Here is a 48850-nt window from a genome sequence, read left to right as displayed (position 1 = left end):
GTTTCCCGGAGTTATCCCAGTCTTACAGGCAGGTTGCCCACGTGTTACTCACCCGTCCGCCGCTAATCTTTGGGAGCAAGCTCCCTCAGATTCGCTCGACTTGCATGTATTAGGCACGCCGCCAGCGTTCGTCCTGAGCCAGGATCAAACTCTCCAATAAAGAGTATGAGTTAAGCTCATAATAAAAACGTTGGCTCATATTTCCCTAATTCATATTTCCCTAATTAATAGAAGAAACATGAAAATTTATTGTTTGTTGACGCTTGTTTGTTTAGTTTTCAAAGAACAATTACTTTAGCGTCGCTCAGAAGCGACATTTATTAATATATCATGTTCAACTCATTAAATCAAGTATAATATTATTTTAATATAATTGATTAAATAAGTGGCTGCCGTTTTCAACAGCGGATATTTAATATACATCACAATAATCGACTCGTCAATACTTTATTAGAAAAGTATTATTAAAGAGTTAACAATTGTTGCTGTCTGAAGCAGCTAAATAAGAATACCACCATTCCCCATAACAAACAATAGAAATTTTTTACATACAGAGTTAATCAAGTATAAAGATTCTTTGGGACAATGAGCCTGTCCCTCCGTCCCACTTGCTAGATTTATAGGCTCACGGTAGAATTAATTCTTGTGAAAATCATAGTGTGTCTTTCATATATATAGTAAGTCTTTTAGGAGGTTTAACATGAACGTTATTGAAGTTCAGAATTTGCGCAAAGAGTTTAAGTCGTACTCTAGTCGTTCAGGCCTAAGCGGGGCTTTTCGTGATTTGTTTACGAGAAATTATAAAGTGTTGCCGGCGGTTGATGATATTTCCTTAACCATTAAACAAGGAGAAATGGTTGGCTATATTGGCGAAAATGGTGCAGGGAAGTCAACAACGATTAAAATGCTAACAGGCATTCTTACGCCAACATCCGGTTCGATTGTTGTGAATGGAATGAATCCTCATAAACAACGAGAGGAGTTTGTGCGTACGATTGGCGTCGTATTCGGTCAGCGCTCACAATTATGGTGGGACATCGCTGTACAAGAGTCTTTCCGATTATTAAAAAAGGTTTACCGCGTTTCAGATAAAGACTATAACCAGCATATGGGTCATGTGATTGAAACATTGGAAATTGGTCCTTTATTGGATAAGCCTGTTCGGAAACTATCCCTTGGACAACGGATGCGGTGTGAATTGGCTGCTGCTTTGATCCACAATCCTCCTCTACTTTTTTTAGACGAGCCAACGATTGGATTGGACGTACTAGTAAAGTTAAAGATTCGGAAGTTTTTAAAGGAAATTAATGAGCAATATAAAACAACTATTCTCTTAACGACACATGATTTAACCGATATTGAGGCGCTCTGTGAACGAGTAGTTCTATTAGATGAAGGAAAAATCATCTATGACGGCAAGCTGAATGAGCTTCAAGGCCATGCTGTTGAAGGCAAACAAGTGGAATTTGAATTTTTAGCAGAAGTCCAAAGAAACCAGCTTCCTTACTTAGCAAATGTTCAATGGGAGCAAAAAGATGCGACCACATGGCTTGCTTATGTAAATGGCGACGAACGCCTTGTCTCTCAATTAATTAGCGATGTTGTAAAAAAGAACCCGATAAAAAATGTCCGCATCAATGAAGTATCAACCGAAGAGATTGTTCGTAAAATTTACGAAGAAGGTTTGGCCCTCGCATGAGTATGTATCTTGAAATGATTCGGGTTCGGTTTTTAATGATGCTCGCTTATCGGACCAATTATTATAGTGGGATTTTAATCTACAGCATCAATATTGGTGCCTACTATTTTTTATGGTCAGCGATTTATGGAGAGAACTCTGAGATTCAAGGTCTGTCCGTCCTACAAATGACCACCTATGTGGCGGTAGCATGGATGGCAAGAGCGTTTTATTTTAACAATATTGACCGCGAAATTGCAGCTGAAATCAAGGACGGAAAAGTCGCCATCGAAATGATTCGCCCTTATAACTATTTAGGAATGAAAACGATGCAGGCGCTTGGAGAAGGACTTTTCCGCTTACTCTTTTTCTCTGTCCCAGGGATGATTATTGTTGCCTTAATGTTTCCGATTAGCTTTTCGGCTAGTTTCATGACGTGGCTGTTTTTCCTGGTGTCGTTGGTATTTAGTTTTATCGTGAATACACAAATCAATTTACTTACTGGAATTATGTCTTTCTTCTTATTTAATAACACTGGGTTAATTCGCGCAAAACGGGTTGTCATCGATTTATTTTCCGGACTTTTGCTCCCAATCTCATTTTTCCCAATATGGGCGCAATCGGTCATGTCGTATTTACCGTTTCAAGCCATCAGTTATATTCCTAGCATGATTTTTACTGAAGGCTTTGTTGGGCAGGAGATTTATCATGCCGTACTGTTACAGGCAGCATGGGCATTCATCTTATTGATTCCAATTCAGCTGTTATGGTCTCTAGCAAAAAAACAATTAATTGTCCAAGGAGGCTAAACGAGTGTTTTACGTTTCGATGTTTTTTCAATACGCCTCTCAATATTTAAAAACAAGATTGACGTATCGCGTGGATACCGTCGTTGAAATTTTTTCTGATATATTGTCACAAGCTGTGAACTTGATTTTCATTTTAGTGGTTTTTGGTCACACATCATTATTGAGTGGGTGGAACCGCGAAGAGATTATTTTCATTTATGGATTCTTCCTTGTTCCCTATGCGCTATTTTCGGCATTTTTCAACATCTGGGATTTTAATGAACGTTATATTGTCAAAGGGGAAATGGACCGTGTTCTAACTCGACCTGTTCATAGTCTTTTCCAAATTATTATGGAACGAATGGAGTTGGAGTCGTTATTCGGGGTTATTACCGGGTTAGCGATTATGGGCTATGCTGGGACAGAACTAGGACTAACCTACGCATGGTACGATCTATTGGTCTTTCTTTTGATGATTTTTGGCGGGATGTTTATTTATGCTGGAATTTTTATTAGCATTGCCACCATCGGATTTTGGTCTGACAGTCGTACCGATATTATGCCGATGATGTATAATATCGGGAACTACGGCCGCTATCCGATAAATATTTATCATAAAGTCATTCGTTTTGTGTTAACGTGGATCTTGCCGTTTGCCTTTGTTGGCGTCTACCCAGCTGCTTACTTTTTAAATAGAGAAGAATGGTACGGGTATGCCTTTCTAACACCTGTTATGGGCATCCTTTTCTTCAGTATTTCCGTTTTTCTTTGGAATACGGGAGTAAAGAAATACCGCGGGGCTGGGAACTAAGATTAATACGACCATCCTAGTTTACACATACGAAAGCCCCGTAGATAGTCGCTTTTTCTCCTACGGGGCTTTCGTTTTATAAAAATTCTCTACGACCTAGACTCCTTTATGTAGCACAAGATGTAACTTTACGCTTGGGAAGTAATAGGATGTTTCACGTACGACGGGAATTGACTACTCCCATTTGTTTTTACAAATAACACTTCGTCTCCTTTAAACATATCCTTTTGAATCTGAATTCCCTCATAACCAGGAGTAAAGTGAAAAACTATTTTGTTAGAATCTTTGTTTGTGATCTTCGAAAGAATATCCTGTATGTTCACTTCTTTTTTACTCACTATATCAAAAATGTCTACTTGATTGCCTTCCTGCTCGAAAATAACGATCGCATCTTCCTTTTCTAAGTAGTAAAGATGTTCCCCAAAAACATTGATACAATGATACATGAATAGTCCTTGAGTATTCTGAGTCCCAAATACGTTCGAAACGGCTATTCTTTCGGAAGCGAATTGGTAGATAAAATTTAGGTCATCAATCTTGGTGGTATCTAGTTTTGTAATCCCTGTAGTATCTAATGGTCTAGAACGGTAGTTCATTGAAAACTGGTATTCATCAACAGATTTAAAACCGAACTTAGGGTAGAAATCCAACACCGTTTTATTCGCAAATAAATACATAAAATCATACTTCTGAGCGTACTCTTCTAAAACTAGGTTCATCAAAGAAGCTGAAAGCCCTAGATTTCTATAATCAGGGTGTGTCATCACTGTTCCAATTTGGATCGCTCTTTTTATCTTTCCGTCTATAACAAAATCCAATAGATTCACAGAGACATTGGCAATCACCTTATCCTCTACCACATAAGAAAAAGGAATATACCGGTTATTCCAATATCCTTTTTGATACCAATCTTCGAATTGAATACCAAAAACCAAAGTAGCAAGTTCATTAAAGCTTTTCCTTAACGTTTCATTCTTTTTGTAATCCTTATAAAAAATAAATTCTGCCATTGTTTAACCCTCTTTAGCTTCCAACGTTACCTCTATTTTACTATACTATCTATCTTTAAAACGATTTTTTTAGTAAGCAAATGCAATAAAAACATGGTTCAACTGATCATATTTATCAGCTTAAACGATCGAATAGAAGATGAAATGCAAAAAAAAGAGACCAATACCTCTATGGTCCATTAAAAATTCTTCTGTTCATATCTCACAGTAGACTTTGTTTATAAGCGTTGAAAATCATCTTTAACTGTTAACCAAGTCGTGACTTCACTAATAGACTTTCTATTTCCAGAAGGCATTTCTTTTTTTGGATAGCCAAAATAAAGAAATCCAAGTACTTCGCCTTTATCTGTTAATCCAAACAGTTTTTTCATTAAAGGATCATAGGTCGGTTTGCCCGTTCGCCAAAATCCTCCCAATCCTAACGCATGCGCGGCAAGCAACATGTTTTGAATGGCTGCATATACCGCTCCATACTCTTCTTGAATAATCACTTTTTCAGATTGTACATTGGGCTCCACAGCTACAGTTATAATGACTGGGGCCCGAAAAGGCTTTTCAAGAATTTTCTCCCGCTTTTTTATGTTAGCCTCACTATTGGGATCATCCATCGTTTTTTCAGCAATTTTGACCAGCACTTCTCCCAACGCCATTCTGCTGTTCCCTTCTAAAACAAAAAACTTCCACGGCTCAGTTCTAAAATGACTAGGAGCCCATGTGCCTGCCTCTAAGATTTCTTCAATCAGTTCTTTCGGAACAGTCTCATTCCGAACTAGCCCATTACTTCTTCTTGTTTTTATTGCTTCAAACACATCCATCCACAATCCCTCCAAACACTATTACATATATTTTATGAGTATCCACCCTTATTTAAATGAACTATATTCTATGAAACGTTCTTCTAAAATATGAGTGATAAACAAAGGAGGACTGCTAACGCAGTCCCCCTAATCAATTTATATATTTATACGAACTGCTATGATTCGTTTCCAGTTTTCCTTATGAGTAAACAGCTAACTCCGTTTCAATTTGTTTTCTAATCTTTTCAAGACACTCCTCTGTCGTCTTAGCAAAAACCCGTTTTCCGTTCACCATTGCATACGGACTCTTCGCACACATTCCACAAAAGGATAAGCAGCTGTTTTCGATCACCGCTACTTCAGGATACTCCGCTTCCAGAATCGATTCTAAATCGATTTGGGTAATCAAGCTACCATCGCATATCTCAACCACTATAATCCCCATTTTTCTTGTCCTTTCTATTACTCAGTTTCACCAAAAGTTTTTCATTATAGTAAAAGCATTAAATAGCTTTGCATTTTATTCTACAACTCTCATTTTTATACTTTATAGTATAAAAACAGATGAACCCATTACACCATAGCCTGCTCACAAAATCAAATTTTTTGTTTTCCATTAAAGATATCCAGCGAGCTTTAACGTCTACTTACCAACCATTTGATCTATCGACTTTTCTTGCTAGATTACACTCTTATGCGGTCCCCCCTATGGTGAATATCAGGTTTAAAAATCAATATTATGTAGCGGATCATTTTAATTCCTAATTCATCCACTTATAAAACGGGACCTCAATCCCGACGAGATAGTGAATGAGTCCAAACAAAAATCCCGAATCCAATCGGATTCAGGATTTTTCATCTTCTAATCATGATCTTAGAACCAAGAAGCTCCAATGATGATGAGTAGAATGAATAGTACGACAATTAGCGCAAAGCCTCCACCATATCCGTATCCGCCGCCGTAGCCACATCCACCATATCCATATCCAAACATACCTATCGCCTCCTATTAAGATAAAGTTATTCCTCATTAAAAATTAGTAGCCAAGGTAAGAAGCTCCTACAATAATAAGGAGGATGAACAATACTACAATCAAGGCAAAGCCTCCTCCTGCGTATCCACCACTCATGAACAACACCTCCTTATTCATTTGTTATTACTATATGTGGGTTTGTTTATTTCGAAATGGCAAATGCCCATTTTCTAGGAAAAATGGGCTCATGCAGAAAGCCATCTGGGGGACAGCTTTGTATGAAAGGAGGGTCCTTCATGTAAAAAAAAAAGGAACAGTTATTGAATCTTATGAAAGCGTCAGAGCGAATGTTTAGGCGGTTGGCCAGCTAGTAGGGTTTTTTACTGATTTGACGCATAAAAGCATGTTAGAGCGTTTCCGTTTCCAATCTAAAACCTTCAAGAACAACATCTTCCTCCACTTCAAGCAAGAGGCAGCGTTTTCCTTGAAAGTTAATGTATTTTAAGTTTCTTAATTCTTTTGGATTAATGGTGACATCCGCTATTTTTGTGCTGATTTTGATTTTCTTTGGTACTAAGCTACTGGCCTTGAATTCATGTGTTTCGTCCGCAATGATTTCTTTTAAAGCATGTTCTACTTTCGCACTGTCCACATTTTCAACTCCACTTACATCAAGAATTCGCTCAATGTCGCGATAGTCTAATTTCGGAGCTTCACTTTCTTCACTTTCTTCATTTTCCAGTACGATTTTATCAATTTCTTCATAAACATTGGAGATGGTTCGAGAGTCTACTTCGTCACCAATGACATTTCTTAAGACCAATTCAAAAATGTCTTTATCTTCCTCAGCCGTAATGACTTCTTCACAGTTAAGAACTTGTTCAATAAATTGTTCATTTGGTTGATTATTTTTTCCTGCGCAATAAAGGATATGGTTTACATCTGCCGCATTATCATTAAAAGCTGGGAACAAAAAACCTGACATCGGTGCAGCTAAATTAATGATAGGATCAAACACATTGTTCGGTTTGAATGCTTTCTCGATATAATCAAATAGCAAGGCCTTTTTGGGTTGATCGGTTTTATTTAAGCTACAGAGGATAAATTCGTTTGAGTAAACCTCATCATCCCCACCTGCTTCTGATTCTAAGTCACGCTTCTTCGTATGCTTCCGATATTCTCCACGAATGAACGTTACCACTGTATCAAACTCATAGACAGAATGCGCAAACATTTTCGCCACAATATCGAGCATGTACTCCTTCCAGTCTTCTGTGGTATCGGAATGCAAACCCTCATAAAGGATGGTTTGGGTACTGTCTTCCACATCCCGGATAAATTTGAGCTCAAATAATTTTGAGTCAAGATTTCCAGTCAAAACCTTTTTAAAGTTGGCTAAAAACAATTCCTGTGCTTCTTGGTCTAGCAGTTGAAAAGGTTGACTCATGTGATGATAAATCTCACCTGTTTCTTTTTGAACATACACATTAAAGATCTCACGGATATTCATCTTTGGATTGTTTAATTTAAATTCCTTACGGATATTACCAATGTCGTTCTTATTCATTTGGTTTAAGCTCCCATTCCTGATTATACGGTTCAAAACTACCTGATAAGAGACTCCCCTCTTATCCTCAATTTTTCAATAAACAATGAATCCACCAACTCGTTAACTATATCAAACTAATTTTCAAAAATTCAAGCTATAATATTCACGAAGCCAACAAAAAGAAGACTTCAAAAAGGAAGTCTTCTTTTACCTATACACATGATTAATGTACACGTATTTTTTCATCAATATCTTCATCAAAGTGTACTCTTGTATGCTTAGATTCAATCCGTTCAAATTCTTCTAATTCTTCACTTATCCTCTCTCCGAACCACCAGTTTTTGAATTCAAGAAACAACTCTGTAAGCATCTTGATTCCCCCATTTATTGGTTAGTGGATAACTTATAATCTTATTATACTGGTGAAAGAGCGTAGGTGGAAGCGCTTACAAAATAGGCGGAATAGCAAAATTAGCTTGAAAAGTAAGAATTTTCCCGTTTAATATACACACTAATTTTCTTTATTTTTACAACTTTCTGTATTTTAAAGGAAAGCCTTTCCATTATCTCGAATAAGAATAAATAGCCTCTTTGTACTAGGCTGAAAGATTGAAATTTAGAGAGGAGAATGAGAATGTCTAATCTAATTGTTGAAAGTACTTATGGAAAACTACGTGGAGAACAGCTTAATGGGGTTTGCACGTGGAAAGGAATTCCTTTTGCGAAACCTCCAGTAGGACCTCTTCGTTTTCGTGCTCCTGAGTTACCTGATTCCTGGGATGGGATTCGTGATGCTACCTCTTTTTCACCTGTTGCCCAACAAACTCAAAGAGAAATCATGGAGTTTTTCGGAAACGACGTCTCAAATGTAAGTGAGGATTGTCTTTATTTAAATGTATGGTCACCAGCAGCTGACGATAAAAAGCGACCAGTCATGGTTTGGATTCACGGCGGAGCATTTCTAACTGGATCTGGTTCTAGCCACTGGTATGATGGTGCCTCCTTTTCTGAGCAAGGGGATGTCGTTGTTGTAACGATCAATTACCGACTTGGCGTATTTGGATTTCTTCACCTTGGAGAAATTGCTGGAGAGGATTATGCAACTTCAGGAAATTGCGGCATTCTCGATCAGGTAGCTGCTTTACAATGGGTACAAGAAAATATCTCAAAATTTGGTGGTGACCCGAACAACGTAACGATATTTGGCGAATCAGCTGGAGCGATGAGCATTGGGGTATTGCTTGGATTCCCATCGGCAGAAGGTCTATACCAAAAAGCGATTCTTCAAAGTGGTGCGGCAGCCAACGCACACCCTGTTGAAACTGCTACAAAAGTGGCAGGTCATGTTTTAGCAGCATTACAAATAGATGCAGCCAATATTTCCAAATTAGAGGAAATACCACCGGAAAAACTTCTCCAAGCTGCTGATCTGCTTCCTTCAATGAGCCTTGGCCCAGTGGTGGATGGCGTTAGTCTTCCGAAACCTCCTGAACAAGCAATTGCAGAGGGGTCTGCAAAGGATGTGACGGTACTTATCGGGACAAACAAAGATGAATTCAATATCTTTACAGCTTTTGATCCAGAGTGGAAGAACACCAATGGCGATGAGGAAAACGTTAAAGCTTTATTCGAGAAAACATTTGGGCCACTCTTGCCTGTGATTTCAGCACATTTCGCTGGAGGCGAACCTCTCTCCCAGGAACTTTTCAACAAGCTTGTAACGATTACTGTATTCAGTCACCCTGCACAAAAGCTAGCAGAGCTGCAAACAAACCATGGTGCTCCTGTTTGGATGTACCGATTTGATTGGGAAACACCTGTCTTTAATGGGGCCCTTAAAGCGACGCACGCTTTAGAGATTCCATTTGTATGGAACACACTTGAAACTGAAGGGACAGAAAACTTTACTGGCACTTCACCTGAGCGACAAATTGTTGCGGATCAAATGCATCAAGCTTGGATTAACTTTGCGCGAAATGGGAATCCAAATACAGATGAACTTCCAGAGTGGCCATCTTATGACACCAATCAACGCTCAACCATGATTTTCAATGTAGAAAGTAAGGTTGTAAATGATCCGAACAAAGAAGATCGTGTGAAATGGGAGCAAATCAGCATGGTAATGAAGTCCTAAATGATCTCTCCCACTTTTCAAAAAGGAGAGTAGTCAATAGACAGCATACTCGCTAACGATAGCAACACCACTTTATAGTTGCAATGAACTAAAACAAGCACATGTGTCTATCTCTACATGTGCTTGTTTTAGATGGTGATCGTCTATGATTTCTGATGAATCGTTAAGAAATCGTGATCTGTTCAGTTGTCATCTTAGCTAAACGCTTAATAACATCCCCACGACTAATGATGCCCACTACACGACCTGCTCCATTTACCACAGGAAGCTTTTTAAATCGATGCTTTGATAGCAAACTTAAAGCGCATTCTAACGTATCATCAGGTGATAATGTTTTAAGATGCTTCTTTACCATAATTTCGCTAATTTGTGTATTCATTCTTTGTTTAATCACCTTCTCGATTGGTTCTATGTCTCCGATGTATGCCATGCTATAAGTAAAATAGAACTTCTCTTGTAAGGAAAGAAAGCGTACAATATCTCCATCGGTCACAATGCCTACTAAATTTCCCATTTTATCAACGACTGGTACTCCGCCAATTTCATTTTTTTCAAAAATACCTAATACCTCTTTCACACTTGTAGAAGGTGTAACAGTATATACATCGTAAATCATGAAATCGCGCACCTGCATATTGAGCCCCCCTCATTTATTCGACAATCTAGTGGTTTCTATGACACCTAATTGTAGATTATTGGTTGACGTAATTCGGTTTGACACCGCTTTCAAAAACAGCCAATAAAAAGGATCCGTTCTCCCTTAGCTTTCTATGATAAGAGTGATACTCTTATTTTAAATCTCCTTTACACAAGATTACAATCCTATACATTTTACACATGGCTCTTTTCTCAAATTCGACTGTAGGATTATAGCAATCATTTTTACAAAACAGCTTTTACTATTTATGGACGTTGGAAAAACGCTAGTTTCGTAAAGTTATTGTTTTTGTAACATATGATAAAGGAACCTCAAATGCGCGAAATTTTTTCATAACAACCTTTTTCATAAACGAACAATTGTGTTTATCCGTTCCTGCTCTTCAGCCTTATCCAAGTATTCAAAAAATCCAATTGAATTTCCTCAAGGGTCTGTGAAAGTTCCCCATTTAAACTATCTGCTGTGGTTTTTCACAGGCATAATGTCATTTGCTAACCTACCGTTGAATAAAAAAAGTACTAATGGTCCGTTCCAAATACGGCCATTAGTACTTTCCATTAGTCAATATAGTTGTCTACAAAATCCCATACTGTATTCCAATACGTAACAGGGTCTACTTTTTCAGCATCCCCATGTCCAGCTCCAGGAATAATAAGTTTCTCTTTCTCAACAGGTGCTGCGTCATACACTTCATCTAGCATTTCAAATGGAACAAAGGTGTCACTGTCACCATGAATGAACAAAGTCGGAGTTTCGCTTTTGGCCACCTGGTCAACTGCGCTTGCTTCATACAAGTCATATCCGGCGCGGATATTCGTTAACGTATTGGCAGCATTGATGACTGGAAATTCAGGTAATCCGAAGAGATCATCTAATTGATAGACAAATACATCGCTGACTGAAGCATACCCACAATCTTCTACAATCACTTTTACGTTATCAGGTAAGTCTTCTTCTCCAGACGTCATCATGACCGTCGCCCCGCCCATGGAAATTCCAAACAAAGCAATTTCTGCTTCTGGGTCTGTCTTTAGGATTTCATCAATCCACAAAAGCATATCTTTGCGATCATCCCAGCCCATCCCAATATAATCCCCTTCACTCTCACCATGACCACGAAGGTCTGGTGCCAGGACATGATAGCCTTTTTCGTGAAAGTTTCGGATGTATCTTGTCATATGGGCCGCCTGACTTGTATAACCATGAACGACAATCGCCCATTTATGTTCAGAAGGATCCTGATCATAATAGTAAGCATTCAATTTAAGTTGATGCTTATCCTTTGATACAACATTTAGTTGCGATGGTTCGTGCTCTTTTTTAAAAGCCTCATCTGCTAGCTCTGCTTCCTCAGCAACCGCAGCAGAAACAGCCTCACTTTCTTCTAAATGGGGGTTTCCTTCTAAAAATTCTTTCTCGCGGTCTGCATTTAAAGCATAGTTATAAAAATAGTTTCCGACTAGCATATACGCAACCGCGAGGAGGACCACAACGGACCCGAGTATTATTCCTGTTTTTTTCATATTCTCTCTCCTGTTGTTTGAATCTAGCTTTCCCTAATCTATCAAACACCTAATCTCTGTTAAAATAGTACATGACAATTGAACTAGGTGCAAATAAATAATCCTAGATTGACTCTCGCTCCCCATATGATCCATCATAACGAGTTACAATTATCAGCACTTTCCTTTTATAAAGATAATCATGATTTTGTGCTGCTCTTAAATTCCTTTACCAGTTCTCTAACACCCTTATAAAGAATTGAAGCATCGATGCCCCCCAAAAGGAATTTAAAGCCCATTTCTAGGTGTTGTTCCATTCCTCCTGACCAGCTCATGATCCCCGGAATCACATAATGCCTTTGACAAGCCTCAACCACCTTCAAGCATTGCTTGTGAACTTCAGGATGTGTTAACTGTCCAGAAAGGCCCATCGATGTGCTTAAATCAAGTGGCCCTACAAAAGCAATATCGATTCCTGGAACAGAAAGGATTTCTTCAATATTATCAACTGCCTGTTTATGTTCAATCTGAACAATGACTAGGACCTCATCATTCGCATGTTTAAAGTAGTTTTCGTACTCGTCCGCCCCAGCGCCAAACAAAATGGCTCGTCCCGCACCCATGCCCCGGACACCCATTGGAGGATATTTACACAACTTTACAGCTGCTTCTGCTTCTTCTTTTGTATTCACCATTGGAATCATAATCCCAGCAGCACCAGTATCTAAGCCTCGTTTAATAAGCGACGGCTCGTTCCCAGCAACTCTAAGGAAGGGCACAGTTGAGGTTCCCCTAATGATAGAAACCATTCGTCCCGCTGTTTCAAGATCCATTGATCCATGTTCCCCATCAATCATGATGCAATCGGCACCAGCATGTGCGATTATTTCGGCTGTATCAAGACCATTCGTCATAATAAAAGTTCCAAAAACATTTTCATTCTTCGCTAATTTTTTCTTTATTGTGTTCTCCATAACTTCTAATCTCCTTAAATGAACATGATATTATTTGGAATTCCCATAGTTTCCTTGAATTTTGAGGGTATTCTATGTAGAAAAGAACATGGTGGGAGTATCTTCTATTATAAAACGATAACACTGTCGAAATTTGTTAGAAAATGGATTTTTTAAAAAAGACGAGCTAGATTAATGCATAGTCTATCGTATGAACATGTCTGTTGCTTTCCGCGGTGTGCCGGAGAGCCTCTTCAAGGCTGAAATTGAATTTAATTCTAAGTTTTAGTACCAAATGCATTCTTCAATCTAATTGATAAAAATATTGATTTTATCCTTATTCTTGATAAGGAAGAGTTGAGCAAGCATTGCAGACTCTATGCTATCCCCCTTTAAGGGGCTGAGGAATATTAGTAGACAAGCACTCTTTACTGTTGACTGTCAAAAAAAGTTTGCCACACACCTCGCGAGGTTAGAAAAAATTCTTGTAGTTCATTAGGTCGATTCGCACCCTGGTGATTGGAGCGGAGGGCACTCGACTCCTGCGGGATGAAGAGGTCACTGGAGACCCCACAGGCGCATAAAGCGCCGAGGAGGCTCCAGGAGCTCCCCGCGGAAAGCGAGTGCCAGGAGCGGAAATCAACAGGCCACTTACCTGTATTATCAATTAATAATGAATCCTTACTATCAAAAAAAATTGCCGAGAAAGACACCTTTTCTCGACAATCTGTCATCTAAGCCAGCTAGGTTTGTTTATTTCATAATAATCTAGCATTATTCAGAAACACATGTATGTTTTATTTTCTCAAAGCACTAAATTTTTCTCACAGCAAATTAGAATGGCCGCCTCATTGATTCAGAAGATAATCAAAAGCTTCTAAGGTTGTACTATAACTAATACGAATTCTTTCTAATTCATATGGAGACGAATCTGCTGTTGCAATTCCTGCATTCGTTGTTACGGCATAGTCAAAGTAGCTCTTTGTTTCCTCTACGACCTGTTCATTGTAGTGTCCTGAGGGGTAGGCAAGCGCTGTTACCCTCTTACCCGTTAGCTTTTCTAATCTTTCCTTATTCCCACCCAATTCTGATTGAAAGTCAGTAATCGTTGTTAAAGATGGATGGTGTTCGGTGTGTGCTTGAAACGAGATGATCCCAGAGTCACTCATTTCCCTTATTTCTTCTGTTGATAGACCAGTCTTTTTATCGATTTTATTCCCAATCATAAAGATTGTTGCTTTTGCTTGGTATGAGGCATCATTTAACTTATTTAAAATGTAATACGCATTCAGATTGTTTTTATAGCCGTCATCTAGAGTTATTAACACTGGTTTTTCAATTTCATCAATCTCTTTAATCTCATCAAAGGTAATGGGAGTGAATCCTTCTGTTTTCAAATATTGCATTTGAATTTCAAAGTTTTCTGGGGTGACATAAAGCTCTTGAGACCCGTTCCCTTGGTACTCATCAATAGCATGGTACATGAGAATCGGGAGACGATATTCTCCGGTTCCCTTTGTTGAAGGAGTTATGGTTATGTTTGACAATTGTGATGGTGTTGCTCCACTTAAGGCTTGTCCTGGCTCTGATAAGTACGACGAATCAACGTACCCTGTATAGGTCTGGTAGTTCACTTTGTACCAAGATCCAGCTTCTGAGAGAACGGTAACTTCTTCTCCTTTTGGAATCGTAAACAAAAGAGGTTCTTGAGAAGAGGGTCCTTCTCTCAAATTGAGGTTTTCATCCGTTTGAAATGTTTTGGATACGTGTCCTACGCGTTCATCTTGATTATTACTAGAAGTGAAACTTTCTTCCGTCGAAAGCTTCTCCTCCTTAGGTACTTTTGACACTTGTTTCGCTTCTGGATCATCCTCGGTATCTAACGCCCTCGCCTCGTTGGATGAGCATCCCGCAGTAAATATAATCAGTATGAATAAAAATGAAATCATCCAATTTCTTTTGCTCAATTCTTTATGCACTTCCTTAGAAATTTAAGACTTGAAGATGCTACTAAACTATACTTCTTATCTGATAGTTTCATAGATTTTTTTGCCCCTACTCGTCCCATTGATAAATCATACAACATTCGCTAAAATCTTTAAATAACTTTCGACACGAACCGAAAATGAACAAGCGAAAATTGGGATATCCTATAGATGGGAGGGCATACATATGATTTTTTATCATGGTACTATTCGTAAATTTAATCATTTTCATAAAGATTATCTCGCTCAACCTCTACATAAAGACGACATTAATACCATTGGATTTTGGTTCACTTCTGACATCCAATCAGCAAAGCCTTACGCCGTCGGCATTGAGACCGTGATTGAAAAATCACAAACTGAGTATTGGGAAGATGGCGAGCCTAAAATGGTGCAAATTGACAAGCCTGTTACTGGATATGTTTATAAAGTCTTTATTGACGAACCGACTCTGAAGAAATATGAAGCATATATGGGGCAGAACTCCTATGAGTTATTTTTGGAAGACCGGGATGTGTTTTGTGATTACTTAGGATCACAGAAAAGGAAGCGAACTTGGAGAGATAAGGCAATATTGTTGAATAAGGACGAAGCGAATTATAAATTCCGCCAGCACCTACTTAATCAAGGTTACGATGGTTTGGTGATACAAAACCGAGAGCAACATCCTAATGGTTCTGACTTATATTGTATTTTTTCTGGCGATTCCCTCCAGATAGCGGATGTATGGTCGCTTGATGAATTAGATTACCAAAGCTAGTGCAGAATGACTCGCTTTAAGTGTTTTGAGGGATTTTGTGTGAACGATGTGTTTCGAAATATCCACCTTTATAAACATGAAAAAAGGGAAGATTGTTCAAGTTTTTGAACTCCCTCCCCTTTAATACCGCCTGTTATTCAAACTCTTCGGTAGTCGTTTCCTGTTGTGTGGAACTCTCACTTTCTGCCGTTGATTCCGTAGTAATCTCGGTTTCAATGCTCACTTCATCCACGTTTTCCAACACCCGCTTTGCCATTAATTTGTATCCGGTAGTATTGGGGTGAAAATAATCATCGGCTAATAGCTCAATGGTGCGCTGACTAAACAAGTCTGCAACCGGAATATAATTGACATTCTCATATTCCTCAGTAACTAACCTACCTGCTTCATTCCACCTATTCATAATTAAAGCCAATTCCTCTATATCCTCAAAATAGAGTTCAAAAGGATTATAAAATCCAATTAAATAAATTTGTGTGTCTGGATTTATTTCATTAATTTTATCAAAGATGGCTTTTAACCGCTCTATATAATCGAGTCTTTCCTCTTCGAAAAGCTCTAACTTTAGATTGGTAAAATTACTTTTGACCACCTTCATAATATCATTCGCACCAATCGTAATGAACACAAGGTCGGCCTTGCTGATGGAAGCAACTATCTCTTCTTTCTCCAGCCGTTTTAGTAATTGGTCCGTTCGGTTACCTTTCTTACCATAGTTTTCTATTTTTATATTTAAGTTGTTGTCTTCAAATGTATTGTTTAAGATGCCAACATAGCCGCCACTCTCTGTTTCATCTCCTACACCTTGGGTAAGCGAATCACCAATTGCAACAATCTTCAAATCTTTTTTGAAAAGATTGATTGTGCCCTCCACGGCTTCTCTTATCTTTTCTTTGATTTCTTCTGTTATCGTTCGTTTACTGTTTTCATCAGAAGATTTTAGTTTACCTTCCTCTCCACTTGTAGAATCATCTGACATCAGCCTTTGTTCTTCCTTTTGATTCAAGCTAGGAGCATTTTCGATGTGCTGTAACCACACCGAGTCATAAGTTTCAACACTTACTTGCTCAGTTTGAGTCGAATGAAAAAATAGATATACAAAAAGGCCCAGTAATAGCAGACTAGCTATGATTATTATTTTTTTCTGTCTACGCATGTTGAAAAAACACCTACCAGTATTGAAAAATCAGCATTCTATTCACCTATTAGTCTACCTAAAGCACCTCGAAGTTGAATAGTCTATCTATTTTAGCATGGATGACAGCCTACCGTAAGCCATCAAAATATAGAAAGTCAAACTAACAACTTTTCCACCTTTACATGATTAATACCCTGATATATACAATTTATGCCAAAATATTTCCGTAAGTTACAAGCCTACGAATCTTAATTGATTAAAAAACCTTATTGCATAAATTCGGTTCCTTCTTTAGGAAACAAATTAACTCAAGAAAAAAAACACTAAGCAGAAAGCCGCTTTGTGGCTGTCGTTTCAATGGAAATAAATTATTTTAAGTCCCACTCTTCTTTCCAATAACTATCAGGAGATTGAAGCATACCGAGTCCTAACTGAATGGCTACAAGGATTAGGATACAGGAAGGGACGAGAAAGATGACGCTGCGCCATAAAATCTCCGTTGTCCTGCTTTTCATTGATGTTTTTTCGACCTCTTTCACCCATGTTTTCCATGTTTGGATATATTTCCATAAGAGAACAAGAGCGATTGTGAGTGGTATAAGCATAAGGAGAAGGTTGTCGAGATAACGGATAAACAGTACAATATTAGGATTCCAGCCTAGTTTTTCAAACATTTTGTATCCGTTCCCGAGAACCGCTATATAGGCAATTGCTAGTATAAAAAAAAGGAAAGGGAAAATCCTCCAACATAACCCTCCAAATATTTCCTTCCTAGATCGATTTTTATTTTTCTTTCCGTTTGTTATTTTTTTCCCCATTTTATTTCCTCTCTACAGCCATTATTTATTTCATTATTACGAAAACAATCTTTTATTCATGACCATTATATTATAAATTAGATATTACTAGACTTACATGAAGGATTTTATCTTGTACAGGACAGGAGGGACTTTATGACAAAGAAGTTGGTCATGGACCATCTACACCGCTCGGTTGAATACTCCTATCCACCTAAACGAATTGTTTCATTAGCTCCTGGCGTCACCGATACGCTTTATTCGTTGGGGTTGGAAATGGAAATGGTGGGTAGGACACGATATTGCATCCATCCTAAAAACAAGGTGGACCTAGCAATGATTGTTGGTGGAACGAAAGACATCCACCTTGATAAAATTAGAGCGTTGAAACCAGATTTAATTTTCGCTGAGAAAGAGGAAAACACGAAGGAGATTGTTGAACTTCTTGAAAAAGAGTTTCCAGTCTTTGTCGCGGAAGTTGACTCTGTTCAAACTGCTTTCAAAATGATTAAGGACTTAGGTGAGGTAACCAATCGGAAACTTGAAGCTAACCATTTGCTTCGCACGATTCAATTAGGATTCAAAGGCCTCCCAAGTTTTCAAGAAAAAAGAGTGGCTTATGTCATATGGAGGAAACCTTATATGGTTGCAGGAAACAATACCTATATCAGTTCTCTGTTAACCCTATTAGGCTTTGAAAATGCGTTTAGCATGTATGAAGGAAGATACCCTATTGTCACGGAGGAAGATTTTCAACATGCGAAACTGGATTATCTATTTTTAGCAACCGAGCCTTTTCCTTTTAAAGAAAAGCACATAACCGAAATGTCTGCGTTTTTGCCAGAAGTGAAAACAGTTATCCTTGACGGGGAGATGTTTTGGTATGGACCGAGAATGATAGAAGCCGCGACCTATTTTAATAAAATTTTTGAATGATGTATCATACCAATGAATGCCACTGAACATAAAAAAGCAAACTCGACTACCTCTAAGCTGAGTTTGCTTTTGATATACTTTTAGTTTCTCGGATCAACATAATCAGGATAATCGGAAATAATTGCATCGACTCCCATTTCAAACAGGAAGTCTGCTGCTTCTTGACTGCGGACGGTCCATGATCCGATTTGCATCCCATTTGCATGAACTTGATTTACCAATTCCTTCGTTACAATCCCATAGCTAGGATTAAACCAATCTGCATACGTTGAAAACTCTTGTAAAGCTTCCGGTGTTGTATGCGCAGTGTTAGAAGTTAATACACCAATTGGAACAGTCGGAAGCAACTTATTCATTTTTTTCATGGATTCAAAATTAAACGATTGAATAATAATTTTTTCATTTTTTGGTTTATCAAGATTCCGCTTTTTTATTGACTCTGCCACTTGTTCTTCCACCCCAGGGTAAAGCTCTGGGGCTTTTAACTCAATTAAAATTCCCACCTTCCCACGGTAACGATCCAAAATCTCTTCAAATGTAGGGATTAGCTCGCCTGTAAATTCCTTCCCTTTCCAACTCCCGGCATCAAGATTTCTCAACTGTTCAAACGTTAAATCTCCTACTTTTCCTGTTCCATCTGTTGTGCGATTGACCGTTGTATCATGAATTACTACTAACTCCCCATCTTTGCTCCGTTGCACATCGATTTCAATGTAGTCTGCTTTCATCTGTACAGCTAGGTCAAAAGCGGCAATTGTATTTTCTGGGGCATACGCGGTTGCCCCACGATGGGCAACATTATCCACCTGTTTTCTTTCCCCCACCGTTGGTTCTTGCGCAAACGCTCCATTGAACGGACTAAATAACAAAGAAAACACTACCCCTGTTCCTAATAATAATTTTTTGTTCATTTCTACCATCTCCTATCAGAATATGTATTCAAACTCTATTCTAGTAAAGAGATGTTGAATGGGAATGTAGCTAGTTTTATAGCTTCGTAAAGATTGTGTGAACAAAATTCCCCCTTTGTTCTTACGAAACTTTACAATTAAAGCGGAAAATCAATTAATCAGGTACACTCTCCTACTCCTTTTTTGCTATAAATCGCTTTTAACTGATGCTATGGATAGCAAAAAAGAAAAGGACGATGCCAAAGCAAAAGTCCTTTTCCTCGGGGCAAGGCGTGCATCCTTACACTTGTACTAGATTTCTTTTGACGTTAGTGGGAGAAATAATTTAACACCTCTTCGATTAAACGGCAGGAACTTCATATCTGCAATTAGATGGCTTGCATATGCTGCAACGGCCACCTTGTACACACCTTCTATCCCAATCGATTGCTCAAATAAATGAGCAATGACCCCAAACAGGATCAATCCTAAAAGGGAATGAGTATAACTTCGATGTGGAACAAACGATGCAATCATGATAAAAACGCCTAATAAAAGAAGCCAAGGTTCTTGCAATGAGATTCCACCAATCAGAACGCCAACTCCTGTAACGGTCAGCATCCGCCTTTGGGTAATCTTAGTTGAAATAAACAAAATCGCGATTCCGACTGCTATCCCTACCCATTTTTCTTTTCCTGAACCTTCTATGTAACTATAAATCATCATCAGGAAGCCAATTAATTGAGCAATATATTGAATCATTTTATGAGAGAAAGTAATTCGATTGGTTAGCTTCCCATCAATATCAATATCTGGCATTAACCCTGACACTGCTCCTACTCCTACGAATAATAATGTTGTGGTCGGATCGGTTTGATAGCTATTCGCCGCAACAAAACCAACTCCTGCTCCAATCAACATATGCGCTGTTCCATTCATGTTCGTCAACCCCTACCCATAAACTTTCGACTACTTCAGAAACTTATTCTATAATACTTTTTGTGATAATGAAATAGTTTCTAAGAATGTTTGTTCTGTTTTTCTTGTAAAACAAGTCAGAGGAGCGCCAAAAACAGAACAAAAAAAAAACCAGCAATAGCTGGCATTTGTTTAACTATTCATTTCTGTGTGGAACATGTAGACACTCATCAAATCGTACTAGCCACTGTCTTTGGTAGACTATCTTCGAGAATATGTTGATGTTGAAAAACAACTATAGAATCACAATTGGCGTATAACCTATCTCCTTTATAAAAGGGACCAATCCTTCGATATTCATCAGCGCTCAGTTCTGCTTCAATTAAGGTATCATTGTCGAGTCGTTTTATCTCAATACGCACAGACGCCCCAACACTATGCACATGAAACACCTCAACTGGAAGACTATTATCCGAAGCGATTGTACTTAAATGAACTTCGTGCGGTCTTAAATACCCCACATAGTTGTCGGAAAGATGGCACCCATCCTTAACAGTACCCAATGCTTCGCCCCTGAATTCATTCACCCTTCCTAAAAAGCTATAAACAAAAGCGTTTTTAGGACGATCATACACCTGTTGTGGGGTACCAATTTGTTCAACCTTTCCTTGATTCATCACCACAATGGTATCCGCCATTTCTAGTGCTTCTTCTTGATCATGCGTAACAAAGATTGTGGTAATATTCATTTTTTGATGAAGTTCCCTTAACCAGATCCTGAGCTCCTGCCTTACTTTTGCATCTAATGCACCAAATGGTTCATCCAGTAATAGCACTTCCGGATCTACTGCAAGGGCTCTTGCTAAGGCAATTCTTTGCCGTTGTCCTCCGGATAGCTGGGAAGGGTACCGATTGGCGACTTCTTTAAGTTGTACAAGCTCTAAAAGTTCATAGACCTTTTTCTTTATTTCTTGTTTAGAAGGCCTAAATTTGCGGGGGCGGACTTTTAGCCCGAAGGCAATATTTTCAAAAATCGTCATATGTTTAAACAAGGCGTAATGCTGAAAAACAAAGCCAACTTTTCGTTCTTTTACATTTTTATTTGTATAATCCAAGTCATTAAACAAAATCTGACCAGAATTCGGAAGCTCCAATCCTGCTATCAATCGTAAAAGCGTGGTCTTTCCAGAACCCGATGGTCCTAACAAGGCAACGAAATCCCCTGTAGGAATAGTAAGATTGATCTGATCCACAGCTTGAAACGAATGAAATTTTTTTGACACACCGTTTATCGAAATCCCCATTATTTCAACCTCCTTGATTGTTCCAATTTCCTCTTGGTTCACCTAAGCTACTCAGATCTCAATTTCTCCGACCGCCATTCCACAAAACTTTTAATAACCAGGGTTACAAGCGCAAGCAATGCCAGCAACGACGCAACTGCAAAAGCGGCGGTGAAATTGTATTCGTTGTACAAAATTTCAACATGTAGCGGAAGGGTATTCGTTAACCCTCTGATGTGACCGGAAACGACCGAAACCGCTCCAAATTCCCCCATTGCTCGGGCGTTACAAAGGATCATTCCATATAATAAGCCCCATTTGATATTGGGAAGTGTCACCCGGAAAAACATTTGCCAACCATTTGCTCCTAACGTTAATGCTGCCTCTTCTTCATCTGTGCCTTGCTCCTGCATGATTGGAATTAACTCGCGGACAACAAATGGAAAGGTAATAAACACCGTCGCTAAAACAATTCCCGGAATACCAAAAATCACTTTTATATTATTCGCTTCTAAAAAGGGGCCCAATAAACCTTGGGATCCAAATAAAAGCACAAACACAAGACCAGCAATCACCGGTGAAACCGCAAATGGAATATCAATTAACGTAATTAAAATGTTTTTCCCTTTAAACTCAAATTTTGCAATCGCCCATGCGGCAAGAACACCAAACACCGTATTCAAAGGGACTGCTATTGCAGCTGTTATCAACGTTAACTTAATCGCGGAGAGTGCATCTGGTTCTGTAAGGGCAAGAAGGTACAGTTCGAATCCCTTACTAGTGGCTTCAGAAAAGACAACAATTAAAGGCAGAAAAATAAACAATCCTAAAAAGGTTAGTGCGACTCCAATTAACATCCATTTTCTTAAAAGGTGAGAACGTCTTCCCTCTCTACTTTTTTCATTACGTTCTTCATATTTTTTTGCTGACATACTAATCAAACTCCCTTAACGGCTCGATGTTTCTTTGCTTGTTTCCATTGCCAAAAATTAATGAGGAATAATAGAAGAAAGGAGATGAGCAGCATGACGGTTGCAATGGCCGCCGCTCCAGCATAATCGAATTGCTCTAATTTTGTAATAATGAGCAAGGGGACGATTTCCGTTTTCATCGGCATATTTCCTGAGATAAAAACTACAGACCCATACTCTCCAAGTGCTCGGGCAAACGCCAGGGCAAAACCCGTTAATAACGCAGGGGTAATCGCTGGGAGGATAATTTTCATAAAGATTTGAAAAGAATTCGCACCTAAAGTGGATGCCGCTTCTTCATATTGGGCATCAAAATCCTGTAAGACCGGCTGCACAGATCGAACCACAAATGGCAGTCCAATAAAAATTAGCGCAATGGTGATTCCCAGCTGAGAAAATGCAATTTTTATTCCTAGTGGTTCAAAAAATTGTCCAATCCACCCATTTGGGGCATAAATCGCTGTTAGCGCAATCCCTGCTACAGCAGTTGGCAGTGCAAACGGGAGGTCAACAAGCGCGTCAACTACGCGCTTGCCCCAAAAATGATACCTCACCAGCACCCAAGCAATCAGTGTTCCAAAAACGGTATTTACCAAGGCAGCAATCAAGGACGATGAAAATGTCACTTTAAATGAAGCTATAACCCTTTCATCACTCACAGTTTGCCAAAAGTCTGACAGACTAAGCGTTGATGCTTTTAAAAAAAGAACGGAGATGGGAATTAAAACAATCAAGCTTAGATAAACCATTGTGAATCCCATCGAAATGCCAAAGCCTGGCAAAAGGTGGCGTTTAGATGTGTTCCGCATGCTATGTCTTCCTTCCTTATGGTTTATAAATTTGGTCAAAGACTCCCCCGTCATCAAAATGAGTCTTTTGAGCCTCTTTCCAGCCACCAAATTGGTCATCAATACTCATTAATTCGATGCTTGGAAATTGATCGGCATATTTTTCTGCTACTTTTTGTGACCGTGGTCTGTAATAATTTTTCGCTGCGATTTCCTGCCCTTCATCTGTATATAAATAGTCTAAATACGCCTTTGCCACTTCAGAGGTACCACGCTTATCCGTTACTTTATCGACAACCGTAACCGGAGGCTCTGCCAGAATACTAATCGATGGCACAACGATTTCAAATTTGTCTTTGCCAAGCTCATTGATCGCTAAGAACGCTTCGTTTTCCCAAGCAATCAAGACATCTCCAATTCCTCTTTCTACAAAGGTTGTCGTAGACCCACGTGCTCCGGAATCAAGAACCGGGACATTTTTAAACAGCTTCGTAACAAATTCCTGCGCTTTTTGTTCATCTCCGTTATTTTGTTTTAACGCATAGCCCCAAGCAGCAAGATAATTCCATCTTGCTCCCCCAGAGGTTTTTGGGTTTGGTGTGATGACCTCAACTCCTGAATTAACCAAGTCATCCCAGTCTTTAATTTCTTTTGGATTCCCTTTCCTAACGAGAAAGACAATCGTTGAAGTATACGGCGAACTATTGTCTTCTAGTTCCTGTTGCCAATTCTCGGACAGTTTTCCCGCTTGGGCAATCGCATCAATATCATAAGCTAGCGCTAATGTGACGACATCGGCTTCGAGTCCATCAATAACGGAGCGTGATTGTTTTCCTGAACCACCATGTGACTGCTTAATATTCACTTTCTGTCCTGTTTTTTCTTCCCAGTCTGCTGCGAATCTTTTGTTAAACTCTTCATATAACTCCCTTGTCGGGTCATACGAAACATTCAATAACTCAATCTCTTTGGTCTTGTTCGCTTTTTCATTTTGCTTGGCCGTTTCGCTAGAGCAGCCCACTACTCCGAATAAAAAGATCATTACCAATAAACTTATCCATCCCTTTTTCATCTTGCTCTCTCCCTTTGTTCTCATTTTTCTGGGCTTTTTACCAAAATAAAAAGCCCCTATAGCAAAATCCTGTACATGAACTGTACATTTTACTAAAGGAGCCTTCGGCGGTCCGATCGGCCAATATTCATCTTTTAATACCTTCGCTTCAATTGCTGCGTTTTTGTCTGTGATTGTAACGGCAAACGGTGTTTTTCCAATTTATCGATTTGGGTGATTTGTGAATCATGGACGGTAATCTGCACCGTTCCAAATTCTAAACTCTCTAGTAAGCTTTTAATCTTTTCCAATATTTGTTGATCAATACGACCTTTTAATGACATCTAACTCATCTCCTTTTATAAATGGTAGTCGATTCTCAAGTAAATCTTCAAGTGTCGTACGCTCGAGTACAAAGGCAATCGTATCTCTGACCAAAGACCAAAGAGGTTTTAACTGACACCCCTCCTCCAAAGGACATGGTTCATATTTTGTAATTGAAGCACAAGCCATTGGGGATAAAGGTCCTTCTAAGTCGCGAATCACTTCCCCGATGTTGACTTCATCTGTTGCCTTTTCAAGAAAATACCCTCCTTTAACTCCCCTTTTGCTAGAAACATAGCCTAGTTTTTTTAATTGAAGCAGTATCTGTTCCAAATAATGGACCGTTACTAGCGTCTTGTCGGAAATTTCTTGGATTGATAGCACATTCCCATGATGTTGCCCTAATACTAGCAAAGCTCGCAGTGCATATTCCCCTTTACTGGATACCTTCATATTATCCCTACTTTCAATTGTTGAGTATTTCAGTCAACATTCGCCGATACCACTAAACCTAGGTTTAATTAACCCTATATAGGTCATCCCCCACTTTTTTTGTTTTATCCTATGTAGTTGGATAAAAAAGGGTACATTCATAACACAAAAAAGCAATTATCTGTATTTTTCAGATAATTGCCCTTCAGTTTGTCTGATCAGGACTATATTCAGTTTAAAACCAACTAATCACATAGGAATTATTAAATTTATTATAATCCACTTTCAAACAGTCTGCAATATATTGTTTTAAATATTTTGATATTAGATTTATATTTTTTTCGCGTATTTAAAACATAGAAAAAAAGCCAGTAACCACATTATTATTTAATTGTGGTTACTGACATTTCTTTAGAGAGCCCCTTTGATTTGTCGATAATAATAAAAGCGAACAATAAAATAATAGAAAATTTGAATCACAAAAAATACACTAAGAACGATGACCGATTCTTTAACTAGATTGTATTCAAACATATGGGATAAAGCCGTTAAGGCTACCGCACCATGAATCAGTGCCACAAGAATTGGCGCAAAGAAAAGAATCGCGGTTTGTCGGCTTAATACCTTTTTCATTTCGTTTTCGCTTAGTCCCATTTTGCTAATCGATTTAAACTTTTGTTTATCCTCTTCTACATCCATGTACAAACGAAAATAGAGGAAGCTTCCAGCCGAAACGAAAAACACAATGCCTATGAATAGTCCGACAAATAGGATTGGGGCATACATTTGGTTCGTTTCGTACAATCGATAGTCAACAGAAGTAAATTCATGCCTTGGCAGCTCCTTGCTTAACTTTTCTCCAGCGGCAAACACATTCTGTTCACCACTTGTGGCTTGCCATGCATAATAACTTGTTTCATCTACAGGAGCAGGCAATTGTTGATAATCCTTATCTGAAACCAGGTAATAAGAAGCCGTAGCCGGTAGTGCACGTGAATAGATGACTTCATCCTTTTTTGGTACCAACGTTTTTCCTGAATTCAGTTGAATAGAATCTTTCAATAACTCTTCGGTTTGATTAAAGGGAACGCCGTCAAATTCAACGACCACCGTTTTCCCTTCTGGAATGCTTACCCCTTCTTCACCTATTAAAGCTGCAAAACGGTTGAAATCTGATTCTTTGGCAATAACAACCCAAGCGCCTTCAATTTCATAATAATTGAACATCATTTGCTCTTGATTAGCTTTAATGTTTTCTTCCTTTAATACCTCATTGATTAATGCCACATCTTGTTCTTCATTGTCGTAGGCATAATAAGTAAATGAATTCGGATTGGTAATTTTCGTACCAGCAGTCAGATACGTTTGGAATCCGTATAGCGTCCCTATCGCACTAAATGCCACAGTTGACACCATCGCCACTAAGAAGAACGTTCGAGCATTGTCTTTCATCCGAAACGATAAATCCGAGAACAAGATCATATTCGTTTTAAACCAGAAAACATTCTCATTATTCTTCAACTTCCGAATCACATAAACGCTTAATTGTGTAAATAGCAAATAGGTCCCAATGCTAACAACAATAATAACCGGCAGCATAACAGCTAAAACTTCCATGCCCTTTGCCATTAATGCCACCACATACCCAGCCACAAGCAAGACCACTGCTATAAGAGTTAAAAATAGATTCGCCTTTGGTTCCCCTTTGGATTTCTTATTTCCTTTTATTAGCTCAATTAGCTTTTTGCTTCGTAACACATACGAAACAAATAACGAAATAAAGAAAAATAGAATCATAAAAGAAACAAACGTTAACAAAATCGCTAGGATTGGAAAATAGAAGTTAAGCTCACCACTAAGAACGAGCACATTTTCGGCAAGCATTAAGATTCCCTTCGCGAACACCAAGCCAATCCCAATTCCAAAGATAGTTGCAAAAAATCCTATCACCATGTTTTCAAGAAACACCATCGTCCGAATTTGTTTCATCGACATCCCTTGAATCATCAATAACCCAAATTCCTTTTTCCGTGACTGTAAAAAGGAACTCATCGAATAGAGAACAAAGAAAAAAGAAAACACATAAATAATCCCTGCCGATATATACATCCCTTGGGCAACGCTCATATTCATTTCATCCCCACTCAAGGCTGGGTGAAATGCAAAAATACTAAAAGCAAAAAAGACCATCACCGTAAACATACTACTTAGAAAGTAGGCGGCATACAACCTTTTATTGCGCGTAACATTATTAAACGCGAATTGGCGAAAGGTCATGTGCATCCCCTCCCATTAGCGATAATGTATCAATGATTTTCTGAAAAAACGCCTGGCGATTATCGCCTCGATGAATCTCGGAATATAGCTTCCCATCGCGAATGAACACAACCCGATTACAGTAACTAGCCGCTTGCGCATCATGTGTGACTAACATCATCGTTGTCTTCTCAGTTTTGTTGATATTTTCCAACATAGTCATCACATCTTTTGAAGCCTTAGAATCTAGGTTCCCCGTAGGTTCATCTGCTAAAAGCAGCGTAGGTTGATGGATCATCGCTCTTGCGACTGCCGCACGTTGCGCTTGCCCGCCCGATATTTCATACGTACGTTTGTTCATAATCTCTTTAATTCCGATTTTTTCAGCAATACTATGTGCTTTTTCTTTCATGTCCTTCACTTTTGCTCCGTCAAGGGTAAGTGGCAGAACCATATTCTCTTCAACTGTTAGTGTGTGTAGTAAGTTGAATTCTTGGAATACAAATCCTAATTCCCGGCGGCGGAACTTTGCTAAGTCATCTTTTTTCAATTTATGAGGGTTCTGGCCATTAATTAATACTTCCCCAGTGGTTGGTTCATCAATGGTGGCAATTAAGTTCAACAACGTAGTCTTTCCACTTCCAGATGGTCCCATAATTCCGACAAATTCGCCTGTTTCAATCTTTAAATCGATATCTGTTAAAGCCCGATAGGCCATTTTGCCTTCGTAGATTTTACTCACTTGTTTCACATTCAGCATCACAAGATCTCCCTTCATTCGTAAACATCTGATTTGGATCTGTGATTAGTATACTTCTAGTCATAAAAGGTAAACTATCGATTCAGCTTTCACTTTCCTTACACTGTTGTAAGGTTTTGGGCTTCTGAGAAAATAATTCGAAACACAGACCCTTTTCCAACCTGAGATTCTAGTTCAATACGGTGCCCTAGACGATCCCCAACCTCTTTGGTTAAATAAAGGCCCATTCCAGTCGACTCCCTGAAAGCTCGTCCATTTTCTCCTGTAAAAAAAGCATCAAAAATTCGCCTTTGATCGCTTAATGGGATTCCGACACCAAAGTCTTTTACCTCTAGGATTGCTTCCCCCGATTTTTCATAAATCGCAATATAGATTTGACTACTTTTCCCTGCAGAATATTTCACAGCGTTGTGGATCAGTTGAGAAAGCATGAAAAACAGCCATTTTTCATCCGTTTCGACTGTGATATCTTCTCTTTCTATTTTTAGCTTCGGATACACTTGATTACGTATGTAAAATCGCTTATTTTCTTTATTCACTTCATGAACGATATTCGAAAGCAACACAGGTTTAAACTGAAAGTCCTTTTCAATCGACCTCAGACGCGCCATATAAAGAATTGTATTTAACCCCGTTTTCATTCGCTCTGTCTCTTCCCGAATATTAGATGAATCGGGCTCGTCCAAGGTTTGAGCAGTGAGTTCAATGACGGACAGCGGTGTTTTCATTTGATGCACCCATTGATCCATAAACTTTAAATGCTCTCCCTGTTGATGCTCTAAATTTTTCAACTGATTTTGGTAAAATTTATATTGTTCTTTGAGTAACTGGTCAAGGGCTTCTGACACAGGAGCTTGATCTGTTTGTTGAAAAGAATCATCTAATGATGCGAGCGGGGTACTAAGCCTCTGATAAAACTTCCGATGACGATAATAATGATAAAACAGATAGCAACTTAAAAAGAAAAAGCCTAAAAAGGCCGTATAAAGTGTAATTTTCATGTTTGGATATCCGTCCAACCATAGGATGAGCAGCATCGTGACCCATTGTACTGTCTGAACCCCTATTAACAGAGCATGTTCTTTTAAAAAAAGCTTCATTCCTCTCCCACCTTTTTCCACGACACATGTAGGCGATACCCAACGCCTCTAACGGTTTCAACGGCATCTTTAATATCGAGTTCTTGAAACTTTTTTCTTACTCGTGTAATGTTCACGTTCAATGTATTTTCATCTATGTACGTTTGTTCATCCCATAATTTTTCTAATAAATCCTCACGACCAGCAACACGCGGATAACGCTCCATTAAGGTCTCGATAAGATCGGCTTCCTTTTTTGATAAAGAAATGTTTTTTGAACCAAAGGACAGTTCCAATCGTTCAGGATAGAGCTTGAGACCTTCTCTTTCAATTACACGTTCTTCCGCTTGTTTCGCATATTCTCCATAGGCTCGACGAAGCTGGCTACGAATTTTTGCCATGACCACTTCAATGTGAAACGGTTTTGTAATAAAATCGTCCCCACCGTTTTCCAAGGCCATCACCTGGTCCATTTCCCCAACCCTTGCCGAGATAAAAATAACGGGACAGATGGATTCTTTGCGAATCTGCCGACACCAATAGTAGCCATCATAACTTGGTAAGTTGACATCAAGCAACACAAGGTCCGGTTTATGGATATGAAACGCCTCTATGACATGATCAAAATTTGTCACTTTATAAACATGATATCCGTATTTTTCAATATATGAGTGTAAATGTTCCGCAATTTTGTGGTCATCTTCCACAATCATGATTGTTTGCATATTTCCATTCCCCATTTCGTAAATATTATGGCACAAGAAGCAGATTTCCACAAAATAAACAAGGTCTAAAAGCAAGTCTTTATCATGTAGATAAAGGTGGATATGTCTAGACCTTTTTGATTGAAACCTTTCTTAAGTACGATTCGTATTAGATAAAAAGTGACGAACAATTTGTGAATGATAACCTTTCAAGGAGTGGGTGTGTATGAAAGAATGGTGGAACAAAATGAAGGGAAAACGAAGAATGAGAAGAAATGGTCGCGACACTTACACGTTTACGGATTTTATTTTTGATTTGCTCTTTTATATCCCTGAATTAATTTTATTGCCGTTTAGAATGATTTACTGGTTTGTAAGAGGCATAGGAAAAGTGCTGGACAGCATATTTGATATTATTTAAGACTTAGTCCCTACTAAACACGTTGAAGAATTATCAAACAAAGAGACACAAGAGGAGCATGGCCTGCGCCCTCTCGCTGATTTGATGACAAGCTTTCATGATGTAGCAACTTTTTCCATTTCAAATTAGTTCAGGATCTTATCGAATACTTGTGAGGAATCACGAATAGCAACACCTTTTGTACCCAAATATTTTAAAGACTTTTCTCGCTTTGAGTCACTGACACTTGCTACTGCATCTCCTACTACTGTTACAGTGAACTTCCTCCGAATTGAGTCGAGTGCAGTCGCCGCTACACAACCTTCTGCAAACAAGCCAACAATAACGATATTCTTAACTTCTTTAGCTTTTAAATATGAAACAAGTTCCGAATTGCTGAATGCATTCGATTTGTTTTTTGCAAAATAATGATTATTCACCCTTACTAATCTCTCATCTAGTTCAGCCCCTTCACTGCCTTTTAATGCCGATTTTTTTGTTAAAAAATTTGCAATAACTTGTTTAGGTTCAAATTCATTCCCTACATACACCACAGGGATTCCTATACTATCAGCTTGCGCAATCATCCTATTAACTTTTTCTAACATCGGTTCAATCTGATGTTTTGCCACAGGCATCCGAGCGTTATCACTAATAAACCCTTTTTGAATATCAAGTACGAGTATCGCTACATCCATTTACTATTCCTCCTCCTTGCTCCAGTCACACTTATCTAGAAATTCTTTCCCAATCTGTTTCACTAATTACATAATATATTCTTAAGAATCGAAGAATATCCTCCTCATTCCCTCTAAACGTGTTTGGTGAATTTTTGTGAACTGAAATCCATCAAAATTGCCTTAAGATCGAGATTCTTGTTTAGTAAATATCGATAAAAAAAACCCTACAAGATTAATCACCTTGTAGGGTTCTATGTTAATTTTCTTCTACTTCTTTACGATTCTTCTTAAATAGTTTTGACAATACCTCGTAAACGATTGGAACAATAATTAACGTTAGTAACGTTGAGCTAGTTAATCCACCGATTACCGTAATGCCTAGTCCTTTGGAGATCAAGCCGCCTCCGCCGTTTCCGATTGCTAATGGAATTAATGCACCAATGGTTGCAATAGCTGTCATTAAAATCGGACGAAGACGTGTTGCTCCTGCTTCTAGAATAGCTTCACGCATGCTCAATCCATCGCGTTCCATATGAATGATTCGGTCAACAAGGACAATTGCGTTTGTAACGACAATCCCGATTAACATCAAGAGACCCATCATAACCGATACGGATATCGTTTCACCGGCAATTAATAGACCCACGAATGAACCAATCACCGCAAATGGTAACGAGAATAATATCGCAAATGGTGCAAGTCCTTCACCAAATGTCACAACTAAGATAAAGTACACGATGGCAATGGCAGCAATCATCGCAATCCCAAGCTGTGTAAAGGTTTCGTTCATATCCGCTGCAACCCCAGCGACACCCACTCTTACTCCTTTAGGAAGGTCAAGCTCTTCAATAGCCTCATCGACTTCTGATGTCGCTTTAGAGATATCCTCCCCAATGATCTTACCAGAAACCGTAGCATGGTACTCCCCTTCACTACGCGCAAGGGTGTTTAATGTTGTTCCTTTTTTAACGGTAACAAGCTCAGAAAGTGCCATTGTCTGCCCTGTTGCCGTTGGAACTGGTGTTTCTAGGAGCTCATCAATGGTTTTTGGTTTTGCAGTTTGTTCTTGTTGAACAATGACGTCCAATGTGTCTCCATCTTTTTCAATGGTTGTCAACACATCTTGTGTTGGTGATGAGCTTAACATCATGACGATTTGCCCTGTTGTTAACCCATATTGTAATAATTCATCTTGTTCTACATTAAAGACATACTCTACGTAAGCATCTTCTGCACTTGAAGAAATATCTTCAAGGCCGTCATTTTCGGTCATAACACCTTCTATCATTTTCACTGCTTCGTTTAACTTATCTAAATCTTCACTGTAGAAGGTATAGCTAACCTCATCTGTTGCCATTGACATCGATGAGAAGTTCTGGCTCTTCCATTCACCTGATTGACCAATATTGAACACATAGTCTTCTACCTCTTCACGAGCTTCTGGGAAATCTTCCATTTCAGAATCAAAGATGAGGTAAAGTAAAGCACCGTTAGAACCTCCGCCCATCATCGCTGCCATTGGATCTCCACTTTCTGTTACAGAAAGCTGAACGATGTCAATATCCTTACGTTTTAGTAACTCCTCTTCGACAACCGTAACATTTTCTAACGTTTCATCCTTTAACTCTCCGGTTCCAGGCGTATACGTTAAATACATAACTTTTTCTTCTTCACTACCCAAGAAACTAAAGCCAATTAACGGAGTAAGCCCTACGCTTCCGACTAGCAATACTACTGCTAACAGAGAGGTAATCACTTTATGATTTAATGTCCACTTAAGAATCTTTTTATAACCATTCGCTAGTTTGCCTTGTTCTTTATGGCTACTTTCCGTTTTTTCGCTGTACAATTTCTTTTTAAATAAGAAATGAGACAATGCCGGAACGATGGTAATCGCTACAAGCAATGAAGCACCAAGAGCAAAGGTCATGGTCAAAGCAAATGGCATAAATAATTCTCCAACCATCCCGCCAACGAAAATGAGTGGCGCAAACACCGCAACCGTTACTAAGGTTGAAGATAAAATTGGTTTAAACATTTCAATGGTCGCTTCACGAACTAATGCGCGCCCAGTAAGCTTTTCTTCTTTTAAATGTAAACGTCGATATATATTTTCGACAACAACAATGGAATCATCGATTACCCGCCCAATTGCAACGGTAATCGCACCAAGTGTCATGATATTTAATGTGATATCTAACCAGTTTAATAGCAATAAAGCCATAAAAATAGAAACTGGGATTGAAACAATTGAAATAATAGTAGATTTAAAGTCACGAAGGAACAATAGAATAATTAAAACAGCGATTAAGCCACCAAATACGGCTTTTTCAACCATTGTATTAACAGACTCTTCGATTGGCTCCCCTTGGTCGAGTGAAATATCAACGACAAGTCCGTCAATTTTCGCTTCTTCTTCTTCAACTAATTCTTTCACCGCATTAACAACATCAACGGTGTTCTCTTGCTGACCTTTTACGATTTGAATCGCAATTGCGTCTTTCCCATTTGTCCTTGAAACAGACTTTACTTTTCCTACTGCTTCAATTTGAGCGATCTCACTAAGTTTTACAAATGGAACTGGGCTAGCTTCTGATGGGGTGACAGGAATGAGCATGTCTTTTAGCTCATCAATTGTCATGAACTTCCCGTCAACTGCAACAGCTTGCTCGCCTTCTTCAAACTCATAAAGCCCCAGGGATACGGCCATGTTACTTCCCTGTATCATTTGCTCGACCGTTTCTTTCGTAACACCAAGCTCGGTCATTTTCGCTTCGTTATACGTGAAGTCTACTTCTTCAAGATGCTGTCCGGTGATGGTTGCAGACGCAACCCCATCGATCTTTTCAATTTTCGGTAATAAAAGTTCATTCACTGTAGAAGTAAGTTCCACAATGTCTTCCGTTTCACTACTTACACTCAAAGCCACAACTGGCATCATGTTCATGCTGATGGCTGTAATAATCGGTTCTTGGGCATCCTCTGGCAATGTTACATTATCCAGAGCGGATTCTAGCTCACGTTTTTTCTCATCCATGTCAACGCCATATTCATATTCTACTTGAATACTAGACATATTGGATGATGAGTTAGAAAAAACAGCTTTCACATCTTCAAGACCTTCTACTGCTTTTTCAATCGGGATGGATACTTCATCCATTACTTTCTCTGGTGTGGCTCCAGGATAAACATCCATGACCATTAAGTAAGGAATTGAAATATCGGGAATTGTTTCTGTTTTCATTTGTGTTGCTGAGTAAACTCCTGATACAGTTATAATGATTGTTAACAACCAAACTGCTAATTTATTTTTCAGGACAAAATTAACTAAACCTTTCACAATGACACCTACCTTAATTGACTAATATGACTCAGATATTTATACTAATGACTAGGCGGTCATTTGTCAAACGTTTTAACCTAGGAGAGATTAAGAAAATGGTAAAAAAACAATTAATCATGGAAAAATCCCTGGAGCTCTTTGCGGAACAAGGTTTTGAAGCAACCTCCGTTCAACAAATCACGAAGCGTTGTGGCATATCAAAAGGAGCTTTTTACTTGTCCTTTAAGTCGAAAGAAGAACTGATTTTAGCCTTAATTGACCAGTTTATGGAGCAATTTTTATCCAATATTGACTACACGGTCAGAAATGCTAAAAATAATGAGAATCTTCTATATGACTTCTACTATATAAGCTTTGCATCGTTTAATAAATATTCGAATTTCGCAAAGATTTTCATGAAAGAACAAGCCCATTCGGTTAATAATGAAATGTTCACGAAATTACATTATTATTATCAATTACACGAGAAAGCCATCCTCGCTATGGTTGAGAAATTATATGGTGATGAGGTAAATGAGATTAAATATGATCTGGTGTATTGCATAAAAAGTTTTATGAGAACATACACAGAATTACTTTTATTTTCAAACACGCTTCCAGACTTGGAAACGTTGGCTCAATCCCTTGCTGAGAAGACGAATATATTAGCTAAACACATGACAATTCCCTATGTCACCCATGGGTTTGTTCCTTTGTTCACTCACCCACAGAATGAAGAAGGAACAAAGGAAGAAATCATCCGATTTATTGACCAAAGTCTCGAAGAAGTAGAAGAATCAATCGAGAAAGAATCTTTAGTTTTACTAAAAGAAGAACTGCTCACCCCAACCTTAAGCCAAGCACTTATAAAAGGTTTAATTGAAAATATCCGTAATCATCCACAATGTATATGGACGGCCTACTTACTGCGGAACTATTACAATTTCTAACCTAGGTGAAAAGAAAAACACACACCTTCCATTTTTCATATGAAAGGTGTGACTTTTTCAGCTATCCATGAACGCATATTATGTTCACCTGCTTTATAAAGAATTGCCATTATGCCGTTGCTAATCTAGATAGGTATACATATATTTTACCGTAATGGTAAATTAGTTTTGGACCTCTTTGGAACGGGAAAGAACTGACTGTTAGATCATAAAGGTGGTATCTAAATGAAAAAGAATTTTCATATGGTGATAGTAGGTGGGGATGTCCGACAAATTGAAGTGGCAAAAATCATTCGTGAAAAAGGTGCAAAGGTTTCGTTGGTTGGTTTCACTCAAGTATCAGATGACAGCTTCGAGATGATAAAATGTGGCTTTCAAGAGATTGATTATTCTCAAGTTGATGCCATCCTTGTCCCGGTTTCTGGGCTTGACCATGATGGGAAGGTCGAAGCCCGTTATTCCGATGAAGAGATTTCACTCACGAAGAAACATCTTGAAAACACACCTGACCACTGTGTCATTTATACCGGGGTAAAGACCCCCTACTTAACAAAATTAATGGAGACCACAGGAAGAAAAGTTGTCCCCATGTTTGCAAGAGATGATATGGCCATTCTTAATTCCATCCCAACAGCAGAAGGGACGTTAAAGATAGCCATTGAACATACAGACTTCATGATTCACGGATCAAAGGTCATGGTCCTTGGCTATGGCAGAGTAGGAAAAACGATTGCTCGTCTTTTCGCTGCTGTTGGAGCTAAAGTACTTGTCGGAGCAAGGAAAGAAGCCGATTTAGCCCGTATCATTGAAGTTGGCCTTACTCCCTTCCAGCTTAAAGACCTCAGAGATGAAGTGAATCATGTAGATATCTGTATTAATACCATTCCTCATATGGTGCTCACACCAGAAGTCCTTGATAAAATGAATCGTGACTCCCTTATCATCGATGTCGCATCTAAGCCTGGCGGGACCGATTTTGAGTATGCAAAAGAAAAAGGGATAAAGGCCTTATTGGAATTAGGAATCCCTGGAAAAGTGGCACCAAAGTCAGCAGGAGCAATTATTGCAAAGGTGCTTATTGATTTATTGGAGACAGAATTCAGCTAGCAGGTTACTATTTTTTCGCTAGCTATTGGCTTGGCGAACTACGTTTGGTTGCACAAATAGAGCTTAGGAGTTTCCTAAGCTCTTTGTTGTTTTATCCATAATATGAATGGGGACTTTACATTTTTTGAATCATTTCCACTCTATTACCGAATGGGTCTCTGAACTCAAAACGTTCAAACCCTGGTATTGGTATTCCGTCAATGATTACAATATTGTTTTGTGCTAACACTTTTCTCCAGTATGATAAATCTTCAACCCGATATGCTAAGTGGGCTTTTGTAGTTAATCGATCAAACCCATCTTCCGTACCTATATGGACGTCGCAATCCCCGACTTCTACCCAAAATCCTCCACGCCCCTTGAGTGATTCAGGCTTTTCTTTCTCAGGTAATCCAAGAACTCCGCAATAAAAACTTTTCCCTTCTACCTCAGCACCTTTTGGAATTGTGATCTGAGCGTGATGTAAACCTAGAATCATTTAAATCTTACTCCTTTCCATCCTTATTATTCAATTAAAGACTAACTAGCTAAAAACCTCTTTAAGCCTTCACAATTTTCTCAAAAAGAGTTCACAAATTCGCAATAGAATCATGGATTGAAAATTTGTGTTTTTCTATATAATAAGAGTATGGAAGCGGTTACTTTATCGTTGGATAAAATAAAAATCCTAATTAAGGGGTGTTGAACAATGGAATACAAGGAAGTAAGAGATTTCTTAGAAGAAATGAAACAGAACTTAGAAAATAAAGTCCAGGACAAAAACCTTTCACCAGAGGAAAGGGAAGAAATTAAAAAGTCGATTGTTAACTATGACTATATCATTGAATTAACCGATATGAATCATTATGAACGTGGTTCTATTAATCAGTAAAAAAACAAAAAAAGCTGTAGCAACTGAATGCCTAGATCATCCATCAAGGACCGCTTATAAATCTCTAGGCGTTCTGTTATTTTCTTGTTTTTAGGAACGTTCATGAAGATTGAATTCATGGATGTTATGATTCTTTAACCCTTCCCATTAGGACAGTATTATAATAATTTCCATCTGAAAGGAACTTGTCCTTCTTTAAAACTCCTTCTTTTTCAAAACCATATTTTTTATAAAGCATGATAGCTTTTTCATTCGTTTCAAGCACATTTAAGGTAATTTTTTTCACCTTGTTTGCATCAGCCCATTTTATCGATTCTTTTAACAAGTTGGAACCTATTCCATAGCCCCAGAAATCCTTTAGCACACAGACCCCAAATTCTACTTTATGAGAGAACCTTTTCAACTGACTCCCCTGACACCTTGAAAAGCCCACAATCCTTCCGTTTGCTTCACAAACTAAAAAAAGATTAAAGGAACTTGCTGTGTCCTCTTTGATTAATTGTTTAAAACCTGCTTCATCTATGTATGCTTCCCCTTGTTCTCTATCCATGTTTTCTGTTTCTCCATCTATTTGCAAACGTACTTCAGACAAGTCTTTTGCATCAGCTTCTTTTGCTGACCTTATCCTATAACTTAAATGGCGAAATTGAAACTCCGTGGGATTTATTCTTATGACAACTACCTCCTTTATTAAATTGAGAGTAATAGAATGGTTGCTTTATTCTACCCGAAATTGCATAACAACCATACAATTAACCTCGTTCTATCATTTAATCTTATTGAGAATAATCTATTGCTTCACTTATTTCGCTCATAAAAGGTTATTTCCCTTCTATCTTTTTGTCATGAATACCCATCATTCTCCATAAAAAATAATAAGAAGCTTTAGATGGAGGGTTTATTATGGGACGGAAATATCACTTGGATCCTGGTTATGTGACCATTCCAGAGGCAGCAAACATCGTAAAAGGAATGCTAGGCATTACCAACGAAGATGACCACACTCACTACAAAAAAATTTTAAGAGGCGCTAAGAAAAAATGGTTTGGTGGAAAAATGCACGGCAAACGCATGTTTCAAGTTCGTCGCGTCGACATCATTCTATATGGCGAAGAGCTTTTAGAGGCTGAAAAGTTTAATCTCTTTACCTTCGATCTTGCAGCCCACCAGAATCAGGGATTGCACGACCATGGCCAAGCTTAAAAAGAGGGATCATTTTATTGCTTTATATAATTGCATTAAAATGATCCCAATGTTTTAACCTGTTGCCCACTCTTACCTCAATAATCAGCTAGTCGACACTTCTTTCAACCAGCGTTTTATTTTCCACAACACTTCTTATACTTTTTCCCACTTCCGCAAGGGCATGGATCATTTCGCCCTACTTTGGTTTCGTTATGTACTGGCACACTCTGCAGCATCTTCCCTTGCTCACTTCCACTCCGAAAGTCCAACTCCCGCTCCATAGCTACTTTTCTCCACTCCTCAAGGTCAGGGTGTTCTAACCCCAAGATAGCAAAGTAGCTATAGACTGCTTGTTCGATATCCACAAGACCCGAGAAATACTCTTTCTCCATATGTTCACGGATTTCCGGTAAAGCCTGTTCCGAAAATTGGTGGCATAATGCCTCAATAAGGAGATCCTGACTGTCCTCTTCTTCCACCTGATGATAGGCTTCTCGTAACGCTTCAACAGCTAAGTCGGATTTAATATTTTCAACAACTGAAGCAGCAAAGATGATGGATTCGTCCTTTAATAAATATGGTTTAACCTCTTTTACTACCTCATCTGATTGAAAACGAATTAAAGCAACCGAGACTTCATCTAATAAGACATCGTCATCCCGGTCCAATAGACAGGCTAATGTTGGGATAAACTGCTCCAATTTTAATCTACCAATCATATAAACGTTCAAGATTCCGTCAAAAGAAAACGAAGGTTCTTTTAATTCAGCTTGGATAACTGCTTCAATCTCACGTTCTGTTACCCAACCCTTTGTAACCATCCATGCTGCCACTTGTTTAGCTTTTACGAATGCATCATGTTGGAATTCAACTGCACGGTCTAGTGTATTTACTAGTTTCTGGTACTCTGCATACACCATTTCTTTTGTTCCATTAGCCAACAACTCATACAAAGCCCATTTATCAGCATTCATGTAGTTTTCAAGGTCGGGCTTATATTTTAGGGCCAGCTTCGGTTCAATTTGGTTAAGCAAGTCTATGGCTAAATGTGTTTTAGACTTGTCCATCCCTGGGATAGAATGAATCAAAATCTGTATCGCTTCTTCATTGAGAGGATGGTTAGCTATGTAAACCAAAATGGATAATTGCTTTTCCTTGTTATGAAAAGCTTCTTTTACTAATGCATTTACATTTTCCTCAGACAAATAAGGAAAATCATGTATGGCATGAAGAACCACTTCCTGGATTAACACATCGTCGCTTATTAAATGTGGCTTAATTCTTTCGATAAAATTCATTTAGACAATTCCCTTCACTAGGTATTACGTGAATCACTTTCTACATTGTACTTCAGTTTAATAGTAGGTGAAAGTTTTGCTTCCTTTATTTCAATTTCAAAGCTCCTAAGTAAGTATAGGAAAATAACCTGCAGCAGAAGCTAAGTAAAATATAACCAAAAAGGAGAATGTTTATGTCTAAAGTTCTAACCATCCTGTCCTTTTTAACAATGCTAAACATAAACTTTCTATTTCCCTTTTCACTGACTGAACCTATTAAAGGAATCTATTTAACCTCAAAGTCAGTAAGCACCACAGATAAATTTAACGAACTTACTTCCTTGGTCGATAACACAGGACTAAATACGATGGTCATTGATGTAAAAGATGATGAAGGAAAGATTACCTATGATTCTGAATTACCTCTCGTCAATGAAATTCAAAGTGACAAAAATGCCCCTATAAAAGATTTAGCATCTGTCGTACAAACCCTCAAGGAAAAAAACATCTATACCATCGCAAGAATTGTGGTATTTAAGGACCCTTATCTGGCAAAGAAAAAATCAGAGTGGGCGATAAAGAGCAAAAACCGCACACTATGGAAAGATAAAAGTGGAATCATGTGGGTGGACCCTCATCGTCAGGAAGTATGGGATTATTCAATCTCCATTGCTCAAGAAGTCAGCAAGTTCGGTTTTGATGAAGTTCAATGGGATTATGTTCGCTTCCCAGACTACAAAAACATTGATAAAGAAGTAAGCTTTGCTTCTTCGCCTTTTCCAACAAAAGAAGCAGCCATTGGAGGATTTTTACAGTATGCTTACTCAAAAGTGAAAACACCTAACCTAACGATTTCTGCCGATGTGTTTGGGTTGACGACTTCCGTAAAAGACGATATGGGAATTGGGCAAAAATGGGAAACGATGACTCAACATGTTGATGTTATCTCGCCAATGATGTATCCGTCACACTATGCCAAGGGAACCTATGGAATTGCCAATCCGGAAGCAAGTCCTTATCAACTAATCAAGAAGGGACTACAAGATGCGATTGCTAAGAACCATGAAGTTCAATCCCAGGGAAAACCCGTTGCTAAAATTAGGCCTTGGTATCAAGACTTTGATATGAGAATTCCTTACAGAATAAAAGAAGTACAAGACCAGATTCGTGCTGGAAACGAACTTGGAATTACCGAGTATCTATTATGGAATGCAGGAAATACCTACACATTTTCACGGAATGCTAGTAAAAGGTAAGGACATCCCTTCTGCTAACCAACTTTATGGTGCCTAACTCAGCTTATCGGAGTGGAAATAAAATCCCTACCTTTAACAGAGACCAAACAAAAAGAAGGAAAACCTAGGTGAAAATTTTAGGGTTCCTTCTTTTACAATGCTTTTTCTTTTTCAAGTAACCTAATGATTTCTTTGTTTTGTTCAATTTGTTTTTCACTATTTTTCTTAAGCTGATAAATCCATATTAAAAGAAGAACAAATGAAACAGGTACTGCAATTGTAAACAGCAAAGAGATTAAGCCTAATGCACTTGGTGCTACCATGAAATTCCCTCCCTTACCAAAACTTTTTCATAAAAAAACCTTGCTCATCGTAAAGAATACCGACCATTTTTTTGAAACACTTCAAAGGAGGCGACAGTTTATCCTGTATATTCCAAACCGAGCATAGGCGAATTAAAAGAGCAAAAAGAACAAGAAGACAGGATAAATAGGTTTCACTGATTCCGTACTTAATAAGGCGGACCTGAATGTTCAGCAGATATGCCTCTTATCCCCAGATGCTACTCATCATCCTCTAAATCTTCTTGTTGCTTTTGTCTTAATCGATAAACATAATGGCACGGGATATAACCGCAAATAAATATGATCGCACCTATTAATCCCCCATCACCATATCCAAAATTCGGAGTAATGGAAGTAAGGTAGGCGACTACTAAAGCAATCAAAATTAAAACCACTACACTGATCATCAAAGATTTTTTAGGATCTTTCATCTTTGTTTCGTGTTCAACGCTAACACTCATCGTCATGTACGCATAAACAACTGATGTTAACATAAAAACTAGCCAAAGTGGATTTTGTCGCATCCCCTCAACACCGCCTTGAGCTAGCTCATACCCGAGAATACCTAAGATCCCGATGGTTTGTACGATGTAGGTTATTTTTATATTTTGTAAGTTTCTTAGAACCAGTCGCTCATCACTAATTTTTTTCATTCGAACTCCTCCTTCTCCACCCAAAATAAGTCATCCAATTTTCCATGCACAGCATAACAAATCTGTAAGCACAGCTTCAACGAAGGATTATATTTTCCTTTTTCAATCAAACTAACAGTCTGCCTTGTAATCCCTACTTCATCAGCAAGCTGTTGCTGAGTTAAATCTGCTTTTATCCGTGCCACCTTTACATTATTTTTCATTCCATACCCTCCACTTAAAATGTAACATATACATTCCATAATGTAAAATATAAATTACATCAAAATTCTCATTCTACAAGAAAAAGCAGGAGAACCATTTCCCCTGCTCCCCCTTACTTTTTTACACTATGAAGCATGTCTGGAAAATTCGTAAACATTCCAGTAACACCCCAATTAATGAGCTGTTGCATTCTTCCTTTTTCATTAACAGTGTAAGGGTATAGTTCCAGCCCGTTTCCGACTACCTTTTGAACATATTCCTGTGTTAAGTATTGATGGTTAAGTCCAATCCCTTTGGCATATTCCCTAATGTTTGCAATTTCCTCATCCGTTATCATCGCATTTGACTTATAAGACAATAATTGAACAAGGGGAATGGATGGATCTAATTTCTTCATTTTCTTTAAACTTTTAGGACTAAAGGATTCAACTATTAGTGTATCCTTATCAATCTTATATTCATTAACAAGACGCAATAATGTTATTTCCATCCCTGGATAAACCTCTGGTGATTTGGTTTCAATGTAATAGCGCTTATTTTTTCCAAAGGTTTGAAAAACCTCCCAGAGCGTCGGAACTTTTACCCCTCTATATTCCGGATTTGCAAATTGAGGATACTGCTCATTAAACCAACTCCCCGCATCGAGTTTCTTCATTTCAGCAAGCGTCATCTCATTCACTAAGCCGGTCCCATTTGTCGTGCGATCAACACTATCATCATGCATGGCAATTAACTGACCATCTTTCGTCATTTGCAAATCTACTTCAATATAGTCCCCATGCATGTTCTCCCCCATTTGATAGGAAACAAGGGTATGTTCTGGAGCATGTCCAGAAGCACCACGATGCGGAATATTCACAATATCCTTTGCAAAGGCCACCTCTCCCTCAACAACAAATAGACATATCCCCAACACGAGAATCCCTACTACTTGCACCCACTTTGCTATCAATTCCGTCACTCCAATCGTAAAATCATTTCCTACGATTTCAGGATAGCTAGAGAAGGGTAAAGCCTGTTTACAATCAGTAAACAGGCTTTACCCTTCATAAATATGTTCATTATATCCCAAACTACAAAAGAACATGCAGGAGATTAGTTACAAGACGGTCCTTCTGTTAAGGTCTGTATCCGTAAGAAAATGAAAACATAAAACTAAAAAAAACAAATAGGGTAATTGCCGGTATAATACTCACTAAAACAAGAATTTTAGCCAACTTGGTTCGTGCCCGAAGAAACCACTTAATATAAATGAAAACAAGAATCCCAACCAACGGCCAGAATAGATACCCCGTTATCGTGCTCACCCATCCTGAATTTTGATCCCAATATGCTTCTGGAACAGGAAGGACGTCCTCGTATTCCTTATCAATCGTATTCTTAACTGTGATGAATCGATAAGCAACGACCAAATAATAACCAACAATAATGCCTTTGACCCACCAATAGAGATATTTATTAAAAAGCACAATCATAAAAATAATTGCCAAAGTGACGAAAAAACCTGTATACTGTTGCATTCGAGATTTCCCCCTTATAGTAAAAAAGACGGCGATGGTTATAAGCCTTTATCTACCTTTTTCTCTTTTCAAAAATCCCCATCAACAAAGCTATGAGTCCACCTAAGAAAAAAATCGGGAACAAGATGAGCATTAACCCCATTGCTGCAAATCCATCGCCAACACTTACTCCATACCAAATCCCAATTAACCACGAGAAAAATGGAGCTACAGCTATCATAAACGTAATTCCCCAAACGATTTTTTTCCTTTTGACTGATTTCCCCACGCTTTGTTGAAACCCGATTGCCACACCTACTATTAAAATGAAAAGTGCTACTCCAATCGCCACATTAACATCCCCTTTCGGAGGCAAGGGACATTCCCTTACATTCACCTCCTTTATAGAAGCATAAGGTACGTCCCTTTACTCACTAGTTTCATTGTTTGGTAGCTGAATTTCTTTTACATCTGTTCCATCCATATTCATTACATAAAGATGATAAGCTGAATCTCGTTTTGCAAACTGTTTGTCGACCATAAAATAAATCTGGTTCCGACGAATGACAGGATTAGCGGTATATTCCTTTAGGTTTGTCAGCTGTTCTTCCTGTTTTGTCTCTAAATTGTATTTATACAATTCATATTGAAAGGTATCACCAGAATCAACATTCCCTATGGATTGGAAAACAATTTCTTTGTTATTTGGAACCATCGTAAAATCAAAAATATCGACTTCTCGATTAGGGTCGCTAACAACCATTCGTTTACTTGGTTCTTCCAAAGGAATCTCAAAAATCCGCTGATGAACCTCAAAGCTTTCCTCTGGAGTGGTATCTGCAACTTCATCCATTGTGACAAACACGGATTTATTATCTGGTGCAATCTGAAGAGAATGCATCGAGTATTCTTTCATTTCTGTATGCTGTAAATGTTTGTCATCCCCAAAGCGATACTCATGAACATCGAAATCATGGGGGCGCTTACTGGCAATTGGTGAATAATTCTGGAATACTCCTGCCATTAAATAGAACAAGGATTCCTCATTATCCGAAAACTCGATTTCCGTAATCGCAGAAGCAAATGAGAATAGCTCTTGGTTATCCTTCGTTTCAAGATTAACTTGATAAACAGTGCTTTTCAGTGTCTCTTCTAAATCTTTATTCGTAGAAATATAGGTAATTGTTGATCCATCTGCTGAAAAAGTTGGATCCAATATATATTTGTCATTTTCCAATTCTACTGCTTTTTCAACACCCGATTGTTCAGGATGATATACCCGAATCTCTGGTTTTCCGTCTGAATAGTAAACGTAAGCGATGGTTCCCTCATCACTTACATCGTAAAATCCCGTTAACCCATTCAGTTTCTCATCCTCACTTTTATTAAAAAACATACCTACAACCGATAAAATAATCGTAACAAAGACGAGGAATCCTACTATCCAAATAATATTTTTCTTTTTCATTAATAATCTCCTAACGGTAAAAAACTACCAGTAAGATAGAAAGATTGATTACTATAGATACGAAGGCTAAAAAATAGGCCATTCGTTTATGCTTTTGAATAAACTTCATTTGTCCATAATACAGACAGATCCATACACATAACGGCAAACTCGTGAGAATCATGGAGGGATGAAACCCACCAAACAGCATCAATCCTGCGCCAATAAAAAATAGAAAAAAGCCAATTGTCACCATTCCTAGTATAAAATTTAACTGATGAAGTCTTTTAGACTCTTTCCCTAACACCTTTTGGGATTTGCTCTCATAAATCGTTGTTTGATAAACCAGGACAAGGGATAACAGAATGATCACCCAGTTCGCAATAGCTATTGCTAATTGAGCTGGATGTTCCAGTGCTGAAACTATGCTATACCCAAAAAGGCTTGTGAAAATATGGATGATGAATAGCGTATTTAGCCATCGCCTTCGATTTAATAGAGGAATTTGGTTTAATGCAATTAGGAAAAAGGTCGTACTCACCACCATTGACACAAGGAGCCATCCAATATATGCATTTCCATCATGAAATAAGGACAATAAATAGAGACTGATTGTGTAAAGGATACAGCCAATTGACAGGGTTAAGATTAATTCCTTTCGAAATGGATAGATCGATTGCTGGATTTGTCCTCCAATATCTTCTTCTATCCCAAAAAGCTCCATCGCTTTCAGTTCAGCCTCGTTTTCACTCATTCCTTGGCTCATCAGTTCTTCTCTCGACAGCTCGAGGTGAACCATCAATTCTTCGAATAAGTCATCTTTTTCATCATTCGTACAATCTGTTTGTGAGACAATCTTTTCAACATAAGCTTCAAACTTAGATTTCACCTAATCCCTCCGAACTCCTTTTAACCAAGTTCTGAATTAACGAGAAATTCTTTTGCTTTCTTTCAAGCTCCTCTATCCCTAAATCCGTAATTTTATAGTATTTACGCCTTCCATTTGCTGTTTCACTCCAATAGGAACTCACCCACATTTTCTTTTCAATTCGTTTTAAAGCCGGGTATAAGGTCCCTTCGCTCATTTCATAACTACCATCGCTTAATTGTTTTAGCATTTTGGTAATTTCATACCCATACAAATCACGTTGGGCCAACAAAGACAACAACAGCAAATCAATACTGCCTTTCATCATTTCCTTATCCATTCAGAAGCACCTCGTTTGATATTTATAATCCATCCATAACCGATGGAATAACAGTCCCATCCGTTGTTTGTACTTTTAAAGGCTCCTTGATCTCATCTAACCCAATCATGATATAAGGAATCTCGTCCTTATTTTCCGATTCAATCATTTTCACCGTAATCTCTGTTGAACCCCACTTACTAACCTTTTCTACTTCGATGTCTTTTCCCCTATATTCTTTCCCTAAAATAAGCGTTACCTGTTTCATCCCTTCAGAAATGGTGGATATACGGTAATGACTCTGTAGCTCCTCTTCCTCATTCTGTTCTTTAGAAGGAGCTGCTCCTTCTTCAATAATCCAATATCCTTCATCGAAATACATGTTAAGACCAATCGTCCCAAAAAGGATGAGAGGCAATAGAACTAGCCCCAACCTATCGAAAATGTTCAACGGTTTTTTCTTCACTTTGCCTAGAAATGGTAAGACCATTACGCCTCCAAGGCCAGCAAGGAAGATTCCTACTGCTAAAATCCCATATGCCATCCCCTCAAACCCACCAATCATGAACATCCCGTATATGGTAACCAACACAGCTGCTAAAACCGTTATGATTGGAGCCAAATAATACTTGCCACTTCTTTTCAATAAAATAAGTGTAAATAAAAGGATGATAACCCCGAAAAAGAATCCCACTGAAACAATCATAGTTAAACTCCTCTCCTCCCAACACTTAAAATTGTAATACGATGTACCTCGTAATACAAGGTTAAAGTCAAAAAATAGAGAAAGAAATTTCTTGCTATTCTTCCTTTTATCATTACTATCGCCTTTTAGTTTATTAATTTCAAGGAGTGCATCACATATTCAATAATAACCATTCGTTTCATGTTTTCTGTGTTTGATTCTTTATTAGAAAATGATCACTAAAAATCACTCTTGGACATCATTATGTTTTTTTAGGATCTTATGATGACAGATAAGTTGGAGGAGATGACGGACGGATCGTTAGTGTTGTTATAGCTCTTCAAGCTCACTCTGAGCACACCCGAGAATATTATATTTTATGCATGCTGTCCAAACCACCTCCCTACTCCCTATAAGGATAAAAAGTACGAATGCTTTTGCCATCAGGGCTCAAATACATTTCAAGCTTATATGGCGTGCCATTAAATGAAATATAATGAGGGGCATCTTCCGGAAACAAAGCTCGGATTGTCCCCAATGCCAAAATACCTTCCGGACTAGTGCCAATAAAAAATCCACATCGACTTTTTGATATTTTTACAAAATGCTTTTTCTCCATATCAAAGGCTTTCAAACGGTAACCAGCTGTTATGATATACGGGGTACCAGGTTCTCGTGTATATGGTAAGTTATCTTTCATTTCGATTTGGTCGATATGAAGGTGATTTAGCTTACCATTTTCTTCTAGCCAATATTTGTACCAAAAATGATGACCTAATAGCAATTTCCTTTTTTGTTCACCAACAAATACATGCTCAAAGCCGGAAATGTCTCTCCCACTTTCCAAATCAAACTTTCGGAACCACAATTGCTGTAAATAGGTAAACCATTGCAGATCATTAAATGTTTTATTCAACTTTTCCTCAACGAATCTCCTTGCTAATTGAATAGGTGGAGATTGAATGATGGTTGTTAAAAATTCTTTTACTTCGCTAAATTCTTTCCTCGTTTCTTTTTCTCGACTATACTGGTTCAATGTATAATTATCGAACAGTTTTTCGACCAGTTGATAGCTCCGTCTCTTCCCTTCTGGAATATGCACGTCCTTCAGAACCCGATGCTCTGGTGACCGAATGTCATGATCCACTACAACGTACCCTTTGGAACTATCCCTAGTTTCTTCAGGTAAAATGGGGATAACTCCGTTGCTTTGCATATCCACCTCCCATACTTTTTGATATATGTCCAAATCAGCTCCCTCCTTTTTCATGTCATGGTATTTAAGAAACAACATTTATGAGTTATGTTTTAAGAGCGTCTATCTAACAAACCAGACTTTATTCTATTCTTTGCAAAAGGTCATTTTTTAATAAATTCCACATTCTAGGGAACCTTTACCAAGTATCAGTATCATCATGAATTCAATTTTAAATGTTGTCAATTTTATTAATCCTAAGTATATTTTCTGCAATGAAAACAGTATTAGATAAAGAAGAAGTAGATGATGGTTTGTTAACCTATTCATTTCGTCAATTTAGGGTATATCATGAATTATGAAGCGGGTTACTTCCAGATTCCTTCTTCTATTTCGGCTTCATCGACCTTATGAAGCGGGTTTTTGCCAAGTTTCTTCTTCGATTTCGGCTTCATCATTTTTATGAAGTGGAAAGTTCCCATAATCCATACTAAATATAGCAGTTTCATCAGTCTGATGAAACTGAGCCCTCACGCATCAGCACTTAGCATCAGAAAACATACCCACGTTCGGTTATCTACAGTTAGAAAATACCGATTATTGTTATTACCACAAACCAAAAAGAACAGCCGATAATCAGCTGTTCTTTCATTTTGCCTGGCAACGTCCTACTCTCACAGGGG

At 38.3% G+C, this 48850-nt stretch carries 52 protein-coding genes, 1 rRNA gene and 1 pseudogene; 12 read left to right on the top strand and 42 right to left on the bottom strand.

Annotated elements, in window-relative coordinates; genetic code table 11:
* A 16S ribosomal RNA gene (locus H0185_RS23085) occupies window positions 1-160 on the bottom strand; the annotation flags it as partial.
* A 540-nt stretch (window positions 161-700) separates the two neighbouring features.
* Between H0185_RS23085 and H0185_RS23080 the strand changes: the two genes are divergently transcribed.
* The 3 genes from H0185_RS23080 to H0185_RS23070 are packed head-to-tail and all read left to right on the top strand — an operon-like array spanning window position 701 to window position 3277.
* Complete coding sequence (locus H0185_RS23080) at window positions 701-1699, top strand: ABC transporter ATP-binding protein (protein WP_221875908.1); 999 nt, start codon at window positions 701-703, stop codon at window positions 1697-1699.
* Entirely contained in the window at window positions 1696-2487 is a 792-nt protein-coding gene (locus H0185_RS23075) for an ABC transporter permease (protein WP_221875907.1), read from the top strand. Before H0185_RS23080 ends, H0185_RS23075 begins: the two co-directional genes overlap by 4 nt.
* A gap of 4 nt (window positions 2488-2491) precedes the next feature.
* A complete protein-coding gene (locus H0185_RS23070; protein ID WP_221875906.1) occupies window positions 2492-3277 on the top strand; it encodes an ABC transporter permease in 786 nt (261 codons plus the stop codon).
* 128 nt (window positions 3278-3405) lie between these two features.
* Here the strand turns inward: H0185_RS23070 and H0185_RS23065 are convergent, their stop codons facing one another.
* The 7 genes and pseudogenes from H0185_RS23065 to H0185_RS23035 all read right to left on the bottom strand — a co-directional run bounded on the left by H0185_RS23065 (window position 3406) and on the right by H0185_RS23035 (window position 7977).
* Complete coding sequence (locus tag H0185_RS23065; protein ID WP_221875904.1) at window positions 3406-4287, bottom strand: GNAT family N-acetyltransferase; 882 nt, start codon at window positions 4285-4287, stop codon at window positions 3406-3408.
* Window positions 4288-4505: 218 nt separating this feature from the next.
* Window positions 4506-5102 (bottom strand): nitroreductase family protein, encoded by a 597-nt coding sequence (locus tag H0185_RS23060; RefSeq protein WP_221875902.1) that lies wholly within the window; start codon window positions 5100-5102, stop codon window positions 4506-4508.
* 181 nt (window positions 5103-5283) lie between these two features.
* Window positions 5284-5529, bottom strand: coding sequence for a YuzB family protein (locus H0185_RS23055; RefSeq protein WP_221875900.1), 246 nt, complete (start codon window positions 5527-5529; stop codon window positions 5284-5286).
* Between the two features lie 429 nt (window positions 5530-5958).
* Window positions 5959-6039 (bottom strand): annotated as a pseudogene (locus H0185_RS23050) (YjcZ family sporulation protein); the annotation flags it as partial.
* Window positions 6040-6121: 82 nt separating this feature from the next.
* Window positions 6122-6214, bottom strand: a complete 93-nt coding sequence (locus H0185_RS23045) for a YjcZ family sporulation protein (RefSeq protein WP_221875889.1) — start codon at window positions 6212-6214, stop codon at window positions 6122-6124.
* Between the two features lie 250 nt (window positions 6215-6464).
* Window positions 6465-7625 carry a DUF4317 domain-containing protein gene (locus tag H0185_RS23040; protein WP_221875885.1) on the bottom strand — a complete coding sequence of 387 codons (1161 nt, stop codon included), beginning with the start codon at window positions 7623-7625 and terminating at the stop codon, window positions 6465-6467.
* 205 nt (window positions 7626-7830) lie between these two features.
* Entirely contained in the window at window positions 7831-7977 is a 147-nt protein-coding gene (locus tag H0185_RS23035) for a hypothetical protein (protein ID WP_221875882.1), read from the bottom strand.
* Between the two features lie 264 nt (window positions 7978-8241).
* On the opposite strand from H0185_RS23035, the gene H0185_RS23030 reads away from it, so the two are divergent.
* Window positions 8242-9741 carry a carboxylesterase/lipase family protein gene (locus H0185_RS23030; protein WP_221875881.1) on the top strand — a complete coding sequence of 500 codons (1500 nt, stop codon included), beginning with the start codon at window positions 8242-8244 and terminating at the stop codon, window positions 9739-9741.
* A 163-nt stretch (window positions 9742-9904) separates the two neighbouring features.
* Here the strand turns inward: H0185_RS23030 and H0185_RS23025 are convergent, their stop codons facing one another.
* From H0185_RS23025 to H0185_RS23010, 4 genes are all read right to left on the bottom strand, one after another.
* Window positions 9905-10375, bottom strand: a complete 471-nt coding sequence (locus H0185_RS23025; protein WP_221875879.1) for a CBS domain-containing protein — start codon at window positions 10373-10375, stop codon at window positions 9905-9907.
* A 581-nt stretch (window positions 10376-10956) separates the two neighbouring features.
* A complete protein-coding gene (locus tag H0185_RS23020) occupies window positions 10957-11922 on the bottom strand; it encodes an alpha/beta hydrolase (protein WP_221875878.1) in 966 nt (321 codons plus the stop codon).
* Window positions 11923-12101: 179 nt separating this feature from the next.
* The gene (locus H0185_RS23015) at window positions 12102-12875 is read right to left on the bottom strand and encodes an HpcH/HpaI aldolase family protein (RefSeq protein WP_221875876.1); all 774 of its coding nucleotides are present in this window, start codon (window positions 12873-12875) and stop codon (window positions 12102-12104) included.
* 827 nt (window positions 12876-13702) lie between these two features.
* A complete protein-coding gene (locus H0185_RS23010; RefSeq protein ID WP_221875874.1) occupies window positions 13703-14821 on the bottom strand; it encodes a polysaccharide deacetylase family protein in 1119 nt (372 codons plus the stop codon).
* Window positions 14822-15026: 205 nt separating this feature from the next.
* On the opposite strand from H0185_RS23010, the gene H0185_RS23005 reads away from it, so the two are divergent.
* Window positions 15027-15599: a hypothetical protein gene (locus tag H0185_RS23005; RefSeq protein WP_221875871.1), complete on the top strand. Its 573-nt coding sequence runs from the start codon at window positions 15027-15029 to the stop codon at window positions 15597-15599.
* 133 nt (window positions 15600-15732) lie between these two features.
* On the opposite strand, the gene H0185_RS23000 is transcribed toward H0185_RS23005, so the two are convergent.
* Both H0185_RS23000 and H0185_RS22995 read right to left on the bottom strand, forming a co-directional pair.
* Window positions 15733-16755 carry an SGNH/GDSL hydrolase family protein gene (locus H0185_RS23000; RefSeq protein WP_221875869.1) on the bottom strand — a complete coding sequence of 341 codons (1023 nt, stop codon included), beginning with the start codon at window positions 16753-16755 and terminating at the stop codon, window positions 15733-15735.
* A 350-nt stretch (window positions 16756-17105) separates the two neighbouring features.
* Window positions 17106-17555 (bottom strand): hypothetical protein, encoded by a 450-nt coding sequence (locus H0185_RS22995; RefSeq protein ID WP_221875867.1) that lies wholly within the window; start codon window positions 17553-17555, stop codon window positions 17106-17108.
* 135 nt (window positions 17556-17690) lie between these two features.
* Here H0185_RS22995 and H0185_RS22990 point away from each other — a divergent pair, with 135 nt between their 5' ends.
* The gene (locus H0185_RS22990; protein ID WP_221875861.1) at window positions 17691-18470 is read left to right on the top strand and encodes an ABC transporter substrate-binding protein; all 780 of its coding nucleotides are present in this window, start codon (window positions 17691-17693) and stop codon (window positions 18468-18470) included.
* A gap of 80 nt (window positions 18471-18550) precedes the next feature.
* On the opposite strand, the gene H0185_RS22985 is transcribed toward H0185_RS22990, so the two are convergent.
* From H0185_RS22985 to H0185_RS22930, 12 genes are all read right to left on the bottom strand, one after another.
* A complete protein-coding gene (locus tag H0185_RS22985; RefSeq protein ID WP_221875859.1) occupies window positions 18551-19381 on the bottom strand; it encodes a glycerophosphodiester phosphodiesterase in 831 nt (276 codons plus the stop codon).
* 291 nt (window positions 19382-19672) lie between these two features.
* Window positions 19673-20299 carry a metal-dependent hydrolase gene (locus H0185_RS22980; protein ID WP_221875857.1) on the bottom strand — a complete coding sequence of 209 codons (627 nt, stop codon included), beginning with the start codon at window positions 20297-20299 and terminating at the stop codon, window positions 19673-19675.
* A 209-nt stretch (window positions 20300-20508) separates the two neighbouring features.
* Window positions 20509-21582, bottom strand: coding sequence for a sulfate/molybdate ABC transporter ATP-binding protein (locus H0185_RS22975; protein ID WP_221875855.1), 1074 nt, complete (start codon window positions 21580-21582; stop codon window positions 20509-20511).
* 47 nt (window positions 21583-21629) lie between these two features.
* A complete protein-coding gene (cysW, locus tag H0185_RS22970) occupies window positions 21630-22418 on the bottom strand; it encodes a sulfate ABC transporter permease subunit CysW (RefSeq protein ID WP_246629391.1) in 789 nt (262 codons plus the stop codon).
* Window positions 22419-22498: 80 nt separating this feature from the next.
* The gene (gene cysT, locus H0185_RS22965; RefSeq protein ID WP_221875840.1) at window positions 22499-23341 is read right to left on the bottom strand and encodes a sulfate ABC transporter permease subunit CysT; all 843 of its coding nucleotides are present in this window, start codon (window positions 23339-23341) and stop codon (window positions 22499-22501) included.
* Between the two features lie 16 nt (window positions 23342-23357).
* Window positions 23358-24392: a sulfate ABC transporter substrate-binding protein gene (locus tag H0185_RS22960; RefSeq protein ID WP_221875838.1), complete on the bottom strand. Its 1035-nt coding sequence runs from the start codon at window positions 24390-24392 to the stop codon at window positions 23358-23360.
* A gap of 134 nt (window positions 24393-24526) precedes the next feature.
* Window positions 24527-24715, bottom strand: coding sequence for a YezD family protein (locus tag H0185_RS22955; RefSeq protein ID WP_221875836.1), 189 nt, complete (start codon window positions 24713-24715; stop codon window positions 24527-24529).
* A complete protein-coding gene (locus H0185_RS22950) occupies window positions 24693-25148 on the bottom strand; it encodes an RrF2 family transcriptional regulator (protein WP_221875834.1) in 456 nt (151 codons plus the stop codon). The genes H0185_RS22955 and H0185_RS22950 overlap by 23 nt, the downstream gene beginning before the upstream one ends.
* Window positions 25149-25538: 390 nt before the next feature.
* Window positions 25539-27404 carry an ABC transporter permease gene (locus H0185_RS22945; protein WP_221875833.1) on the bottom strand — a complete coding sequence of 622 codons (1866 nt, stop codon included), beginning with the start codon at window positions 27402-27404 and terminating at the stop codon, window positions 25539-25541.
* Window positions 27379-28143: an ABC transporter ATP-binding protein gene (locus tag H0185_RS22940; protein ID WP_221875832.1), complete on the bottom strand. Its 765-nt coding sequence runs from the start codon at window positions 28141-28143 to the stop codon at window positions 27379-27381. The genes H0185_RS22945 and H0185_RS22940 overlap by 26 nt, the downstream gene beginning before the upstream one ends.
* A 98-nt stretch (window positions 28144-28241) precedes the next feature.
* Window positions 28242-29243: a sensor histidine kinase gene (locus H0185_RS22935; RefSeq protein WP_221875831.1), complete on the bottom strand. Its 1002-nt coding sequence runs from the start codon at window positions 29241-29243 to the stop codon at window positions 28242-28244.
* Window positions 29240-29947 (bottom strand): response regulator transcription factor, encoded by a 708-nt coding sequence (locus tag H0185_RS22930; RefSeq protein WP_221875830.1) that lies wholly within the window; start codon window positions 29945-29947, stop codon window positions 29240-29242. Before H0185_RS22930 ends, H0185_RS22935 begins: the two co-directional genes overlap by 4 nt.
* A gap of 205 nt (window positions 29948-30152) precedes the next feature.
* On the opposite strand from H0185_RS22930, the gene H0185_RS22925 reads away from it, so the two are divergent.
* Window positions 30153-30347, top strand: a complete 195-nt coding sequence (locus H0185_RS22925) for a hypothetical protein (RefSeq protein WP_221875829.1) — start codon at window positions 30153-30155, stop codon at window positions 30345-30347.
* Window positions 30348-30472: 125 nt separating this feature from the next.
* Here H0185_RS22925 and H0185_RS22920 read toward each other — a convergent pair whose 3' ends face one another.
* Together H0185_RS22920 and H0185_RS22915 are read right to left on the bottom strand one after the other, a co-directional pair.
* On the bottom strand, window positions 30473-31024 hold the full coding sequence (locus tag H0185_RS22920; protein ID WP_221875828.1) for a cysteine hydrolase family protein: 552 nt from the start codon (window positions 31022-31024) through the stop codon (window positions 30473-30475).
* A gap of 238 nt (window positions 31025-31262) precedes the next feature.
* Window positions 31263-34346 carry an efflux RND transporter permease subunit gene (locus H0185_RS22915; RefSeq protein ID WP_221875827.1) on the bottom strand — a complete coding sequence of 1028 codons (3084 nt, stop codon included), beginning with the start codon at window positions 34344-34346 and terminating at the stop codon, window positions 31263-31265.
* A 98-nt stretch (window positions 34347-34444) separates the two neighbouring features.
* Between H0185_RS22915 and H0185_RS22910 the strand changes: the two genes are divergently transcribed.
* Complete coding sequence (locus tag H0185_RS22910) at window positions 34445-35278, top strand: TetR/AcrR family transcriptional regulator (protein ID WP_221875825.1); 834 nt, start codon at window positions 34445-34447, stop codon at window positions 35276-35278.
* Between the two features lie 225 nt (window positions 35279-35503).
* Entirely contained in the window at window positions 35504-36385 is an 882-nt protein-coding gene (gene dpaA / locus H0185_RS22905; RefSeq protein ID WP_221875823.1) for a dipicolinic acid synthetase subunit A, read from the top strand.
* A gap of 115 nt (window positions 36386-36500) precedes the next feature.
* Here the strand turns inward: dpaA and H0185_RS22900 are convergent, their stop codons facing one another.
* On the bottom strand, window positions 36501-36863 hold the full coding sequence (locus H0185_RS22900) for a VOC family protein (protein ID WP_221875821.1): 363 nt from the start codon (window positions 36861-36863) through the stop codon (window positions 36501-36503).
* Window positions 36864-37073: 210 nt separating this feature from the next.
* Between H0185_RS22900 and H0185_RS22895 the strand changes: the two genes are divergently transcribed.
* Window positions 37074-37256, top strand: a complete 183-nt coding sequence (locus H0185_RS22895) for a DUF3896 family protein (RefSeq protein WP_221875819.1) — start codon at window positions 37074-37076, stop codon at window positions 37254-37256.
* 124 nt (window positions 37257-37380) lie between these two features.
* Here the strand turns inward: H0185_RS22895 and H0185_RS22890 are convergent, their stop codons facing one another.
* Window positions 37381-37929: a GNAT family N-acetyltransferase gene (locus H0185_RS22890; protein WP_221875911.1), complete on the bottom strand. Its 549-nt coding sequence runs from the start codon at window positions 37927-37929 to the stop codon at window positions 37381-37383.
* A 230-nt stretch (window positions 37930-38159) separates the two neighbouring features.
* Here H0185_RS22890 and H0185_RS22885 point away from each other — a divergent pair, with 230 nt between their 5' ends.
* The gene (locus tag H0185_RS22885) at window positions 38160-38459 is read left to right on the top strand and encodes a hypothetical protein (RefSeq protein WP_221875817.1); all 300 of its coding nucleotides are present in this window, start codon (window positions 38160-38162) and stop codon (window positions 38457-38459) included.
* A 116-nt stretch (window positions 38460-38575) separates the two neighbouring features.
* On the opposite strand, the gene H0185_RS24400 is transcribed toward H0185_RS22885, so the two are convergent.
* Window positions 38576-39739, bottom strand: a complete 1164-nt coding sequence (locus H0185_RS24400; RefSeq protein ID WP_221875815.1) for a YecA family protein — start codon at window positions 39737-39739, stop codon at window positions 38576-38578.
* A gap of 173 nt (window positions 39740-39912) precedes the next feature.
* Between H0185_RS24400 and H0185_RS22875 the strand changes: the two genes are divergently transcribed.
* Window positions 39913-40974, top strand: coding sequence for a putative glycoside hydrolase (locus H0185_RS22875; RefSeq protein ID WP_246629387.1), 1062 nt, complete (start codon window positions 39913-39915; stop codon window positions 40972-40974).
* A 131-nt stretch (window positions 40975-41105) separates the two neighbouring features.
* On the opposite strand, the gene H0185_RS22870 is transcribed toward H0185_RS22875, so the two are convergent.
* The 11 genes from H0185_RS22870 to H0185_RS22820 form a co-directional block, all read right to left on the bottom strand.
* Window positions 41106-41276, bottom strand: a complete 171-nt coding sequence (locus tag H0185_RS22870; RefSeq protein WP_221875912.1) for a hypothetical protein — start codon at window positions 41274-41276, stop codon at window positions 41106-41108.
* Between the two features lie 239 nt (window positions 41277-41515).
* Window positions 41516-41950, bottom strand: a complete 435-nt coding sequence (locus H0185_RS22865; RefSeq protein ID WP_221875813.1) for a hypothetical protein — start codon at window positions 41948-41950, stop codon at window positions 41516-41518.
* A complete protein-coding gene (locus H0185_RS22860) occupies window positions 41947-42153 on the bottom strand; it encodes a helix-turn-helix transcriptional regulator (RefSeq protein ID WP_221875811.1) in 207 nt (68 codons plus the stop codon). The genes H0185_RS22865 and H0185_RS22860 overlap by 4 nt, the downstream gene beginning before the upstream one ends.
* 113 nt (window positions 42154-42266) lie before the next feature.
* Window positions 42267-43106: a glycerophosphodiester phosphodiesterase gene (locus tag H0185_RS22855; RefSeq protein ID WP_425515843.1), complete on the bottom strand. Its 840-nt coding sequence runs from the start codon at window positions 43104-43106 to the stop codon at window positions 42267-42269.
* A gap of 166 nt (window positions 43107-43272) precedes the next feature.
* The gene (locus H0185_RS22850; protein WP_221875809.1) at window positions 43273-43674 is read right to left on the bottom strand and encodes a hypothetical protein; all 402 of its coding nucleotides are present in this window, start codon (window positions 43672-43674) and stop codon (window positions 43273-43275) included.
* A 52-nt stretch (window positions 43675-43726) separates the two neighbouring features.
* Window positions 43727-44005, bottom strand: a complete 279-nt coding sequence (locus H0185_RS22845) for a hypothetical protein (protein ID WP_221875807.1) — start codon at window positions 44003-44005, stop codon at window positions 43727-43729.
* A gap of 75 nt (window positions 44006-44080) precedes the next feature.
* Complete coding sequence (locus H0185_RS22840; protein WP_221875806.1) at window positions 44081-45121, bottom strand: TolB-like translocation protein; 1041 nt, start codon at window positions 45119-45121, stop codon at window positions 44081-44083.
* A gap of 10 nt (window positions 45122-45131) precedes the next feature.
* Entirely contained in the window at window positions 45132-45989 is an 858-nt protein-coding gene (locus H0185_RS22835) for a permease prefix domain 1-containing protein (protein ID WP_221875804.1), read from the bottom strand.
* Window positions 45979-46308 carry a PadR family transcriptional regulator gene (locus H0185_RS22830; RefSeq protein ID WP_221875802.1) on the bottom strand — a complete coding sequence of 110 codons (330 nt, stop codon included), beginning with the start codon at window positions 46306-46308 and terminating at the stop codon, window positions 45979-45981. The genes H0185_RS22835 and H0185_RS22830 overlap by 11 nt, the downstream gene beginning before the upstream one ends.
* Window positions 46309-46330: 22 nt before the next feature.
* Entirely contained in the window at window positions 46331-46993 is a 663-nt protein-coding gene (locus H0185_RS22825; protein ID WP_221875800.1) for a YesK-like family protein, read from the bottom strand.
* Window positions 46994-47375: 382 nt separating this feature from the next.
* Window positions 47376-48221 (bottom strand): hypothetical protein, encoded by an 846-nt coding sequence (locus H0185_RS22820; protein WP_221875798.1) that lies wholly within the window; start codon window positions 48219-48221, stop codon window positions 47376-47378.
* Window positions 48222-48850 lie beyond the last annotated feature (629 nt).

It is taken from the genome of Mesobacillus maritimus (assembly GCF_019749255.1).
Classification (GTDB): Bacteria; Bacillota; Bacilli; order Bacillales; family Cytobacillaceae; genus Mesobacillus_B; species Mesobacillus_B maritimus_A.
Note: the sequence above shows the minus strand (reverse complement) of the source record. Positions and strands in the feature narration are given on the sequence as shown.

Bases quoted from the DNA above. Each gene is read 5' to 3' on its own strand.
- H0185_RS23080 (WP_221875908.1), top strand. From the start codon at position 701: ATGAACGTTATTGAAGTTCAGAATTTGCGCAAAGAGTTTAAGTCGTAC.
- H0185_RS23075 (WP_221875907.1), top strand. From the start codon at position 1,696: ATGAGTATGTATCTTGAAATGATTCGGGTTCGGTTTTTAATGATGCTC.
- H0185_RS23065 (WP_221875904.1), bottom strand. From the start codon at position 4,287: ATGGCAGAATTTATTTTTTATAAGGATTACAAAAAGAATGAAACGTTA.
- H0185_RS23060 (WP_221875902.1), bottom strand. From the start codon at position 5,102: ATGGATGTGTTTGAAGCAATAAAAACAAGAAGAAGTAATGGGCTAGTT.
- H0185_RS23055 (WP_221875900.1), bottom strand. From the start codon at position 5,529: ATGGGGATTATAGTGGTTGAGATATGCGATGGTAGCTTGATTACCCAA.
- H0185_RS23045 (WP_221875889.1), bottom strand. From the start codon at position 6,214: ATGAGTGGTGGATACGCAGGAGGAGGCTTTGCCTTGATTGTAGTATTG.
- H0185_RS23040 (WP_221875885.1), bottom strand. From the start codon at position 7,625: ATGAATAAGAACGACATTGGTAATATCCGTAAGGAATTTAAATTAAAC.
- H0185_RS23035 (WP_221875882.1), bottom strand. From the start codon at position 7,977: ATGCTTACAGAGTTGTTTCTTGAATTCAAAAACTGGTGGTTCGGAGAG.
- H0185_RS23030 (WP_221875881.1), top strand. From the start codon at position 8,242: ATGTCTAATCTAATTGTTGAAAGTACTTATGGAAAACTACGTGGAGAA.
- H0185_RS23025 (WP_221875879.1), bottom strand. From the start codon at position 10,375: ATGCAGGTGCGCGATTTCATGATTTACGATGTATATACTGTTACACCT.
- H0185_RS23020 (WP_221875878.1), bottom strand. From the start codon at position 11,922: ATGAAAAAAACAGGAATAATACTCGGGTCCGTTGTGGTCCTCCTCGCG.
- H0185_RS23015 (WP_221875876.1), bottom strand. From the start codon at position 12,875: ATGGAGAACACAATAAAGAAAAAATTAGCGAAGAATGAAAATGTTTTT.
- H0185_RS23005 (WP_221875871.1), top strand. From the start codon at position 15,027: ATGATTTTTTATCATGGTACTATTCGTAAATTTAATCATTTTCATAAA.
- H0185_RS23000 (WP_221875869.1), bottom strand. From the start codon at position 16,755: ATGCGTAGACAGAAAAAAATAATAATCATAGCTAGTCTGCTATTACTG.
- H0185_RS22995 (WP_221875867.1), bottom strand. From the start codon at position 17,555: ATGGGGAAAAAAATAACAAACGGAAAGAAAAATAAAAATCGATCTAGG.
- H0185_RS22990 (WP_221875861.1), top strand. From the start codon at position 17,691: ATGACAAAGAAGTTGGTCATGGACCATCTACACCGCTCGGTTGAATAC.
- H0185_RS22985 (WP_221875859.1), bottom strand. From the start codon at position 19,381: ATGAACAAAAAATTATTATTAGGAACAGGGGTAGTGTTTTCTTTGTTA.
- H0185_RS22980 (WP_221875857.1), bottom strand. From the start codon at position 20,299: ATGAATGGAACAGCGCATATGTTGATTGGAGCAGGAGTTGGTTTTGTT.
- H0185_RS22975 (WP_221875855.1), bottom strand. From the start codon at position 21,582: ATGGGGATTTCGATAAACGGTGTGTCAAAAAAATTTCATTCGTTTCAA.
- cysW (WP_246629391.1), bottom strand. From the start codon at position 22,418: ATGTTAATTGGAGTCGCACTAACCTTTTTAGGATTGTTTATTTTTCTG.
- cysT (WP_221875840.1), bottom strand. From the start codon at position 23,341: ATGCGGAACACATCTAAACGCCACCTTTTGCCAGGCTTTGGCATTTCG.
- H0185_RS22960 (WP_221875838.1), bottom strand. From the start codon at position 24,392: ATGAAAAAGGGATGGATAAGTTTATTGGTAATGATCTTTTTATTCGGA.
- H0185_RS22955 (WP_221875836.1), bottom strand. From the start codon at position 24,715: ATGTCATTAAAAGGTCGTATTGATCAACAAATATTGGAAAAGATTAAA.
- H0185_RS22950 (WP_221875834.1), bottom strand. From the start codon at position 25,148: ATGAAGGTATCCAGTAAAGGGGAATATGCACTGCGAGCTTTGCTAGTA.
- H0185_RS22945 (WP_221875833.1), bottom strand. From the start codon at position 27,404: ATGACCTTTCGCCAATTCGCGTTTAATAATGTTACGCGCAATAAAAGG.
- H0185_RS22940 (WP_221875832.1), bottom strand. From the start codon at position 28,143: ATGCTGAATGTGAAACAAGTGAGTAAAATCTACGAAGGCAAAATGGCC.
- H0185_RS22935 (WP_221875831.1), bottom strand. From the start codon at position 29,243: ATGAAGCTTTTTTTAAAAGAACATGCTCTGTTAATAGGGGTTCAGACA.
- H0185_RS22930 (WP_221875830.1), bottom strand. From the start codon at position 29,947: ATGCAAACAATCATGATTGTGGAAGATGACCACAAAATTGCGGAACAT.
- H0185_RS22925 (WP_221875829.1), top strand. From the start codon at position 30,153: ATGAAAGAATGGTGGAACAAAATGAAGGGAAAACGAAGAATGAGAAGA.
- H0185_RS22920 (WP_221875828.1), bottom strand. From the start codon at position 31,024: ATGGATGTAGCGATACTCGTACTTGATATTCAAAAAGGGTTTATTAGT.
- H0185_RS22910 (WP_221875825.1), top strand. From the start codon at position 34,445: ATGGTAAAAAAACAATTAATCATGGAAAAATCCCTGGAGCTCTTTGCG.
- dpaA (WP_221875823.1), top strand. From the start codon at position 35,504: ATGAAAAAGAATTTTCATATGGTGATAGTAGGTGGGGATGTCCGACAA.
- H0185_RS22900 (WP_221875821.1), bottom strand. From the start codon at position 36,863: ATGATTCTAGGTTTACATCACGCTCAGATCACAATTCCAAAAGGTGCT.
- H0185_RS22895 (WP_221875819.1), top strand. From the start codon at position 37,074: ATGGAATACAAGGAAGTAAGAGATTTCTTAGAAGAAATGAAACAGAAC.
- H0185_RS22885 (WP_221875817.1), top strand. From the start codon at position 38,160: ATGGGACGGAAATATCACTTGGATCCTGGTTATGTGACCATTCCAGAG.
- H0185_RS24400 (WP_221875815.1), bottom strand. From the start codon at position 39,739: ATGAATTTTATCGAAAGAATTAAGCCACATTTAATAAGCGACGATGTG.
- H0185_RS22875 (WP_246629387.1), top strand. From the start codon at position 39,913: ATGTCTAAAGTTCTAACCATCCTGTCCTTTTTAACAATGCTAAACATA.
- H0185_RS22870 (WP_221875912.1), bottom strand. From the start codon at position 41,276: ATGGTAGCACCAAGTGCATTAGGCTTAATCTCTTTGCTGTTTACAATT.
- H0185_RS22865 (WP_221875813.1), bottom strand. From the start codon at position 41,950: ATGAAAAAAATTAGTGATGAGCGACTGGTTCTAAGAAACTTACAAAAT.
- H0185_RS22860 (WP_221875811.1), bottom strand. From the start codon at position 42,153: ATGAAAAATAATGTAAAGGTGGCACGGATAAAAGCAGATTTAACTCAG.
- H0185_RS22850 (WP_221875809.1), bottom strand. From the start codon at position 43,674: ATGCAACAGTATACAGGTTTTTTCGTCACTTTGGCAATTATTTTTATG.
- H0185_RS22840 (WP_221875806.1), bottom strand. From the start codon at position 45,121: ATGAAAAAGAAAAATATTATTTGGATAGTAGGATTCCTCGTCTTTGTT.
- H0185_RS22830 (WP_221875802.1), bottom strand. From the start codon at position 46,308: ATGGATAAGGAAATGATGAAAGGCAGTATTGATTTGCTGTTGTTGTCT.
- H0185_RS22825 (WP_221875800.1), bottom strand. From the start codon at position 46,993: ATGATTGTTTCAGTGGGATTCTTTTTCGGGGTTATCATCCTTTTATTT.